Raw genomic sequence first — 55,190 nt, forward strand, 5'->3', positions numbered from 1 at the left:
GGGGTGTTGCCGCGGGCGCGCTGACGGCCGCAGTCGCCTTCGCATCGAAGCTCCGGCGAGCAAGGCGGACGAGCGCGATCTGGCGTCCCGTAAGGGGATGGTTCACCGGGCCGATCTGGTGCCCGGCCGTGGAAGACTCGTTGGGCCGACGACAGCGGAGCGTGACGCCAGTGACTTCAGTAGTGAGCCTCATCCGCTCCAACAGCCTCTCCGGCGCAGCGCAGTATGCGTACGCCGCGACAGTTCCCGCCGGCTCGCGCATGATCTTCCTCGCCGGAGATGTTGCACTGGACGCGGTAGATCCCCTGCCCCGGAGTTGCCGTCACTTCGTCCCTAGTCTTTTCCTATGAACGCATCGAGCTCATTGCCCTCTCTTGACGGTTACCGCTTCGCGGCTGTCCGCGACACAGTCGGCGGCGAAGTAGGACCTGAGACTGTCTTCGACTACCACGAAGCGGACGGCGAGGTGTGGGCCACCTACGCCGGCGGCGCAGTCCGGCGGGGATTCCTTGTCGGCACTCGAACCGGTGACACGGTGGCGTTCCGCTACTGCCAGCTCAACGAGGACGGCGAGACCTCGACGGGATCCTGCGTTTCCGAGATCACGACCGACTCAGCTGGCCGGCTCCGGATGAAGGAGACGTGGGCCTGGGAATCAAAACCCGGTAACGGCATCAGTGAAGTCGCGGAGATGCCGCCGATGTCACCGACGCAGAAGCCATGAGCAGTTCGGCGAACGAATGGCCCGACGTGCACCACACCCTCATCGGCTCGCTCACCTCAGGGTCAGTGGGTGCCACTGCCGCCGTCGCCTTCGGCGTAGCGGCGGTGACGGCGGGGCTCGTTCTCCTCGGCATCCGCTTGACCACCCCCGCCCGTTAGCCGCGAGCTGTCCTGTATCGGGATGGATCAACGGGACGGTTAGGTGAGGGGTCGTGACCATGCGACTTCTCGGTCCAGCTGCCCGGTCTTTTGGAAGAGCTGCACCTGGTGGGTGGTGGCGAGCAGTGTGGCGAGGTCGTCTCGGTCGGCAGGCGTGAAGCCGAGTCTCTGCCAGAACGGGCCGGAGCGGCGCGAGAACAGCCAAGCGTGGCGGGCGCCTTCGGCTGCTGCCTGGGTCAGTGCGTGGGTGGCGAGTCGTGTACCGGTACCGCTTTGTCGTCGACCGGGGATTACGGCGACGGAGCGAATGAGCGCGTGCCCGCCGTCCTCGCTCAGTTCGAAGCCAGTGCTGCCGACGACGGTTCCGTCATCGTCCCGTTCGATCCAGAGGCGGACGTTGGGAGCGTCGAGCCCGGAGAGGGTGAGGTCCGATTCGGCGAGGAAGTCGCGGAGCGACGCGACCTCGGCCGGCACGAGAACGGTGAGGGGCATGCGGACGATTCTCCTTCACCTGTCGTTCTGGGGTCGGTCACCGCGGCCTCCGCCACGTCATCACGTAGCGCCACATCGGCAACCGGGCCCATCGGTGTCCAGGCAAGATCCGGTCGGCGCTGCGTCGCATCTCCGCGTACGTGCGGACCGGCGCAGCCGTGGCGGCGCTGTGCTCCCGCGCGCTGTGACGGTGCATCTTCGCGCGGTGCTGGAGGAGGCCGGCGAGGTCGTAGAGCGCGTCGCGCGGGGTAGAGGTTCTGGCGAGCCCGACGACTCCGACAAGTCCTCCGGGGGCGGTCAGCTCCGCCCGGCGTCGGAGTGTTCGGTCGAGGTCGGGGAGGTGGTGGATGGTCGCGATCGCCGTCACGACGTCGAACGACGCCGGCGGGAGCGGAGACGTCATCAGATCGCCCTGCACCCAGTTCACACCGGGGTCCTCCTCCTGGGCTCGTTCGAGAACGAGCGGGTCCAGGTCGAGACCTGTCACCGCGGGAATCATCGTGTGGAGCTCGGCCGCCATGATCCCCTCCCCGGTTCCCACGTCGAGCGCGGTGCGCGCATCGGCCGGTACTTCCTCGAGGATCCGCTGCTGGTAGTGGACGTTGTGGTTCCAGCGTTTGGGGTGTCGTGTAGCCATTCGACAACCCTGCTCGCGTTCGCATCGCGTCGCCACCGGTTGGTGGGACTCTCGCAAGGGATGCTCGACGCCGTTCCGTATGGGGATCGCTTAGTGGGGCGTCCCGTTCATCGCGTCCTGATCGTGCCCGGGCACGATGTCCGGGTCCTCGTGGCGGGCGTCGCGCAAGGGGGAGAGCAGGACGATGAGGTCGGCTGCCGTGAAGGCGATCGCCGCTGTTCCGATCGTCAGTTGGTATCCCCAAGCGGTTACGAGGACGCCGGTGAGCAGTGCGCCGAAGAGGAACTCGACGCGATTGGCTGTCATCTTTCGGCCAGTCGCCGTACCTAGTCAGCCTACGAAGTGGTTGTGGCTCAGAAAGCCATCACCTCACGTAGTCGGACGAAGCTCGCAGGTGATGTTACCAGTCGTCCCCCAGCTTACGAGAAGCGTCTGCTTCGGTTTTCCGTGACTTTTCAGGTTGCGTATGAGCATCGCCCCCTCCTTCACCTGATGCAAAGAAAAGAACCAGCAGAACAAGGGTGGAAACTACTGCGCCAGCGATTAAAAAGTATCCATCCAGACGAGCAAAGGACATGTCGCTCGTGAGGATATTCCTATCTGTGGCTGGTTCCGCAAATTTGGATGTTGCCGTTCCAAACATGACTAGAATTCCGATGCCGCTTGCTAGTGCCCATGCGAGGCGAGAAGGAAGAGTTCCACCGTCCTTCCTGCGAACTATCGCTAGCCAGAGTACCCAGATAAAAAATGGCAGAAGTATGGCCATGAAGAAAGAAGTTGTCATGCTAGTTACCCGCCGCCTTAGTTACTGAACCATCCGAGCAGCCTATTCCAGAGGAGCTTCTCTCCGCTCAGGCTGCGTCCCCCGCGGGTTTCGCACGTCTCCCTCGGGTCCCACATGTAGATGGAGGACATGACTCCCACGATGGGCCCAAGAGGGGCGAAGACGATGGGCACCATTCCATCTAGCCGCGGGAACTCTCCAACGTTCATCGGGACATCATGCACTGCGCTCCACCAGATTGACCAAGAGTCGAAACGTCACGCGCGGCATCGAGTGCCCCGCGTGGAGGTCACCGCGCAGCGACAGAGAGGTTCAGCTCCTCACCGACACGCAGAATCTCGTCAGAAGGGAAGCGGAACGGGTTGAGGTAGAACAGGTCATCGGCCGTCATGCCGAATCGTGCCGCGACGTCCTCTGCGAGGTCGTTGCGAGCGACCATGTACGACGTCGGCACTCCGTCCGTCGACGTCGTCTCGCCGCGCGCTGCTGCACGTGGGCCGGCGTCCTGGGCGACGAGATCGCTACGTTGAGGCTTCACGCTCCATTGGACGTCAGCGACAGCAATGATCTTCGTCGCGCAGTCGAGCTCGCTCTGATGCTGGGTGGTGATGACGAGCTGATCGATCGCTGTCGGGTCGCCGTGGACATCTGCGAGGTTCCGCCACGCTTTGTAGGGCTTCCCTGACTCCGCATCCGCGAGATACATCGGGAAATCGACGTCGAAACAGGTGGCACCTGCATCGACGGGATCCAGGGCCGCCATGATCGCGACGAAACCGGAGGAAGATGCTGTCGCGGCGGGAATCTCGAGCTCGTCTGACGCAAGAGCAAGCCGACCATCGGCAGCACTTAAACGGACGGTGCCGGCCGTCCCATCGCTCCCCGCGAACGTTGCCACGCCAAGATCACCGGTTAGCGCTGACTCGGAGCTGTCGTCCGTTGACGGCACCGGAGCCGGCGGTATCGGCTGAGGTGTACATCCCGTGATGGCGATCAAGCACGCTGCCAGTGCGATGGTGCTTCGGGCCTTCGAGAATGTCCCCACAGGCCCAGGGTATGCGACGTCCCACTCGTTTCTTTGAAGAGTCAGGACGCCGGCGTGAGCGGCCCGGTCGTGAAGTCACTGCGACCGTCCCCGCCGCAGACCTCAAAATTGGCCGGAGTGTCGATTCCTGGGCCGGCGCCGTCTGAGGTGATGAGCACCCGGACAGTCGTTGCGGTCGTCGGCGTGCAGTCGTACGCGCCGACCGCCGAGAGCTGGCCCTCCGCCTGCGCCGACTCACCCGGAGCAAGAGCCCCGAGGTGGTGTCCAGATCGATCGCGGGGCGATCGGCGGGCGGGCGAGGGGGCCACTCCGGTCGGGTACGCGAGAATCGTGCTTCCCAGAAACGGTTCGGGAGCGCTCGTGCGATCTCCGTGAGCCGGACGGCGGCGTACCCGTCGAAGAACCCGCCAGACATCGTCACTGCGAGGAGCGCCCACTTCCTGCCCAGACCGACGACGAACCCGTCGATCGCCTCGCGGTTCCCGAACGCGAAACGGACCGTGACATGCGACTGGTCGCGCTGAGCAGTGGTTAGCAGTGCTCGGATCTTCTTCGTAGAGGACACCAGGACAGTCTGCCGATTGAGAGGAGCCGTCGCTTAGCCGGCCGCGCTCGGCCGCGGCGTCCCATATGGGGGTGGTCTACCGGTCGCGGACGCTCAGCGAGTCAGGCGATCCTCTCGAAGAGTCTGCCGGAGTGCGCCGACGAGCCGTTCCCACGCTTCGCGTGCGTTCGCTCGGCCAGCGTAGAAAGTGGTCTAACCCGCGACATGGGCGAAGTTGACGCGGACGAGGAAGAAGAAGAACGAGAACACGGCGCCAGCGATCAGCGCCTCCACCGCTAGCACGGCGCGGGCGAGCGGCGGGTGTCGCCGCTGGAGTGCAGCCAGAACGACCACGGCAGCCACGGACACTCCGATGATGACCGCGGAGAGGTCTGCTTCGACGCGGGCTCGGGAAACGTCGTGACTGCTCGGGTAAGCGGCTCCTGCTCCGAGGTCGATTCCGAACAAACCGATGTAGAACGCGTGGACGAGGAGGAAGCCGGGAACCAGGTGCACGCCGACGGCCGTCACAGCGAGCATCGCGACCGGAGCGCGCGGACCGAGTTTCTTCCGCATCGGTGACCGGTGATTCACGCGAACAAAACCATGAGAGCCGTGCCAAGCAGCAGTGCGGGCACCGCGAGCACGCTGAGGAAAATCTCCCAGCCGTTCCGCGAGCTTTTCTGAGCGCGGATTCCCGTGAGTACCCAGATGGCGATGGCGCTGAGAATGGCGGATCCGCCCGAGGTTGCTAGCCAGTGCTTGGCTGCTTCGGTCTGCTCGGGCGTGGGTGACCCTGCACCGGGGAGCCGGAGGCCGGTCTCCTGGATTGAGAGGTACAAGAAGACCAGCGGAGTCAAAATCATCCCCAGGAGCGCGACGAGCGTGATCGCCGCACGCAGACCGGTGCCGGCGCCCGTCACTTGCTCAGTCATTGGTAGGACCTCGATGGTGTTCGCGTGGTCGGAGGACGGCTTGAAGTCGGAGTTTGGCCCGTTGGTGTCGGCCGCGTGCGGTCGATTCGCTGATTTCGAGGATTGTCGCGGCTTCGGGGAGGGTGAAGCCGTCCCAGAGGATGAGCCGGATCAGTTCAGACTGATTCTCCGGGAGGGAGTCGAGGGCTGTTCGGATGTCGAGGGTGTCCGCGTCGACGGGATCGAGTCGGTGGGTGTCGAAGTGTTGGCGGAGTTTCTGCGTGAGGTCGTCGTGTCGCAGGGCTCCTCGTGCGGCGTTCGAGTGGACTCGGCGGGCGACGCCGAAGAGCCACATGCGTGCCCGCTCGGGGTCGGCGGGCAGCTGCTCGATGCGTCGCCACGCGACGATGAAGGTCTCACTGAGAAGGTCAGCGGCGTCAGCGGGAACGGCGACTCGTCGGCCGAAGTAGCTGAGCAGATCCGCTGCGTTCGCGGCGTGAAGGCTCTCGAGTGCTGCGTCTTGGTCGGACCGGCGGCGTCGCGCGATCACTCGGTAGTCCCGGGGGACTCGCTGTCGCACTGCCCCGCCATCTCGATGGAGGTGCTGGTCGTGAAGTAGCCGGCCTCCTCGAGCACATCCCGGATCTCGTCGCCCATGAGGGAGCTGGCGATCACCCCGGGGCTCGCGTCCGGAATGTCTGCCGGACGGCCGGCGGCTTCCGCCGCAGCGTTCGCCTCATCGATCCCCGCCTGATTCGATGCCAGGGCCGCCTCGATGTCCTCCGGAGTGACACGGGCGATCACCGGGTCCCAGTCGTGCTGCGCGAGGAACTCGCGGGCCCTCTCGGTCAGTTCGTCGGTCTCCTCGTCGGAGAGCCCGCCGCCGTACTCCGGTTGGATGCGGGCGACGACCGCGCAGGTGCCGATGTCGCCACCCTCAGCGAGCTCAAACGTGCGCTGCACAGCGACGTCCGGAGTCCATCCCACCCACTCCAGCAGCGACGGCCCCGCGACGGCGGCCGTGGTTCCGACTCCGACCAGTCCGATCGCCAGAACCGTCGCTCCGACTCCGGAGCGGAACCACGCGCGTCGCGGCGGACGTCTCACGGCCACCGCCCTGGCAACGCCGCGCGCGGCGTCGGCGGCCGCCGGATCCTCGCCCAGCGCCGGCGGCGCAGCTCGTCGCACCAGATCGTCCAGATCGTCCATGCCGGTTCCCCCTCGGTGATTGCTCGTCACTACCGACGTGTCCGGCCGAGGCTCGTTCTTAACGTCGGTCGCGGAAATTCACGCGCTGGTTAGGGCTGGTTGAAGGATTCTCTGGCGTCGGTGATGGTGCTTCCGTCGCGGAGGGTGAGCGTGACGGTGAAGGTCGGCTCCGGTCCACCGCGGCCCGTCTCGCCTCCCTCAGTAAGGCCGGTTCCCGGCCACCACGCTGCCCAGTGTCCGTCTGCGACCGTGGCGAGGACGCTCGTGCCGTCGTCGGTGCGGATGGTGAGTCCGGTCACGTCCGAGCCGACGTCGCCGCTGGTGAAGACAGCGGGCGGGAGGTTCTCGCCGGCGAATTGGCTGATGCCGCCCTGCGTGTATTCGTCAGCGAGCGGAGTGAAGCCGCTCTCGCTTCCGGTGGAACTGATGAGCGCCCTCCCGGCAGCGCTCGTCCCTGCCGGGATCTCGATGAGGCATGCCCGCTGGCTTGGCGTCGTGTAGAAGAGCATGACCCAGTCGCCGCGCCGTTCTCCGATCTCCGGCTGTTCGAGCTGCTGCGCATCACCTGACGCACACGCCTCGCCGGCGACGGTCAGATCGGACGCGCTGGCAACGTCTGCGGTCGACGTCCACGAGGCGTACGCGCGGGAGTCGACACCGGACGGCAGGAAGGCGAGAGCGACTCCCAGCGCTGCGGCCGCGAGCCCGGCGGGAAGGATGACCTGCCATCCCCGAGGGCGCCGAGCGGCGGGCTCTCGAGCGGCCACCGGGTCGCTGTGGAGGATCATCTGGAGCCGCGCTGCGGCGGCTTCGCGAGCCGGGTCGTCGAGCTCGTAGTGGGCGGCCGGGTCGAGGTCTTTCGTGGCGAGGAGTTCGGGCGTGGTCATGATGCCTCCAAGGCGGGCGAGTCGGCGTGGTGCTGGTGCGAAGGGGGATCGAGCAGCGCCCGCAATGCGGTGCGTGCTCGGTGAAGTCGGAGCCGGAAGGCGACGGCGGTGATGCCGAGCACTCCGGCCGCGGAGGGGGAGTCGAGTCCTTCCCAGGCCGTCAGAGCGATCGCTTCCTGGTGCTGCGGTTTGAGCTGTTGCCACGCCTGGTAGAGGTCGAGCCGGGTCGCGATCGCGTCCTCCGGCGACCGCGCGGCCGCGTCGGTGTGAGCGGCGACCCGGATCGCGAGGGCGGCGGTGCGGTGCTGACTGCGGAGGTCGTTGAGGAGGCAGTTGCGGGCGATGGTGAACAGCCACGCACGCGTGGGCTCGTCTTCCGATGGCGCGGTGTCGTGTCGGCGCCAGGCGATCAGGAATGCCTCGTGCGCGAGGTCTGCGGCGCGCTCGGGGTCAGTGCGACGCCTCAGGAACCGGACGACGCTGACGTACTCGCGCTCGTACAGCTCGGAGAAGCTCGCCTCGCGGGCGGACTGTGGTGGGCTCATACCTGGGACATGTCGCCAGCCGAGCTGCTGTTACAGGTGATCGAGTACCTGTTGATCAGCAACACGGAACCGACGGCTCGCCCACAGGGTGATGAGCCACGCCACCGAGCCCAAGATCGGCAGGAGCACGACCACGACGGTCCACCCGACGCGCGCAGCGTTGGTGAGGGTCTTCGTCGTGATGAGAGTCACGATCGAGACGATGGGAAGAGCGACGCTGAGGATCGAGAAGACGATCCATGCGACGTCGTAGTAGGTGGGAACCAGGATCACCGCGTCCTCAGTCAGAGCGATCTCCTTTGCTGTCGAGCCAAGGCGACGCTGGTCGAACGGTCGCGGATCCAGCCTCTAGGCCATCGAAGCATCGCGCAAGACCGACCTTCTGCGGTCCGTCTCGCATGGGAATCGCTTAGCCGTCAGGGCGAGGAAAGGGACCCGTCACCGGTACCCGCGAAATATCGCCAACCGAAATCGACAGTCAGGGCGAAAGAGGCATCCGTTGCGCGCACATCCGCTGGAGTCGACTCGGTGATCGACCCTTCGTAGGACTGACGGTTGAAGCCCTGAGGGAGCGGGAGGCCATCGACCTGCAATCGGGAGGCGGCGACGAGAGTCCACCGGACGGTAGCCGTCCCGTTGGCACCTCCACCGGGAAGCCCACGACCACCACCACCGGAGATGTCGCCGCTTTGCAGTAGGTCGACGCCGACCAGAGAATCAACGACTCTCACTCCTGTGCCGTGGATTCCGTTGGTCGCGAGGAATCTGTCGACGGCTTCGGCCGCTGCGAGCTGATCGGCGCCGTCCACCGCGTAGACGATTCCTCCGTCGAGTCGGCAGACCGTCGTGATCACTGACCCTGACTCGCCGATCTGATCGGATCCTCCCTCTCCGAAGCACCAGTCCTCCGTCGCCCGTGCCACCTCTCGCACGCCAGGCACGGCGTCCACCGCCATCGCCTCGTCAAACAGCGGCCGCGTGTCCTGCCGTGCTGCAGCGACAATGGGCGAGGTTGGCGACGGCCCAGGAATGTCAGCGGCACAACCGGAGAGCGGGATCACGGCGGCTGCAAGAGCGAGCGGACCCCGCCAGAGGAGTCGCCTTTCACGGCCAGAGTCGGGTCGCGCGTGCATGCGCCCAACGTACGACGCTCTGGCCGGTGCGCCCAGGCCGCGTACGCGACTACCCGCCGTCACGGAACCTAATTCGGGCCGTTCACGACACCTAGAATGAGTGACAAGTTACGTGACGCCTTCGCTCGGCGCGCCATCTCATCAGCACGGCGTCACGTATTCGGCCGTATAAGTGACAGGGGTCCGCGATGCTCGTCGGGTACATGCGCGTCTCGAAGACCGATGGAACGCAGACGACAGATCCGCAGCGCGATGCGCTGCTCGCGGCCGGCGTCGATGACGCGCAGCTGTACGCCGACCTCGCGTCCGGCCGGAAGGATGATCGGCCGGGTCTGCTCTCGTGCCTGAAAGCGCTCCGTGAGGGCGACACGCTCGTGGTGTGGAAGCTCGACCGGCTCGGACGCGACCTTCACCACCTCGTGAATACCGTCCATGACCTCACCGCTCGCGGCATCGGACTGAAAGTGCTCACGGGGCAGGGGGCGGCGATCGACACGACCACCGCGGCCGGCAAGCTCGTCTTCGGGATCTTCGCGGCCCTCGCCGAGTTCGAGCGCGAGCTCATCTCCGAACGAACCATGGCGGGCCTCGCGTCAGCACGAGCACGCGGTCGGGTCGGAGGGCGCCCGTTCACCATGACGCCCGCCAAGGTGCGACTCGCGATGGCATCGATGGGCAAGCCGGAAACGAACATCGGCGCCCTCTGCAAAGAACTCGGCATCTCGCGCCAGACGCTCTACCGCCACGTCTCGCCAACCGGCGAAGTGCGGCCGGACGGCCTTCGCGTCCTCGGACGCAAGAGCACCTAGACGCAGCTCGCTGACACCGGCGTAGGCTCCAAATGACGGCTCCGGTAGTTGGGCAGACGACCTCGAAGATCTGTGCAGAGGACCTCGAGAACTGACAATGAGACCGGAATCTCGCGGCGCTGTTCGTCGCAATAGACCCGCCCGATGAAATGCCCGATGATGGGGCGTCAACTGACACACTGAGCGCATGGCAGCTCTCGTGGGATACGCCCGCGTCTCAACCGACAAGCAAGATGCGACCGCGCAGCGCGACGCACTCCGGGCGGCCGGCGTCCCATCCGATCGGATCTACGTCGATTCCGGTCTGACGGGCCGGAACCGCGAGCGTCCCGCGCTGCGGGAAGCGCTGGCGGCATGCGACGCCGGATCGACTCTGCTCGTGACGAAGCTCGACCGGCTCGCGCGGTCCATCACAGACGCTCGCGACATCGTTGATGAGCTGACCCGCCGTGGCGTGAAGCTCAGCATCGGGGGATCGGTCCACGACCCGGAGGATCCGATCGGCCGGCTGCTGTTCAACGTGCTCGCGATGGTCGCGGAGTTCGAGGGGGACCTGATTCGCGCCCGCACGCGTGAGGGGATGAAGGTCGCGAAGGCCAAGGGGCGTCTGCGTGGACGTCAGCCGAAGCTGTCGCCGAAGATCGAGGCGCATCTGGTCGCAGAGCATCGTGCCGGGAACTGCACCGTTGCCGAGCTCGCGGCGGAGTTCAAGGTCGCGCGTTCGACGGTCTATCGGGCGGTGCAGCGGGCTGATGCGCGCGCCGCTGGCGCCGTCGCCCTGGCGCTGCCGACGGAGGGCGCGTGATGTCGGGGGCGGAGAGGGAACCTGCGCTGGTGCCGGGGAGGGTGGAAGTGCTGCCCGGGTGGTCTGCGCGTACACGTGTTCTCAACACCGGGTGGGGAACTCTCGCCCAGGCGATCGCCTGGATCTGGCTCGTCATCGGGTTCGCGGTCCTTCCTCCGGGATCGCGTCTGCCCCTTTTCGTGCCGCTGGTGCTGTTCTTCGCCGCTCTCGCTTGGTCAATGATCTGTCTCGCGATCGGCACATCCAGGGTCACCGCTGAGAAGGAAGCCAGTTACACGACCCTGGGGTTCGGGCGCATCACGGTTCCTACGGTGGATTCGAGAACCGGTGTCATCCTGCGGGAGGCGGGCGAGCCGCATCTGGACTGGAAGACTGCGGCGCTACTTCGGCGACAAGCGAGGAACAAATGACCAATGCCGTGACCGTTTCTGCGATTCCTGCTCTCCGGGTTCGTTGGTTTCCGCTCGTGCTCGCGGTCGGTGCCGTCGTCGCGCAGCACTTCTTCGTTCTGAGCCGGAGCGGGTCATATTCGGTGGTCGCTGTCATCGATGGGGCTCTAGTGGTTTTGGCGGTGGGGCTCTTCCTCTGGGCGAGGGCGTCAGCCGGGCGATCCGCGCGGAGGGTGGCGGAACTTGATCCCGGGACCTCGAGGGAGGCTTTCGCGTGCGTCTACCATCAGCAGCTGCGGTCGCTGGTGAGGGGCTTGGACCCGGACGTCAGCATGGGGTCCTACCCGGTCGTTCATCTGGACGAGACCGGGCTGAGCATCCTGTCGCAGGCGAATGCGCGGCGGGTCACCTTCCCGTGGTCGCGGGTCGCGTCCGTCCGGCCGACTCCGCTGCTCGACCGGTTCTTCATCCGGCGGGCGATCGAGGTCGTCCTCGAGGAGGGCGGATCGGTCGTGCTCGCCCCCTACGGTGACCGTTCGTTCTACGGCATGAAGGCCGCCGATGACGCGAGGTTCAGTGCGATCTTGACCGCGATCAGCTCGAGGTCCGTAGAGGGGCGGTCGGCGTGAGGCCCGGTTGGTGGTCGTAGGCGGACGTCATGAGCTTGTCGGAGGCGCCCGCGTCTCGACGGATAAGCAGGACGCGCAGGCGCAGCGCGACGCGCCGGTCGCGGCCGGTGTGCCGGCGGAGCGGATCTACGTTGACGTCGGCCTCACCGGCAGCAACCGCGTGCGGCCCGCGCTGCGCGAGGCCCTAGCCGCGTGCGACACCGGCTCGACTCTGTTCGTGACGAAGCTCGACCGGCTCACCCGCTCGATTACCGACGCACGCGACATCGTGGACGAGCTCACGCGCAGGGAAGTGCGCCTGAACATCGGCGGGTCGCTGCACGACCCGAACGACCCGATCGGGCGGCTCCCGTTCAACGTGCTGGCGATGATCGCGGAGTTCGAGGGCGACCTGATCCGCGCGCCCGCAGTCGAGTTAGCGACGCTCCGGGACGTCGATGGACGCCCTACTCGGGCCAGACCGCGAGGGGTGGCCGCACGGCGCGTTCGGGTTCGTCGGTGACGGTGACGCGGGTGAAGCCGGCCGCGTGCGCCATCGCAATCAGGACCAGCTCGGCCGCATCGTGGTCGAGGTCGATAAGTGCCGTCCTGAGTTCGAGGGAGGCGCCGCTACTGAGTGCGCCAGCAACGCGCAGCACACTCAGTGATGACGGGGTGAGGTCGGCGGTGGAGTGGTGCGCGTCGAGCGCTGTCGTGGTCCAGACTTCGGCCGCCGTGGCGCCTGTGGCGGCGGCTGTCACCGCGGCGAGCAGGACGTCGAAGTCGATCGCCCAGGTGTCCCACGCGCGATCGTGCAGCACCCACGGGGCGGTCTCGTCCGCGAGGCCCGAGCGGATGAGGAGTTCGACGGCGGCGGATCGCGCGTCGTCTCCGAACGCCCAGGTGCGCAACTGCTGATCCTTGTCCTCGGTCATGCTCACTCCGTCATCCTGCCGGGCGCCTGTGGTGCGGTCGGGGTCCCGCTGTCCACCTGTGTGCAGGCCAGCCCGGAGGAGAGAGCTGGACTGTGCACAGGTGGTCAGGGGGCGTCCGCGATCTAGTCGTGGTGTTCGTTATCGACCGGCGTCGGCTCCGCCGGATCGGTCATACGGGAGCTGCGCCGCGCACGTGCAGGCGCAGCGCTCTTGCCCGGAGCGCGGGCGCCGGTTGCGCGCAGATCCTTGTCGCTCCATCCGGAGGCGAGCGCAGCGTCCCATGCTTTGCCGTGCGCGTCGCGGGCGTCCTTGAGCTGCTGTTCGGCCGCGTCGACGTCGTTGGTCGCGGCGACCAACGACCGGACGGCGTTCACACGCACCTCGACCGAGCGCTCGAGGATCTCGCGTGCGGACGCTGCTGCGGATTCGGGGTCGATCATCTTGTCTGCCATGCCCCGCAGATTAACGGCGCGCGCTGCGCCTGTCATGCCCCGATCCTGCTGCGCGGATCGAGCGCCCACCACCTGCGGTGTCGAAGTGTTATCGGTTCAATCGGAGGAGCAAGCTGTCGACTTAGGTACCCTAAGTTGCTTGGCGGCCTGGCGTTGCGCTGGGCCGGTGAGCATACTGGTCGTATGGTCCCCGCTGGCTGGCGGGTTCGCTGCGCTGGGCCGAAGGACGGGGATGTGATGACGGAGTCGAGCCGGTTGTTCGGTCGGAAGCGTCGTCCGAACGTTCCGCCGGAGCAGCGTCGGGAGAAGAAGTACGTCGTGCGGGTGTCCCCGGATGAGGATGCGATGTTGCGTGCTCGGGCCGAGGTTCTGGATGTGACGGTGCCGCGGTTGATGTTCGAGGCGGCGATCGATCCGCAGGTGCGTTCGGACGTGGAGTGGAAGTCGGTCGGTTCGGAGCTGATGCAGCTGCGGACGCTGATGGGGCGTCTTTCGAGCAACATGAATCAGCTCGCTCGCTTCGCGAACACCGAGGGCCGTTTCCCTGAGGAAGCAGTGCAGGTGGCGGCGGAGTACCGGGCGCTGGTGCCGCGGGTGAACGAGACGCTGCGACGACTGGCCGGCCAGTGATCCCGAACGTCACGTACGGCGGGGACATGGGCGGTCTCGTGCGCTACCTCGCGGGGGAGGGGCGCGCGAACGAGCACACCGAGCAGCACTTGATCGCGGGGGACCCGGCGATTATGGCGATGCACGGGGAGAGCGTCCTCGATCAGGCGGAGGCTGCCGCGATCGCGGCGGAGTTGAACGAGTACAAGAACTTTTTCGGTGTAGACGTGACCCGCCAGGAGAAGGTGTTCGACAAGGACTCCGGCGAGCAGATCGGCAGCAAGCGCGTCGCCGCTGACGTCTGGCACTGCTCCCTCTCGCTGCGTGCGGAGGAGGGGCAGCTCACCGATGAGCAGTGGGGACGGATCGCGACCGATTTCGTGGACCGGATGGGGTTCGCCGGTGAGTCCTCAGGGAAGGCTGATTGCCGGTGGATTGCCGTGCGGCACGGGCTGTCGAAGAACGGCAACGACCACATCCATATCGCTGTCTCCGCGGTGCGCGCCGACGGGACGAAGGCGCACGTCGCTTACGACAAGGCGCTCTCGCAGAGGGTCAGTCGGCAGCTGGAAAAGGAGTACGGGCTCGAACCGTTGCACGCGCCCGAGCGTGAGCTGGGGGAGCGCGGCGTGCAGCCGGGCGCGCGCGAGTCCGCGCAGCGCCGCGGCGCGGTCGAGGTCGACGCTCACCGGCTCGAGCGCGCGGTCCGCTCGTCGGCATCCGCGTCGGCGGACGAGGCGGAGTTCGTACGCCGGATGCGCCAGGCCGGCGTGCTCATCCGCCCGCGCTACGCGGCGGGCCGCGACGACGTCGTCGCCGGCTACTCGGTCGCGTTGCGTCCCGAGAAGGGCACGCGCGTGGTGTGGCACGGGGGCGGGAAGCTCGCTCGAGATCTCACTCTCCCGGAGCTGCGGAAAGGCTGGCCGGACTCACCACAGTCCGCGCAGACAGCGGTCGATGAGTGGCGCGCAACGGCAAAGAACCCGTGGCGCTACGAGCCCGTCGCGCCCGGCCGCGAATCGACCGAGCTCTCCAGTGATCTCTACTCGTCCTACGCGGAGGACATGGGGCGGCTGCACGACTACCTCAGTCGAGTGGACCCCTCCGATCGCGCGACGTGGGCGCACGCAGCCCGCGAAGCATCGGGCGCCTACGCCGCTTGGTCGAGGCGCCTCGAGCCGACACCCGGGCCGCTCGCTGAAGCATCACGGACCCTCGCCCGCTCCGCGCATCTGCGTGCGTACGAGTCGACGCCGCGGCCGGTGGGGATGCCGTCGATGGCCGGCTCGACGATGCTGATCCTCGCGACCGCCGGGAAGCGGAACAAGGCTGCCGAGGAGGCCATGCTGTTGCGCCAGATCGTGCGCACCACGCGAGCGATCATGGACGCTCACAAGGCCGCCGGCGACGCCCGCCGCACGCGCGAGCTCGCGGGGACGATCCGGAACCAGCTGAAGACGGTTCACGAGGGCTACAGCGCGCAGATCCAGAAGAACGCCTGGGACGCCCTACCTGAAGACACCCGCCGCGCCCGCAAGACGGTGCAGGCGAGCTTCGCGACCGGGACTCCCGTCCCGACGAAGCTCGCGAAGGCCGAGCCGAACGTCACCTCAACCGCTGCCCCGCAGCACGGCATCGAGCCGCGAGAGCGCGACGGACGCGACCGCTAGATCGACACCAGTGAAGGGGAGGAATCACTATGGCTGACGACGACGGAGGCGTGGAGGAGTCCATTAACTCGTCCGCGCGGATCGCGCTCACTATCGCGATCCAGCTCGGCGAGAAGCTGGCCCGCGCGTACCAGGACGCGATGCGAGAAGCGCAGCAGCGCAGTGCGATCGAAGCACGCGCGCTCGCAGCCCGCTACGAGGGCGAGCGGGCATCCGCGCGTCAGGCGGTGTCGATCGTTCACGATTCCCAGTGGTGGGATCAGGCGAGCGTGCGCGACGTCGCCCGCGTCGCGGAAACGGCGGCCGCGTGGAAGGACGCGGACCCGCAGATCGCGTCCGTTAGTGCCTTGATCGCGTCGGAGGCAAAGGAGCGCTACGGCGTCGACGTCGCCACGTTGCAGGGCATCGCGCGCGACACCCCGACCGAGCTGGACCTCGCGAAGCATTGGGCCACCACCGCAGCGCCCGAGGGGTACCACCGTCACGACGAGGACCGTCTCGCGATGACTGTCGGTAACGCCCGAGAGCCCAGCCCCGCGGCCGAACGTGCGCTCGTCGCTGACTACCGCGCGGCGGTCGCCGGCGACATCCCCGCGCTCGAGCTGAGTGTCGCCGAGGAGTGGAAGCGCGCCAACGATCCGGTCGGCTACCAGGACTACCGCGTCGAGACGGCCGTCGCATTCGATGACAACGGACGGGTGCAGCCGGCGGACCCGGCCGTGGCCGAAGCCGCCCGCGCGGCACTCGTGCAGGAGTGGCGCACCGAGCAAGCCGGCGGATCCGCTGTCGTGCCAGATGCCGAACGGGCCCAGTCTAAGCGCGACGTCACCGAAGCTCAGATAATGATTGCTGAGGCCGACCGCCTCGACCGCGCCAACGACGCATCCGCCCAGGTCGCTCCGACGGAGATCCCGATCGACGCTGGGCGTCGCGCCGACGAGCTCGAGCAGCAGGCCGCCCAGTACGACCGCGACGCCGAGGCGGGCGGGACTCTCACACAGAGCTCCGACGAGCTGCGATCTTTGGCTGAGGATGCTCGAGCTCAGGTCGCGCTTTACCGTGACGACCGCGATGGCCGTAGCGCCGCCGACAGCGTTCCTGTGGTGTCTGGCGAGGGGCGCTCGGCCTCAGCCCGCTCCGACGGGGAACTCGCGTACGACAGCGCTGAGCGCCGGGCGCACACCGCAGCGGCGATGCAGGCCCAGGGCGTCCCGCAGGAGCAGGTGGATGCACTGATGACCATGGACGCGTCGTTCGCGAGTTCCGCTCGTGGAGCAGCCCCCGCAGGGCGCACACGAGTCCCGTCGACGCGCGGCGGACGTGGGCAAGGCCGCCAGATCGAACGGTCCGAACACGGCCGCTGAGAACGGGAGAATCGACTTCATGCCTTCCGACGCTGTCAGCCTTTCCGCCGATTACGCGATCGTGCTGATTCGGCTCAAGGAGCGAGTCCGTACGGCGCAGTACACGGCGCAGCGGACGGTCAACACGCAATTGATCGAGCTGTACTGGAGCATTGGGCACGAGATTCTCCGCCAGCAGGACGAGCACGGGTGGGGGAGCGGCGTGGTTGGTCGTCTCGCCGATGACCTGCGTGCTGAGTTCCAACAGAGCAGGCCTCAGCGCCGACCGCCGAGGGGGCATAGCTCGGGTGGAGGGTGAAATCAAACGACAGCGTTAGCGCCGCGCACAAACCGCCGAGACAATGCGCTCTCTGGCGTCCCCGAAGCGCAGAACAGCGCCCGAATGACCGTCGATGCATCCTTCTCGACACCAGCGCGCGATTCGCTCACGCCCGCACGACGGTCCTCCGCAGCCGCAGGGTCGCGGGCATGAGCGCATCATCGAGCGGCCCGAGCAGGCTGCAGGCGCGGACCAATGACGCGATTCTGATACAGTCCTATGTAAAATTCTTGATACAGGCGACAACCGTGACAAGCAGGAACGAGTACACATGACCGAGTCGGCAGAGGCATCCAGGAAGACCACGGCACGGATCGTTTGGGACACGGCAGACAAGTACCTACGCAACATCGTCGATGAGGAGGACTACGGGGACTACATCCTGCCGTTCACGGTCCTTCGTCGACTCGAGTGCATGCTGGCCGACAGCAAGGACAACGTCATCAAGTATGTCAAAACCCTCTCCGGCATGCCTCCGCACCTCATCGATATTGCGGTCAAAGACCGGTTCGGCCTGGGCTTCTACAACATCTCCCTGCTCGACCTTGCGACCATCGCCTCGGTCGACGACAACGTGGACAAGTCGCTTAAGAGCTACATCGACGGCTTCTCGAACAACGTCGCTGACATCTGGGTCTCGTTCGACTTCAACCGCCGAGCGAAGGTCCTCGCCGACGCCAACCGCCTTCACGCCGTCGTCAAACACTTTTCAACGCTGCCGCTCGGGCCGAAGGAGCTTAGTGATACGGGCATGGGTGACGTCTTCGAGGACGTCATGTACCGGGCCTTCAACAAGAAGGGCAAGGCCGCGGGCAACTTCTACACCCCACGAGACGCCATCCGGCTCATGGTCGACGTGCTCATTAGCAACGACGACGACACCATCGCGTCCGACCATGCCGCTCGCTCGGTCTATGACCCGACGGCAGGCTCGGGTGGCATGCTGCTCATCGCGCAGGAGGCGCTGAGGCGCACCAACGAGAAGGTCGACGTAACCCTCTACGGTCAGGAGCTCATGCCGTCCGCTTTCGCGCTCGGCAAGGCGGACCTGCTGATCCAAGGTGGTCGACCCGATGCGATTAAGAAGGGCAACACGCTCGTTGAGGATCTCTATGAAGGGCAGACCTTCGATTACGTGCTCTCGAACCCGCCGTTTGGAATCGACTGGGAGGTCGAGGAGTCGTCGGTGCGGGAGCAAGCCAAGGCACCTGGATCGCGCTTCAGCCACGGCCTCCCGAGCACCTCCGACGGTCAGATGCTTTTCCTCGCCCACTGTGCATCGAAGCTCAGTCCAGCCGACAAGAACGGACAGGGCGGCCGTGCGGCAGTTGTATCTAACGCATCGCCGTTGTTCAATGGCGACAACGGGCCGAACTCGATCCGCCAGTGGCTCCTCGAAGAGGACCTCATCGACGCGATCATTGCCCTGCCGACGAGCATGTTCTACGGCACCGGCATCGCGACGTACGTCTGGATCCTCGACGCGAACAAGGATTCGAAGCGCGAGGGCAAGATCCAGCTCATCGATGGGTCCGGGCAGTGGGACTCGCTGCGCAAGCCCATGGGCGACAAGCGCCGCGAGGTGAGCAAGGACCACCGTGCCAAGCTGCTGGAGGCCTACGAGGCGTTCGAGTACGCGGATCCGACAATCTCGCGCGTGATGACGCCCGAGGACTTCATGTTCCGCGATGTGCCCGTATACAAGCAAGTACGCTTCACAACGCACTTTGACGACGGGACCGTTGCGACGCTCTGCACCCGGCGTGACTTTACCGACGGTCACCTCGCAGTCCTCAAGTCATTGGACGGCACGCCGTGGAACGAACTGCCGACGTCGTTCCCGCAGGCGGCGAGGGCAGCTGGGCTCAAAACTACGGTCGGGCTAATCGACGCAGCCATGAAGGCCCTCGCCAAACCCGACGACTCGGCGCCGCTGGCAGTCGACCGCAGAGGAAATCCGGTCATCGCGGACGGCTGGAAGATCACCGAGCGGGTACCGCGAAGCGAGGACATAGGGGGTCACATGGAGCGAGAGGTATTGCCGTTCGCACCGGACGCGAAGTGGGACGAGAGTAAAGCGAAGGACGGAACCGATATTCCGTTCACACGGATCTTCTTCGTTCCCGCACAGCCGCGGCCGCTTGCCGAGATCGACGCCGCCGTAGAGAAACTCATGGGCGAACTAGCTGAGATGTTCGCAACGGTGAAGTCGGATGACTGAGGTAGTGACCACCGTGCGGATCGGAAAGTTTGTAGATCTCGTGAACGGATTTCCGTTCAAGTCGGATTCCTTCGTGTCTGAAGGTGAAATGCCACTCGTGCGAATCCGCGACTTGCTCAGTACGGAGTTCGAGACGTTCGTACCTCGAGCTTCGGTGCCACAACATGTCTTGCTGAGAAAAAACGACGTCGTCGTCGGAATGGATGGCGATTTCAATGTTCGCCTGTGGGATAGGGGTGAGGCGGCCCTCAACCAGCGACTTTGTTTGCTGAGGGCGAGGGCAAACTGTGATCCGCGCTACGTCGCGTATGTGATGCCAGCGGAACTGCGGGCGATCAACGAGCTCACCCCGTCGACCACGGTCAAACACCTCTCGTCCAACGACGTGCTGTCAGTAAAAGTTCCTGATCTTGACCTCGATAGCCAGCGTACCATCTCCGATTACCTCGACCGTGAGACCGGAGAGATTGACGCAATGATCGGCGGCCTGAAGGAATTAACGCATGCGCTCCAGAGCCGCGCAGCTGAATCGACTACGAGGCTAGTACTTGGCCTTCGCTCTTCTCATGCTTCTGATGGATCGGATGCCCACTCACCGCTGTCCGGCATCCCCGACCATTGGGGCCGAACGAAGTTCGGATACGACTTCGTCGAGAGCACCGAGCGAAATGGCGACGACCCGCCTGGTCCGCTGCTCTCGATCTCCGAGTACCGGGGAGTGGAGCTGAACACCCGCACGGAGGGTCAGCAGGCGTCGCTCGATGTCTCGATGTACCGGGTGGTGAGACCCCGCCAGCTCGCGGCGAACATGATGTGGCTCAATCACGGTGGCCTTGGAGTCTCGTCCGTCACCGGGTACATTAGCCCGGACTACAAGGCGTTCTGGATCTCCGACTGCTTCGAGCCCCGCTACGTCCACCATCTCTTTCGGTGTTCGCGGTACATCGACTACTTCGCCGCAATCGCGACCGGGGTCCGCCCGAACGCTCAGCGCGTGACGAAGACGGTGCTGGACGCGACCCCGGTCCCGCTGCCTCCCCTCGATGAGCAGATCAGGATCGCCGACGAGCTCGACGCGGCGACCACGCACGTCGACGCCATGCTGGCGAAGGTCGCCGACCTCAAGTCCCTGCTCCTCGAGCGCCGCGCCGCGCTCATCACCGACGTCGTCACCGGCAAGAAGGAAGTCGCATGAGCCACGCGCAGCTGATGGAGCTGGAGTTCGAGGGCAACCTCTGCTCCGAGCTGGCCGAACGAGGCTGGCTGTACGAGGACAACGGCAAGCCGACCGGCTGGGACGTCGGCCTAGCAATGGTGCCGGCCGACGCGCTGCACTGGCTGGCCATGCAGTACCCGGACGAGTACGAGAAGGCCGTCCCGGGCGACCTGGCCGGTGAGCTGCGTGCCAACGCCGAGCGCAAGCTCCTCGACCACGTCACCAAGGAACTCGCCAAGACGACACGGATGGACCCGACGACTGGGCACCCGGTTGGAGGTCTCCTCGGTGTGCTTCGCAAGGGCTTCTCCTACGCTCAGATCGGCCATCCAACGGCGAAGTTCGGCCCGATGATGGCCTTCCCTCCCGCCAATCCGAACCTGACCGAGGTCGTCGAGGCAGCTGCGGCCGTCCGACTGCGGATCCTGCGCCAGGTGCGCTTTGACACGAAGACCAACGAGAGCATCGACGTGGTGCTCCTGGCCAACGGGCTGCCGATCGTGACGCTCGAGCTGAAGACCGACAACACGCAGACGGTCAACCACGCGATCCGCCAGTACAAGGAAGACCGCAAGCCCGCCAGGAGCCGCCCGCTTCTCGCGCCCGGACGCGCGCTGGTCCACTTCGCGGTGTCCAATGACCTCGTCTACAAGACGACCAAGCTGCAGGGCGGCGACACAGTCTTCCTGCCGTTCAACCAGGGCGACGACGGCCATGAGGGCAATCCGCCGTCGGCGAGCGGCTCGTCGACGAACTACCTTTGGCGCGAGACCCTTGCGCGACCGACCTTCATGCGCATCCTCAAGGATTTCGCGCTCTTCGAGCCGAGCAAGTCCGGCACGAAGGACGCCGGCCGGCTCGTCTTCCCACGGTTCCACCAGCTGCGGGCCGTCGAGCGCGTGGTCGCCGACATCGAGGCGAACGGCCCGGGCAAGCGGTACCTGGTCTGGCACTCCGCGGGTTCCGGTAAGACCAAGACCATCGCGTGGCTCAGCCACCGCCTGATTCGGCACATGAGCGCCGACTCAGAGTCGACCTTCGACTCAGTCATCGTCGTCACGGACCGCACGGTCCTGGACGAGAACATCCGCGACGACATGAAGCTCGTGCAGTCAAGCAAGGGCCTCGTCGTGGCCGTGGGCGAGAAGTCGGGGGCGAAGTCTCCACAGCTTAGGAGGGCACTTCTCGAGGGCGACCATATCGTCACCTGCACCCTGCAGACCTTTCCCGAGGTCATGAAGCTCATCGAAGGCACCGAGGAGCTGCGGGGCCGGCGCTGGGCCGTTGTCGCGGACGAGGCTCACTCGTCGCAGTCGGGCTCCGCGGCCAAGCAGCTCAAGGAGCTACTTGTGGACGTCGAGACCGACCCCAACGAAGAGATCAGCGCCGATGACCTACTCGCCGCTAAGGACTCGGCCATCGCGGCGTCGGCGAACATCACCTTCGTCGCCTTGACCGCCACGCCAAAGGGAAAGACTCTCCGGCTGTTCGGCACCCAGGTTGGGGATCGCTGGGAGGCATTTGACACGTACACGATGGCCCAGGCGATTGAAGAGGGCTTCATCCTCGACGTCCTCACCAACTACTCGACCTACGACATGTTCCTCCGGGTGAAGAACACCTTGGAGGGCGAAGAGTCGGAAAGCGAGATCCAGGTCAACACTGGTGAGGCTGTCTCCAGCATCGTCCGCTATGCGAGGCTGCACCCGACCGCCATCGCGCAGAAAGTGCGGGTAGTCGTCGAGCATTTCCGGCGGAACGTGCAGCCGCTGCTCGGCGGGCAGGCTCGCGCCATGGTTGTGACCAGCTCGCGCATGGAGGCGCTGAGCTGGTCGCGAAAAATGGACGCCTACATTGCCGAGAAGGGCTACGACCTGCACACCCTCGCAGCGTTCTCCGGCTCGCTCACCGACGAGGACGGCGAGAGCGTCACCCAGGTCTCGGTCAACGGAGTGAGTGACGTCGGCAGGGCGTTCCGCGAGCAGGGCGTCTACCGCGTCCTCATCGTCGCAAATAAGTTCCAGACGGGCTTCGACGAGCCGCGGCTCATGGCGATGTACGTCGACAAGAAGCTCTCCGGCGTCGCGACCGTGCAGACGCTGTCCCGGCTGAACCGCATCTACCCGGGCAAGACCGCGCCGATGGTCGTCGACTTCCGGAACACGCCGGCGAGCGTCCAGGCGGACTTCAAGCTGTATTACTCCGACGCGCACGTCGACGGCGACGTCGACCCCAATGCGCTGATCACCGTGGGGGAGCGGCTCGACACGGCAGGGCTCTACACGCACGATGAGATGGACGCGGTTGCCGACGCCTTCCTCCAAGACGCCGGCGGCGAGGCGATCGCCAAGGCAGTGTCCCCGATCAAGCACCGCTGGACCGGTCAGTGGCGTCAAGCCGTGGTAGCGAAGGACAAGCGGCGGAAGAAGGAGCTCGAGGCGTTCCGCGCCGACGTGCGCGGATACCGGAACGCCTGGCAATTCCTCAGCCAGATCGTCGACTACCAGGACCCCGAGATGCACCGCCGTGCCATCCTCGCGACGCTGCTCGGCCGGAACCTCCACGCCGACGGCGACGACCGCGACGACAGCTTCCTCGAGGGGGTGCAGCTCTCAGGCGTGAAGCTCGTCCCGTCCGCCATCGAGGAGGACCACTCGATCAGCGAAGGCAGCGGCGATGGCATCGAGCTCCCCATCTTTGACGGCGAGTACGGCGGCAGCGCCGCGCCGAGGCGCGGCCCGCTCGATGAGGCCATCGACAAGGTCAACGAGATGTTCAAGGCCAAGGGCGTCGACGTAAGCCCGGGGAGCGTGTCCGGCTTCATCACGACGTTCTGGGGTTTCCTCGACGCCAACGAGGAGGCCGTGGCTATGGCGAAGAACAACACCCTCGCCCAGCTCAAGGCGTCCGAGGGATTCAACGGTGCCGTCGGGCTTGCGGTCCTCAAGACGGTCAACGAGTCCAAGGAGATCCAGTCGTACATAACCGACCCTGCCTTCATCGGTCGAATCACTGACATCGCGGCGGACGCGCTCCATGCTCAGCACCGATCCGCCGCAGATTCGGGCTTCGATACGGAAGGGGACTGAGCATGTACGAGGCGGGTCAGCCCGGTTTAGGCGACGTTATCCGCGACGCCCGGAAGAAGCAGGGGTGGTCCCAGGCAGAGCTTGGTGAGAAGTCAGGGGTGTCACGCCCTACGATCGCACGTGTTGAAGCGAACAACGACGTGACCACCGCGACCATCGCGAAGGTGGCACAGGCGCTCGGCCTCAAGCTAGAGCTGAGATAGCTGGGCACTGCGTGTGGACGCTGCGATCGCTGGAAAGTTCTCGCAGCTCCTCACCGAGGACCAGCGCGCGGCCGTCGACGCAGGACGGGCGGAAACCGTCGAGACGACCGTCGAGGCCGCCGCCGTCGCCGGGATGATGGACGCCGACCAGCGCCGCGCCGACGCCGCCCGGGACGAGCCGGCCGCCCCGACCGATCAAGGCGGAGCGGGGAACGGGCAAGAGAACATCGATCAGGCGGCCGCGCTCGAGCTGCATGCTCGCGAGTACGAGGCGCAAGCCGAGGAGGGCGGAACGTCCGAGCAGGCGCCCGACCAGCTGCGCGCCCTCGCGGACGACGCCCGCGCTCAGGCGCAGCTGTACCGGGACGGCGCCGGCGCGCTGACCGCCGCCGATAACGCCGCAGCCTCCGAGCTCGCTGCCGCCGATAAAAACCTCAACCAGTCCATCTCGGCCGACGTCGAGGCAGTACATCTCGATCAGTTCGCGGCCGAGGCGGAAGCCGTCCGGCTCGACAGGTTTGACGACCGCTTCCAAGCAGCTCTCGACCGCGGCGACGTTGACGAGAGCGTGGATGTGTTGTTGGACGAGGCAGACCGATTCGATCGCCAGGCGGACGCCGGCGGAACAACGAAGATGACCCCGGAACTGCTGCAACGCCGCGGAGAACCGCGACGAGGCCGCCTACTTTCGGAACGAGCCCCTGCCTTCCCAGAGTGATCGTTCCACTTACGCCGTTCCGGCTGGCGCCGAGGGGCGAGCAAATGCGCTGCGCTCCGAGAGCCAGCTGTCGTACGACAGCGCCACTCGTCGCACGGCCACCGCGAACGAGATGAAGGCCCACGGGATCCCGCAGGACGTCATCGACGTACGCATGCGCGCCGACGTCGCCCAGGGCCGGCCAGCGAGCGAGGCGGTTGCACAGTCCGGACGTGTGAACGTGCCGAAGACCAGCCGTGGTCGTTCAGCTGCGCGATCACCGGAACGCAGCGAGCAGGCGCGCTAGTTCCTGTCGGCAATCCAGTCGAGGGCGTCTCAATGAGCGAACCGTCGGCCGCAGTGGCGGTATGAGAGCGTGGTCGACATGACGGCAGTGATTCCGAGTGAGTACCGCGCAACTCTGGACGAGCTGAAGCGGCACGTTCATGCTGCTCGGTTCCAGGCGCAGCGGAAGGTGAACACGGAGCTGCTGCGACTGTGGTGGCAGATCGGCTCCACGATTCTCGAGCGTCAGCAGCGGGAGCCGTGGGGAAGCAGCGTCCTCGAGCGACTCGCCGAGGATCTGCGGGCGGAGTTCCCCTCAATGAAAGGGTTCTCCCGCGCGAACATCTTCTACATGCGACGCTTCGCGGCGGCGTGGCCGGACGAGGACGCAATTGTCCAACGACCCGTTGGACAATTGCCGTGGGGTCACATCACCGAGCTCCTCGACAAGCTCGACGACCAAGAGTTGCGCGAGTGGTACGCCGCGAAGGACGTCGCTCATGGCTGGAGCAGACCGGTCCTCGGGCACCAGATCAAGACTCGGCTGCATGAGCGAGAAGCTGCAGCGCCGAGCAACTATGCCGGCACCCTCGCGCCGATCGACTCTGAACTCGCTCAGCAGATCACTCGTGATCCGTACGCGCTGGACTTCCTCGCGATCGACAGCGACGCCACGGAGCGAGAGCTGGAGGAGCGCATGGTCGTCCGCATCGCGGACACCCTCCGCGAACTCGGGCCAGGGTTCGCGTTCGTCGGTCGGCAGGTGCATTTCGAGGTCGACGGCGACGACTTCTTCGTCGACCTCCTGTTCTTCCATGTCGACCAGCTCCGCTACATCGTCGTCGAGCTGAAGACCACGAAGTTCGATCCGCGAGATGCGGGACAGCTCGGCTTCTACGTCGCCCTCGTTGACGACAAGCTGCGCGTCCTCGGCAAGCACGAACCGACAGTCGGGATCCTCGTCGTCACTGACAAGAACGACGCGGTCGTCCGTTACGCCCTGGCCTCCACCACTCAGCCGGTCGCGGTCAGCCGCTACGAACTCTCCGAGGAAGCCCAGGCAGCGCTGCCCGACGAGGCCTCCATCGTCGATGCGTTCACCAGGGAGGTGGCAAGTCCCGAGACTGGGTAGCAGGCTGACGACCGCAGAAGTCGATCCGGACTTTGGGATCAAGAGCGCTACGGGCTCTTTTCCCCGCTGAGGGCGCTTGACCACACCGGCAGGTGTGACCGGGGTCAACAGTCCCCGAGGTGCAGCTGCTGATGACCAGACCGGCTCTTCCCCGCTGGGCACAATATCCGATTATTGATATAACGTCAGTTTCTTGCATCCCAGTCGTGGATCTCGTCTACGGAGTAGCGCCGAATGCGAATGGCCGTCACGGCGAATAGGAACGATGTAGCAGTTACGCGAACCAGCAGATCAGCGTTGAGCGTCCGCATCACTTCCTCGAGCTGCGCACCTTTTTTGGGCCTGGGAAGGCCGGGGGGTAGTACCTTTTTCCACTCCACGTCATCTAGAAGTAGTCGTGGGACCGCTCGCCATTTCTCCTTATTTTTTCGCCGGCGAACATTTGTCCATAGGTCTCGGGAGAGAGGCACGAAAACTGTCGTCTGCCTCACAGTAGGAACGAGAAGAGCTGCGTACACCCGCATTTCCTGAATTGGGATACGCCCCAGACCTCTGATTTGTAGGCCATATCGCAGACCCTTGCCCCTTCGCGAACGAGAAACGACGTCCCCGAACTCGACTCTCGGCTGCGCTGCCGCGAAAATGAGGATGATTCCAAGGACGGTAGAGACGATGGCGACTCCAACGTCTATGACCTTGTTGAGCAACCATGGCCCACTCATGATCGAGTCCGTCGAGCTCAGTAGGGCGGCCTCCACTGCGTTCATCATCACGCAAGCATGGCCCACCGTCACGAAGCGGCAAGGCCGCGGTCTAACCCACTGCGGTCGCGTCACTGCCGGCAGCACGCGCCCGAGTGGACCTGATGCCACTTCCGGCAGTCGCCGATAATCGACGTTATGTCAGTATGTCTCGAAGAGACTCCGCTCGACGGGCTCCGAGGTGTGGGTGCACACGAGCCTCGGAACCCGTCGGAGTACCGCCGGCTAGGCGCCGGGTGCGAGGCCGAGCTGCGTGAGGATGCCGAGCTCGTCGCTGCTTCCCCAGCGCTCGGCGAGTTTGCCGTCGACGAAGGTGCTGATCTGCACGCCGCGGATCTTCACGGATTTGCCCGTCGGCGCGTGGCCCTGGAACACACCGGTCTGCGTGCCGGTCAGCGTGTAGGCGAATGCAACGCTGTCGTCGTCCGCGACGAGCTTCTCGACTTCGAGCGCCATGTCGGGGAACGCGGTCCGCAGGTCGCCGAAGAACGCGGCGTATCCCTCCGGGCCGGGTGCCTGGCCGGGCGCCGGGTCGTGATCGACCGAGTCGGGCGCGACGAGTGCGTCGAACGCGGCGAAGTCGCCGGCGTTGACCGCCTCGCCGAAGGCCTGCTGGGCGGCGATGTTCTGCTCGCGAGTCATGTGCTGTCACCTGTTCTGCACCGGTCCGGTGCCTCGAAAAGTGGTGCGGGTCGTTAGCGACGGTACGCAAGCCCATCGAGGGCGGTACAGGGCTTGCGCGCTCCCCCCAGCGCTTCCCACCGCGCTTGTAATAGGTGCGGTTTGTTCAGTATTTGGTTCCGTATTAGCGACCTCTTCGGCGAACTCGCAGTTAGAAGTCCGACCGCCGGAGTGAAGCCTCGTCTTGAGGCGCGGCTCGTGTGTGTTCCGTGGCGTCGTGTTACGCCACAGAAGCGGTTATCTGTGTGAACTCCTAGGTTGGCGGAGGCCGTATCGCCCCCGTCGTTCAGGAGTCCGCATGTTCTCGTCCCCGTCCCGCTCGCGCCTCGCCGCGGCCATCGGCGCCGTCCTCGTGGCCGGCGTGCTCGCGGGTTGCACCGCTCAGGCGGCGAACGAGCCCGGCGCCTCCTCCGCTTCCGGCACGCCCGTCGAGGGCGGCTCGCTCGTCTTCGCCGACATCGAGCTGCAGACCGACTTCCAGGTGCAGAAGGGCTTCAACTACACGCAGTCCAACGTCTTCCGCACCATCGCCGACCGGCTCACCGCCTTCGACCCGGAGACCGGCGAGGTGGTGCCGTGGATCGCCTCCGAGTGGAGCGTGAACTCCGACAACACCGAGTTCACCTTCACGATCCGCCCGGGCGTCACCTTCTCGGACGGCACTCCGCTCGACGCCGCGGCGGTCAAGGCGAACCTTGACCAGCTCGGCCTCGGCGACGAGGCGAAGAAGATCGTGAAGAACCGCGACTTCATCGGCTACGCGAGCTCGGAGGTGACCGGCGACGACACCGTCGTGGTGCGCCTCTCGGAGCCGAACGCCGACTTCCTCAAGGCGACCGCCGCCTCCACCGCGAGCCTGGTCTCGACCTCGACGCTCGCGCTGGACTACGCCGGCCAGGCCGACATCTCGAAGATCGTCGCCTCCGGCCCCTTCGTCTTCGAGTCGCAGGTGCCGGATCAGGAGATCGTCTTCGACAAGCGCGAGGACTACGCCTGGCCGTCGTCGATCTCGACGAACACCGGCGCCGCGCACCTCGACGAGGTCACCTTCCGCGCGATCCCCGAGGTCGGGCTGCGCGTCGGCGCCGTCTCCTCCGGCCAGGCGGACGTCTCGCGCGGCATCCAGCCGACCGACGAGGCCGCCGCGGCCGCCTCCGGGATCGAGCTCGCCGTCGCGCAGGCTCCGGAGCTCACGGCCAACTGGCTCGCCTTCCGCGGCGACGCCCCGGTCGTCTCCGACCAGGCCGTCCGCCGGGCGCTGCAGATCGGCTTCGACCGCGACGCGCTCAAGTCGACCGTGCTCAGCGACAGCTACCCGCTCTCGGGCTCGGTGCTCAACCGCTCCGCCCCGGGCTTCGTCGACCTCAGCGACGACCTCGCCTACGACGCCGACGAGGCCGAGAAGCTGCTCGACGACGCCGGCTGGACCGTCGGCTCCGACGGCGTCCGCGAGAAGGACGGCCAGCGCCTCGAGCTGTCGGTCGCCGCCAGCCCGCGCAGCGTCGTGATCAAGCCTGCCTTCGAGTTCATCGAGTCGGAGTGGCGCAAGCTCGGCGTCGAGCTGACCAACAACGCCGGCGACAGCGCCATCCTCGCGACCGCCCTCGGCGACCCGGCCTACCCGGCCATCGGCTCGCGCCAGTTCTACCTCGGCGGCCTCGGCCCGCTGTTCAGCGCCGCCGGCAACACCAACACCTACGTCTCGGACGACGAGCTGAACGGGCTCTTCGCCACCGAGCGCGCCGCGACCGACCCCGCCGCCCGCGACGACGTCCTCGCGGACATCCAGGAGCGCCTCGTGCTCGGCACCAACCTGCTCGTGCCGCTCTGGGACGAGGTGCAGGTGCACGCCGTCGGCGCCGGGGTCCACGTGAGCTTCGACGGCGGCACCGCTCCGCTGCTCCAAGAAGCCTGGGTGCAGAGGTAGCCGCGGTGCTCCGGTATCTCGCCGGCCGGGCCGGTCAGGCGGTGCTCGTTCTCTGGCTCACGTACACGATCGTCTTCGCGGTCGTGCAGCTGCTGCCGTCCGATCCCGTCACGATCTTCCTGGCCGGCGACGCCGGAGCCGACCCCGCGCTGATCCAGCAGGTCAGCGCACTCTATGGCTATGACAAGCCCTGGTACGAGCAGTACCTGCTGCAGCTGGCGAACCTGCTGCGCGGCGACTTCGGCTTCTCGCTCTCCACCGGCCAGCCGGTGCTCACCCGGATCGGCGACGTCGTCGGCAGCACCGTGGCGCTGGCCTCGACCGGACTGCTGCTCAGCATCGTCATCGCCGTCGGTGTCAGCGCGGCGGCGTTCCTGATCGACGCGCCGCGGCTGAAGTCGCTCGTGGTCGCCGTGCCGTCGCTGTTCAGCTCGGTCCCCGTCTTCTGGCTCGGGATCATCGTGCTGCAGGTGTTCTCCTTCCAGCTGCGGATCCTCTCGCTCTTCCCGGACGGGTCGCTGCTGTCGCTGCTCATCCCGGCCCTGGTGCTCGCGATCCCGGTGTCGGCGCCGATCGCGCAGGTGCTGCTGAGCGGCGTCGAGCAGGCGTCCGAGCTCGCCTTCGTGAAGACCGCTCGGGCCAAGGGCGCCCGGCCGCTGCGGGTCTTCCTCCGGCACGTGCTGCGCTCCTCGCTCGGCGCGACCACCGCTGTGATCGGCACAACCCTCGGGATCCTCCTCGCCGGCTCGGTCATCACCGAGACCGTCTTCGCCCGTCCGGGCCTCGGCTCGGTGCTGCTGAAGGCGGTGATCGCGCAGGACGTGCCGCTCGTGCAGGGCCTCGTGCTGCTGACGACGCTCGTGGTCGTGGTCAGCACGCTCGTGCTCGACCTGATCGCGCCCGTGCTCGACCCCCGCGTGCTGCGCACCCGCGGACAGAAGGGACTGGTGCGCCTTGGCGCTTGAGCTCACCCGGACGGCGGACGACCGCCGCGCCGGCCTCCTCCGCAGCCTGCCCGTCCCCGGGGCGGCCACGATCCTCTCGGCGGCGCTGATCGTCGTCGTCGTGCTCTGGCTGATCACGCCCGGCTGGTTCACCTCCTCCGACCCGCTGACCGGCGACTCCGCACAGGTGTTCCTCGCGCCGAGCCTCGCCCACCCCTTCGGCACCGACCACCTCGGCCGCGACGTGCTGGCGCGGATGATCTACGGGACGAGCCAGACCGCCCTCACCGCCGGCCTCGCCGTGGTCGTGGGGCTCGTGCTCGGCACGCTCGTCGGCATCGTCTCCAGCACCCTCGGCTCGTGGGCGGAGTCGGTGAGCATGCGCGTGATCGACGCCCTGATCGCGCTGCCGGCGTTCATGATCGCGCTGTTCGTCGTCTCGGCCTACGGCGCGGGCCCGGTGTCACTGGGCATCGGCGTCGGCATCGGCTCGGTCGTGCTGTTCGCGCGGGTGACCCGGGCCGAGGTCCTCCGGGTCCGCTCGCTCGACTACCTCGAGGCGAGCCTGCTGGCCGGCGCCGGCTACCTCCGCCAGCTGACCGGCCACGTGCTGCCCGCGATCAGCGGGGCACTCGTCGCTCTTGCCGTCGTCGACTTCGGCGCCGCGGTGCTGGCCGTCTCGGCGCTCGGCTTCCTCGGCTTCGGCACCCCGCCGCCCACGCCCGAGTGGGGACTGATCATCGCCGAGGGCCGCAACTACCTGGCCAACGCGTGGTGGATGACGGCGCTGCCCGGGACCTTCGTGCTCGTCGTCGTCGTCGCGCTCGGCGTGCTCAGCCGCTACCTCGGAAAGGCGACCCGTGCCTGACGCCGCCGGCTCCCCCGCAACCCCCGCCCCCGCCCTGCAGCTGGAGGGCGTCTCCCTCGACTACGGCGTCGGTCGCCGCTCGGTCCGCGCGCTCGACGACGTCTCGTTCTCGGTCCGCCGCGGCGAGATCGTCGCCCTGGTCGGCGAGTCCGGCTCGGGCAAGTCGACCATCGCGAACGCAGCGACCGGGCTGCTGCCGACCGGCGCGCGCGTCACCGCCGGCCGGCTGCTCGTCGACGGCGCCGACACGACGCGGCTCTCGGAGTCGCGCTGGAGCCGGATCCGCGGCCGCCGCGTCGGCCTCATCCCGCAGGACCCCGGCTCGAGCCTCACCCCGGTGCTCACCATCGGCGCGCAGGTCGCCGAGATCTTCGCGATCCGCGGTGAGCGCCTCTCGCGCAGCGAGCGCCGGGCCCGCTCGATCGAGCTGCTCGAGATCGCGGAGGTATCGCGGGCCGCCGACCGGCTGACTCAGTTCCCGCACGAGCTCTCGGGCGGCCTGAAGCAGCGCATCCTGATCGCGATCGCCTTCGGTCTCGACCCCGCCCTGCTGGTCGCCGACGAGCCGACCTCGGCGCTCGACGTCACGGTGCAGAAGCAGATCCTGCGCGTGCTCGACCGCCTCGCCGCCGAGCACGGCACCAGCGTGCTCTTCGTCACGCACGACCTCGCGCTCGCGACCGACCACGCCTCCCGCGCCCTGGTGCTGCAGCGCGGCCGCCTGGTCGAGGACGCTCCGGTCGAGCGGATCGTCCGCACCCCCGCGGTCGACTACACCGCAGAGCTGATCGCGCACGCCCGGGCGACCCAGACCGCTCCCACGCCGGTCGCCTCCGCCGCCTCCTCGGACACGGTGCTCGAGGTGCGCGGCCTCTCGAAGACCTTCCCCGGCCGGCGCGGAGGCGACCCGGTCGCCGCCGTCGACGACGTCTCGTTCTCGCTCGCGCAGGGCCGGACACTCGCGCTGGTCGGCGAGTCGGGCTCCGGCAAGTCGACGACCGCGCGGATGATCCTCCGCCTGCTCGACCCGAGCGCCGGCACCGTCCACCTCGGCGGACAGGACGTCACGACCGTCTCCGGCCGCGACCGGCTGGCGCTCTGGCGCACCGTGCAGCTCGTCTACCAGAATCCGGATTCGGCGCTCGACCCGCGCTGGACCGTCGGGCGGATCGTCGCCGAGCCGATCGCCGGCTCCGTCCCGCCGCGCGAGCGCCGCGCCCGGGTCGAGGAGCTGCTCGACGCCGTCTCGCTGCCGGACGGCGCGATCGACAAGCGGCCGGGTCAGCTCTCCGGCGGCCAGCGCCAGCGGGTCGCCATCGCGCGGGCGCTCGCTCCGCGCAGCTCCCTCGTGGTGCTCGACGAGGCGCTCAGCGCCCTCGACGTCATCACCCAGGAGCGGGTGCTGCAGCTGATCGAGCGGATCCAGCGCGAGCAGGGCGTCTCGTACCTGTTCATCTCGCACGATCTCTCCACCGTCCGCCGGCTCGCCCACGACGTGGTCGTGCTGCGCGCCGGCCGGGTCGTCGAGCAGGGCGGCTCGCGCGAGCTGTTCGAGGCGCCGCGGACCGACTACGTGCGCGAGCTGCTCGACGCCGTGCCCGGGCGGCGGCTGCTGAGCGACCACCCCGCGAGCCCGACGACCGCGGTCCCCGCGCCGACTTCGCCCACTGCCGAGGAGCCCCGATGAGCACCGCCCCGAAGCCCCTGCGCTTCTCCGCCTTCGTGATGAACACCGCGTCGCACATCCAGCACGGCCTGTGGCGGCACCCGGACGCGCGCCAGCACGAGTTCACCTCGCTCGCGCTCTGGACCGACCTCGCCCGGACGCTGGAGCGCGGCCGCTTCGACGCGGTCTTCTTCGCCGACGTCCTCGGCCTCTACGGACCGGCGCGCGGCGACTACACCGTCAACGCCCGCGAGGGCCTGCAGTTCCCGAGCAACGACCCCTCCGTGCTGCTCGGCGCGCTCGCGGCGGTCACCGAGCACCTCGGCCTGGTCTTCACCTCCTCGGTGCTGCAGGCGCACCCGTTCGAGTTCGCCCGCCGCGTCTCGACCCTCGACCACCTCTCCGGCGGCCGGGTCGGCTGGAACGTGGTCACCAGCGCGCAGGAGAGCGCCGCGTGCAACTTCGGCGCGGACGGGCTCGAGGAGCACGACGAGCGCTACCGCTGGGCCGAGGAGTACCTCGAGGTCGTCTACAAGCTCTGGGAGGGCTCCTGGGACGACGACGCGCTGAAGCGCGACAAGGCGCTCGGCCACCCGCAGGACGCGGTCTTCGCCGATGCGGGCGGGATCCACCGGATCGACCACGTCGGTGAGCGCTACCGCGTGGCCGGCCCGCACCAGAGCCCGCCGTCGCCGCAGCGCACGCCGGTGATCTTCCAGGCCGGATCCTCCCCCGCGGGCAGCGCCTTCGCCGCCCGGCACGCCGAGGGCCAGTTCGTGCTCACCCCCGGGATCGACAAGACCCGCACGCTGATCGAGCAGACCCGCGCCAAGGCCGCCGCGACGGGTCGCTCCGCCGAGGATCTCGCCTTCTTCCTCGGCCTCGCCTTCGTCACCGGCGACACCGAGGAGGCGGCGCAACGCAAGGCCGCGGAGCTCGACGAGTACCTCTCCAGCGACGGCTTCCTGCTGCACAGCAACCTCGCCTTCGACCCGAGGACCGGCGAGCCGCTCGATCCGGACACCCCGCTCTCGGAGCTCTCGACCGGCACCAACGTCAGCCACCTGCAGTGGATGCGCGAGCTCTCACCCGACCCGGACCCGAAGGTGCGTGACCTGGCGACCCTCGCGGCGAAGCTGCGTGGCCGGATCGTCGGCACGCCCGAGCAGATCGCCGACCGCCTCGCCGAGTGGCAGGACGCGGGGATCGACGGCATCAACGTCATGAACTGGATCCTGCCCGGCAGCTTCGAGGAGTTCGTCGACCACGTGACGCCGGTGCTGCAGGAGCGCGGGCTCGCCCAGCGCGAGTACACCCCGGGGACGCTCCGGCAGAAGCTGTTCGGGCGCGACCAGCTGCCCGACGAGCACCCCGCGCGCGCGTTCCGCGGCGCGTTCACCGGCGAAGGCACGACGGAGGCCGCCCGATGAGCCTCAGCACGGCCGACCTCGCCCGGTTCCGCGCCGTCATCGCCGACGTCGGCGCGGAGTCGCTCGTCCGCGAGCGGGAGCGCCGCCTGCTCCACCCCGAGATCGCCGCGCTCGTCGACTCCGGCTTCACCGCGCTGCGCGTGCCGGTCGAGTGGGGCGGCGGCGGCGCGACCCTGCCCGAGCTGTTCACCCTCCTGGTCGAGCTCGGCGCGGCCGACCCGAACCTCCCGCAGGCGCTGCGCGGCCACTTCGGCCTCGTCGAGCGCTTCCTCGTCGGCGGCACCGCGCGCGACGAGACCTGGCTGCGGCGCGCGGCCGCCGGCGCGCTGTTCGCCAACTCGCAGGCCGAGAAGGGCTCCGCGACGACGACGGAGGCGCGGCTCGTCCCGGTCGACGGCGGCGGGTGGCGACTGACCGGCCGCAAGTTCTACACGACCGGCACCCTCTACGCCGACTACACCTGGACCGGCGCCCTCGACCCCTCCGGTGAGCGCTACGGTGCCGTCGTGCCGACCGCCGCGCCCGGCGTCGAGGTGCTCGACGACTGGACCGGCTTCGGCCAGCGCCTCACCGCGAGCGGCACCACCGTCTTCGCCGACGTGCCGCTGGACGACGAGAACGTCTACCGCGTGCTGCAGGAGCCCGACTGGTACACCCTCGACTTCCGGCTGCTGCTGCACCTGCTGCTCCAGGCGACGATGGCGGGCATCGGTCGCGCCGCGCTCGAGGACACCCTCCGCTTCGTCCGCGGGCGCTCGCGCTCGTTCGGCGTCGCGGGCGAGAGCCTGCCCCGCGAGGACCCGCGGGTGCAGTCGGTCGTCGGCGAGCTGGCGAGCCGGGTCGCCGCGGTCGAGGCCCTCGTGCACGACGTGGCTCGCGACTACGCCGCCGTCCGCGAGCGCGAGCACGCCGACGAGGCCGAGCGCACCCGGGACTACGTGCGGGTGCAGATCCGCCAGTTCGAGGCGCAGCAGATCGCGGTGGCCGACATCGTCGCGGTGACCTCGCGCCTGTTCGAGGTGGGCGGCGCCTCCGCGGTGCTCACCGAGTCGGGGCTCGACCGGCACTGGCGCAACGCCCGCACGATCGCCTCGCACAACCCGGCGGTCTTCCGCCAGGCCGCCATCGGCGCCTACCTCCTCAACGGCACCGAGCCCGAGACCGACTTCCGCAGCACCGTCACCGCCGAGGAGCAGTCCGCATGACCCGCGATCCCTGTCCCCTGCTCTTCAACGCGTTCGTGATGAACACGCCCTCGCACATCCATCACGGCCAGTGGCGGCGGCCCGGATCGCGGCCCGGCGCGTTCGAGGACCTGGGGCACTGGGTCGAGGTGGCGCGGACGCTCGAGCGCGGGGTGTTCGACGCGATCTTCTTCGCGGACGTCGTGGGCACCTACGGGGCGGTCGGCGCCTCGCTCGAGGTGAACGCGCGCGAGGGCCTGCAGCTGCCCAACAACGACCCGTCGATCCTGCTGGCCGCGCTGATCGGCTCGACCGAGCACCTGGGCCTCGCGATGACGAGCTCGATCCTGCAGGCGCACCCGTTCGAGTTCGCCCGGCGGATGTCGACCCTCGACCACCTCTCGAAGGGCCGGGTCGCCTGGAACATCGTCACCAGCTACCAGGAGAACGCGGCCCGCAACTTCGGCCTCGACCGCCTGACCGAGCACGACGCCCGCTACGCGCAGGCCGAGGAGTACCTCGACGTCGTCTACAAGCTGTGGGAGGGGTCGTGGGACGACGACGCCTCGGTGCGCGACCGGTCCGGCGCCTACTCCCGGCCCGAGTCGGTGCACCGGATTGACCACGTCGGCGAGAGCTACCGGGTCGAGGGGCCGCACCTGTCGGCGCCGTCGCCGCAGCGCACGCCGTTCCTCTTCCAGGCCGGCTCCTCCCCCGCCGGGCGTGCGTTCGCGGCCCGGCACGCGGAGGCGCAGTTCGTCGGAGGCTCGACGATCGAGCAGACCCGCGAGCTGATCGCCTCGACCCGCGCGCTCACGGAGGCGGCCGGGCGCCGCGGCAACGACGTCCTGTTCTTCTCACCGCTCTCGGTCGTGGTCGGCAGCACCGAGCGCGAGGCCCGCGAGCGCGAAGTCGAGCTGGACGCCCTGACGAGCGTCGACGCTCACCTGCTGCACGCCGGGCTCAGCGTCGACCAGGCCGACGGCACTCCCTTCCCACCAGACGCGCGATTGCGCGACATCACCACCAACGGCAACCGCAGCACACTCGAGTCGATGATCCGGCTGCTGCCCGATCGCGACGCGACCGTCGCTGACCTCGCTCAACTCGCGGTGCGCCGTCACCAGCGGGTAGTGGGCACACCCGAGCAGATTGCGGACCGACTATCGGAGCTGCGCGACGCAGGCGTGGACGGGATCAACCTGGCGCACTGGACACTGCCGGACAGCTACGTCGAGTTCGTGGATCAGGTGATGCCCGTGCTGCGCTCGCGTGGGCTCGCACGGTCGCATTACGAACCAGGCGGACTGCGCGAGCGGCTGACGGCGTCGGCGCGGGTGAACTCACGACACCCCGCCGCCCGCTACCGCGGCGCATTCAAGGGTGGTGCAACACCCGTTCCAGCTTGAGCGAACGGCAGGACGGAGACTTCTCCCTCCGTTGGAAAGCTCTCCAATAATTGAGATTATGTCAGGGTAGGTGCCGCGCACCTGGAGAGGCATGGCAGTTTGCGGTCGCTGCTGCCGCCGTCGCCTACGCTGACGCCTCCCCGGCGTCCCGTCGGTGCTGGCGGGGTGTGACGCCCTTCTCGGCCAGGAACTGCCGGTTGAAGTTCGAGAGGTTGGTGTAGCCGACCTCGTAGCAGACCGCCGCGATGGACAGCGTCGTCGTCGTGAGGAGGCGCCCTGCGTGGGCGATGCGGAGCTTGCGGATGAGCTCGCTGAAGTTCTGGCCGGTGGCCTTCTTGAAGTACTTCGAGAACGTCGCCTCGTGCATGCCGACGAGGTCCGCTGCTTCGCCGACGCTGACCTGGCCGGCGTGGCCGGCGAAGGCGTACTCGAGGACGATGTCGACGATCGCGGCCGCGCGGTCGTCGAGCTGCGGCATGAAGAACTCCGTCGCCAGCGGGGTGCGGTCGCCGGCGGGTGAGCGAGCGAGCAGCGTGAGGAGCTCGAGGAGGAGCGTCAGCCGCTCGAGTCCGGTCGTGAGCCCGATCCGATTGATGATCGGTGCAGCGACCTCGGCGGTCGCGGGAGCGAACTCGATGCCGCGGGCGCTCTCGGCGAGGAGGGGCCTGATTTCCCGCGCGTCGAGCAGGTCGGCGCCGATCGACTGCTCGTCCTGCCAACCGCCGACCACGACTTCTCCCGCCTCTCCGCCGGCTCGCGCACAGGTGAGCAGCTGCGTGCCGCCTTCCTCTTCCTCCTGACCTGGGGATCGATCCCGTCGATCTACTTCGGCGATGAGATCGGCATGCGCTACCTCGACGGGCTCCCGGACACCGAGGGCAGCGTCTGGGACCCGCGCTTCAACCGCGCCGGCTGCCGCACCCCCATGCAGTGGGATGACCGGCTCCCCAACGCAGGCTTTTCCACGGCGCCGACAGCCGACCTCTACTTGCCGCAGGATCCCGACCCAGCCCGGCCGACCGTTGCGAAGCAGCTGGCCGATCCGAACTCGCTCCTGCACTTCGTCCGCGAGCTCGTCATGCTTCGTCGAAGCACGCCTGCGTTGCGCACCAATGCGTCGCGACAGATCCTGGCGGCGGGATACCCCCTCGCCTATCTTCGCGGTGGCACCCACCTCGTCGTCATCAACCCTCGTCGAGAGGCGGCGAGCGTCGACCTCAGCATCGCTGCGTCAGCGGTCCTGCTCACAGGTGAGGGAGTCACCCTCAGCAGGAACACCGCGTCGGTCAAAGGATTCGGTCACGGCGTCTTCGAGTTGATCGGCTCTTCCGACGTTTAGGTCACGGCTTCTTCGGTGATCAGACATCAGACCTGCGCGTCCGGCGGGAACATCCCGGTCGGCGGTGCCGTGTAGGGAAGCATGTCGCCTGGCCGGTTCTCGTCAGTTGACGTTGCGAACGGTCCGCTGGGTGAGAGCAGGACTCGCATGTGCGGGTCGAGGTGGTTGATCCAGTAGGCGCTGAGTGAGCCGGCGCTGGTGCGGATCTCTTCCCACATCCGCCAGAGGGCTTCGATGCGGGTCAGCGCCTCGACGCTGCTCCACCACTCAGCCGCCCACCGATCGCCGGCCGCCTGGCCCTTTGCCGTCACCCGGCGTCGGTAAGAGGGCCGGAGAAACTTCCGGACCCACTCGTCGGCGGATCCGAAGTACGTCGCCGGCACCTCTTCCTCGTCCTCAGCCTCCGCCTCGACGGGGTGCAAATTGACGGGTCGAACCGGGGCCGAGAACGCATCCGTGTCGACGTCGAACAGGTCCTCGTCGCTCATCGCTCACCCCGGAGAGTCGCGTCCTGGTCCACGTCGACGTCCGCCGCTGGCTGCGCCTCGAGCGGAGGTATGACCGTCACGACGGGCGACACCGGCGCGGAGTTCGCCGGTCCGCTGCTGGCGTCGTGGGCGGCGATGGAGGCGTTGATCGCGGCGACCTGCTCCTTCGGGCCGTTGTACCAGGGCACGGTGTCGACGAGGGCGGCGCGGGAGCCGGAGGAGAGCATGATCGCGCGTCCGCGGCCCATGCTGGTGAGGTCGGCGACTTCGAGGATCTTCTCTCGGCGCAGCGCCGAGGTGGTCGACCGCACGCCCTTGTTGTAGCTGGCGGAGGTGGTCTCCTTGTCGTAGGTGCCGATCAGCTCGGAGAGGGTGCGCAGGAACTCGTCTTCCGCAACGCCGCCGGCATACAGCTTCACGTTCGCGGCGGACCACAGCTTGAGCATGCCCTCCTTGCCGAACACGCCGACGCCCTGCGACCAGGACTGGAACACGGCCATGATCGGGATCCCGCGCGAGCCGTAGTGCGAGTACAGGTCGGGCAGATCCTTCCACCGGCACACGTTCGCGGCCTCATCCAGAACGGCGACGAGCGGCGTCGCCAGCCGGCCTCCGCGGGAGCGCGCGGCGTGCTCCTCAGCGGCCTCGATGGTCGCGGCGGTCAGGGCAGTGACGAGGGGTCCGGCGGTGCCGGCGCCCTCCTTCGACAGCGAGTACAGCGTCTGGGTCGACGTGACGAACGTCTCCGGGACGAACTGCTGGCGGGTGTCGTTCGGGCGGGCGTTCACCCAGTCGGCGGTCGCGGCGCTCTTCAAGCACACCGCCATGCCCTGCGCGGTCGAGTAGATCCCATCGCGGGCCTTCTCAGCGGTGTTCATGATGCCGCGGACCGCTCGCGCGTTCGTCGGGTAGCCGTTGTCGTGCAGGAGCTCGACGGGCGTCTCGTCCTCGACGGAGGTCAGCCAGAGCAGCACGTCACTGATCGGCCGGTTCCCGGCCGCGGCCGCGAGCAGCAGGTCGGACAGCAGCTCTTGGCCCTTGCCGTCGAAGTAGGCGTCGGTCTTCGCGTTCATCGCCCGGGTGCCGGAGGCGAAGTGCGTCGCGAGCTTCGCGGCCTTGGTGTCGTCGGTGACGTAGGAGAGGGGGTTCCACCACCAGGTCGCATCCTCGAACGCGACCCGCTGCGGGTCGAAGACCCACACGTGGCCCTTGGCGGCGCGCACGTCGCGGGTTGCGTCGAGCACGTCGCGCTTGTTCGACGTCGTGACCACGGCGCCGGGGGCGGCCATGATCGCGGGGATGACGAGGGAGGTCGACTTGCCCACGCGCGGGCCGGCGATCAGCAGCATCATGTCCTCGAACGAGGCGTAGAGCATCTGCTTCCCCAGGTGCAGCCGCCCCACCGGGACGCCGGGGTTCTCAGCGACACCGAGGCGGGCGGACTTCTTCAACGCTTCCTTGCGCATCATCGGCGCCAGATCGCGCGGCGTCGCCATGTATCGGGCGGCGTGGTCGACGCTTGAGCGGTTCTTCCGTCCGAGTGAGCGCATCCACACGAGCCAGAGGCCGACAAGGACGATGACCGCGACGGCGGCCGCGGCGATCATCGTTGCGGACGTCGACCACACCACTCGGCCGCGGAACAGGCCCGAGATGATTTCGAACGGATCGGAGGGCAGGCCGTCGTTCACGCCGTCGAGCTGCGACCCGACCGCGACGGCCACCCAGACGATGCCGATCGCAGCGATCGCCGCGAGGGCGGCGCCGAGCATCAGGCCGTCGTTGCCTGCCTTGCCGGGCTCGCGGCGGCGGTTGTTGGCGGTGGCGCTCATGCGGACTCCTCCGTGTAGATCGGGCCGGTCCACTGCGGGGTGCAGTCGTCGGCGGCTGCTTGGTGCGAGGTCCCCCAGGAGAGGACCGCGAGGCCCCGCTCCGCGAAGGAGACGGGAAGATCCGTCGTGTGGAAGCCGTGCTCCCCCGGAGCGGACCGCTGGCAGGTCCAGCGGTAGCCCTCGAAGGCGAGCGTCGACGGGCAGCTCACGCGATCACCCGGTCCCACTGGTCCCAGGCGACGAAGCTCGCCATGAGCCCGACGCCGGTCCAGCAGATCGTGAGCAGGAACCGGTCGCGGTCCGCCGTCCGCTGGCGGGCGCGGATCGCGCTGATGATCGCGGCGCCGGCGGCGCCGGCCGCGACGCAGCTCGCGCCGAGTGCGACGAGTACGCTCACGGCAGGATCTCGACGTTCACGGGATCGGTGGGCAGTGGCTCCGCTGCGCGGCCGGCGCGGGAGGTCGCGTGCCAGAGCTTGTTGGTGTCGTTGACCTCCTTCTCTGCTGCGGTCAGTTCGACGCGCACCGGGATACCGGGACGTCCGCCGACCTTGATCAGGAAGCGGCCGCGGCCGGGAGGCTCGGACTCGTGCCCGGATACGGGATCCCAGGCGGGCGGGTCCTGCCAGGAGGTGAGCATCCCCTGTTCCGCGATCGACATCGGCACGGCCGAGGTCAGCAGCGGCATTTCCGCGCCGGGGAGGCCGCCGCAGATGACCATGCCGGAGCGTTCCACGAAGCCCTTCGCCTTCATCTGATCCTCCTGGGAGGCCAGTGCGAGGAGGTCGGACATGGTGTGGCTGATCATCGCCAGGCCGACGCCGCGCGCACGGTTCAGGCGGGTGAGCGCGTCGACGCGATCGACCATGCCCTTGCCCGCGCGTAGCGCCCGCCACAGCTCGTCCAGGATGACGAAGTAGTGCCGTTGCGGTTCGAGCTCCGCGTCCGCGAGGGCGGCCGCGACGTTGACGGTCCCGAAGCCGGCGGACCAGCAGGCGAGGAGGATCGCGGCCTGGAGGTCGCCTTCGGAGTCGTCGATCGAGGACACGTTGTAGACGACGGGCCGGTCCCGGCGCATCGGCGTGGTCGTCTGCTTCGAGAACACCTCGCCCAGGCGTCCACCGGTGGTGAGGCCGATGAGGGAGGCTTCGAGGTTCTCGGTGACGTCCTTGTACTTCTCGATGTTGCCGCGGTCCAACGCGACCTGACGAATCTCGTCCGGTGCCTCCTGGATCACGCGCAGCAGGTCAGCGAGGACCGGCACGCCCTGGTGGTGCTCGTCCAGGTACTTCAGCGCCCGGTCGATGATCGTCTCTTCACGGTCGCTCGGCGGCTGGGAGCGGAGGATCGTCAGGAGCGCGGCGACCATCGTGTGCCGGCGGCCGTGGGCGTCCGCGAGGACCTGGTGCGCGAGGCGCTGCACCTTCGCGGCGTGCTTGCGCAGCCGGCCGACCTCCGCGATCATCGCCGCGGTGTCGTCGGAGACGCCGAGCGCGTCGACCTGGTGCGCGAGCTCGTCGGCCCGCTCGAGCGAGCGGTCGGCCTCGTCACGGAGGCGCTGCGCCGCCTCCGACGCCTCGCCGGGATCGAGGATGTTCAGGTACCCGCGGCCACGGCCGAGAGGAATGACCTGCCCGTCGAGGGCTTCGATCAGATCCACGTAGTCCGGCTTGAGGTCGCCCAGCACGAGCGGGATCGTGCCGTACCCGGCGAGGCCGGAGGCCATGCGGCGGGTCAGCGAGGACTTCCCCAGGCCGGGCTTGCCGAGCACGAACATCGACGGGTTGCTGATGAGGTTCGCGCGCTGGAACCAGCTGATCGGGTCGCAGCAGACGGAGGCGCCGGTGGAGAGGTTCTTCCCCAGTGGCACCCCGATCATCGGCGTACCCGTCCCGACCGAGAACGGGTACAGCCCGCACACCTGCACGGTCGTCCCGCGGAACTCATCAGCGGCCGTGACGTTGACGGCTTCACCACCGCCGCGACCGAGCCACCCGCGGATGCTCGGGCGCAGAGGACGGCGCAGCGCCGTCCCCTGGCTCTTCTTCTTCCCGCCGTGCGGGATCTCGATCTTCTTCCCCTCTCGGCGTCGGGTGCGCGGGGTGGTGCGCTCTCTGGTGAGCGTCGGGCGCTGAGCGACCGCTGCTACCGGGGCCGGAGCTTCGCCCTGCCCGCGCGCAGCCCGCCGCGAGGGTGCCGTCGTGTCGGTGCCGGGCTCTGCCGAGGACGACACGGCACCGGTGGGCAGGCCGTCGCCGGTCAGCTCCTCCCCCGTCGAGTCGCCGTGGGCGACGGTGACCGCTCCGTCCGGCAGGACGTCCTCGCCGGGCTCGAGCTCGTTGTCGCTGTTCGAGGAGAACAGGCGGGTGATCAGGCTCACAGGGACTCCCTCACTTCGGTGGGCAGGCGCAGGTGACGCGGGAGCACGAGCCCCAGCGGCAGACCCGCAGCGAAAACGGTGTCCTGCGACCCGAACGCCGGCCGCACCCGAAGACGCGCCGCGGCGGTCAGCGAGTCGATCGCCGCGCGCGCGTCCGCCTCATGCACAGCGTCAGTGGTCGTCGCGGTGACGATCAGGCCGAAGTTGAGCAGGCCAGCACCGGACGCCTCTTCCGCCGCGGTCGCCTGGGCGGAGCGGGTGGAGAGGGTCGAGCGGGCGGTGGGCTTGGTCGACGCGGAGCTGTTGAACTGCGCCGCGTTCAGGTCCGCCTCAACGATCGCCGCGGCGCGGGCCGGGTCGATGGGGCGGTACAGCAGGGTGACGCGCTTGCGGGCGACGTCGCGGTGCGGCGCGAGCAGGCGCGCGAGGATCCCGGACTGCACGACGCCGCGCGGCGGGGAGGTCATCGTCCACGACGTCGACACGGCGCCGTCATGCCGGTACGACTCCCACCGGGACTCCGCGGCCGCGGGGCCAACGTCCGTCCACGACAGCTCGGGCACGTCCCCGCAGGCGCGGGCCTCATCGATCAGGACGGCGGCGGCGGGGTCGTAGGCGATCCGGATCACCTCGCACAGCTCCTGAGCACCGAGCGGCCGTGCAGCGCCGGCCCCTGTCGCGGCGAGGCTCGTCGTCAGGCCAGGCAGGCGGGCGGCGAGGTCGGCCGCGACCTCCTTCGCGTTGCGGCGCTTCCCGCCGATGCGGGAGAGAGAGGAGAAGGTGATCGCGACGTAGGCGCGGATCGTGGCCGACCCGACCGGGTAGCTGCTCACGACCTCCGAGAGCATCGCTCGAGCGAACTCCGGCGCATCCGGGTCCATCGACCCCTCGACCTCCGACCGCAGGCGCGTGCCGGTGTCGGGGGCCGTCTCGACGGTGACGGAGGCGGCCTCGATGCCGGGCTCGTCTCCGAGGTTGGAGAGCCAGATGCCGTACTCCGCGACCTGGTTGTTGACCTGCTCCTGATCCACCAGCGCGGCGCCGTCCGGCTCCGTGGCGATCACGACGGTGTAGTGCTTGGTCGAGGGGACGTGCACGAGGGCGAACCGGCGCCCGTGCGAGTCCTCGTGCTCGGAGAGCTGCGACGCCGCAGCGAGTCCCGGGAGCTGGAACGTGCCCCACTTCGCCCGGCCCGCAGGGCCGGAACGGTAGACGTTCGCTCCCTTAGCCTTCGTGCGCATCCAGTTCACGCGATTCACCGTCCTTCCGAGGGCGCTCTGCCCGTGCTTGTCCTTCACCGAAACCGTCAGCAAGATCCCGCCGAAGATCGCGGCGACGATCAGCGCGGCCCCGAGGCCCGAGAACATCGACGCGATGATCGAGGAGAGGATGCCGACGAACAGCACGCCCGTGGCGAGCTGTCCGAGGCCGCCGAGTCCCGCGGTCTGCGGGCGACGCCAGTTGCCGTACGTTCGCGGCGCCTCAGCGCTGCGCGTGGGAGTCGTGGTGCTCATCAGTTCCCGCTCTCGTTGGCGCCAGTGGCGTCGTCCGTGGCGGCCTTGACCGCTCCTGCTGCGTGCTTCGCGCCCTCAGCGGCCTTCCCGGCCGCCATGACGCCGATTCCGATAGGACCGCCAGCCGCCGCAGCGGCGCCCCCGCCGGCTGCCGCTGCTCCGCCTCCGGCTGCCGCTGCTCCGCCTCCGGCTGCCGCTGCTCCGCCTCCGGCTGCCGCTGCTCCGCCTCCGGCTGCCGCTGCTCCGCCTCCGGCCGCGGCGCCTCCGCTGGCCGCAGCTCCGCCGCCGGCTCCTGAGGGAGCGGGCATCGCGGCGGGTGACCCCTTGCTGCCTGCGGAGGCGTTGCTGCCGCTCGGGGCTGAGCCGAATCCGCCTCCGCCGGGAGTGCCGCCGCCTCCGCCGCTGTCGCCGCCACTACGCGAACGGATTGCACCGGTAGCGATTTCGGCTGCTCCGCCCGCGGCTGCAGCTCCGAGGAGCAGGCCGGCCCCGCCTCCGCCGCCGCCCACCGAGGCGACAGCGGGGACGAGGAAGCGCATCAGCGCGGGCAGGGCCACGAGCGCGATGAGCATCAGCGCGAGGCCGGTGACGATCTGGAACAGTCCGGTGCCGTCCGACTTGAACAGGTCGGTGCCGGTCATCCGGAACGCGATCGCGTAGACGATCGCCGCGGCGGGCTTGTAGAGGATGAAGGCGAGGGTCCAGGCCATCGTCTTCTTGAACCACTGCTGCCCGATTTCGGTGTTCGTCACGGCCGCAGCGATCGGGAAGATGCCCGCGAGAACGACGAGCATCGCGCCGCGGAAGATCATCAGCGCGACCTGGATGTAGGTCATCAGGACAGCGAGCATGCCGAGGAGGAACAGGCCGATGAGGCCGATGGGCGATGTCGCGGTGAGACTGATCATCGCGAAGACGTTCGTGCCGAAGCAGTTGCTCTCACCGTTGGTGACGTCGCAGTTGGTGGAGTTGTTGAGGATCCAGATGGAGAACGCATCGCCCGCCTGGGTAGCGAGGCGGATCACGACGAGGCCTGCTCCGGCGACGGCGATCAGAGTCAGCACGGACCGGGCCAGGGTTCGCAGCTCGCCCGCGCGCTGCGTCCAGACCATGCGGCCTGCCGCGACGAGGATCGAGAGGATCGCGAGGCCGCCGGCGTACCACTCGAGCTGTCCTTGCACCCAGCCGACGACGCTCGAGGACTCGTTCAGGTGCAGCGCCAGGGGCAGGAAGCCCGTCACGAGCGCGGAGGCGGAGGAGAGCAGGAAGACAGCGAAGATGATGACGCCGATACGGCCCATGTGAGCCTCGCCGTCGCCGTGCCGGCGACGGGTGCTCATCATCACACCCGCGATGATCAGCGACATGACTGCGAGGCCCGCGGCGACCCACGTTACGTAGCCGAGGATCGTCTCGAATGCCTCCGGTGCGGGTGGTGTCGTTCCAGCGCCGTTAACGCCGCCTCCCCGGTCGACCACGGTCACCGGGGAGGGAACATTCACCCAGAGGGTGCCGAGCGAGACGATCGCTTTGCCGTAGCCCTCCAGGATGTTGTTCACGAACTGCTGCAAGGCGTCGTTCGATGCTTGCGAGACGATGTCCCCGATGCCGGCCGAGGACCAGCACGGAACGTCGAGAGGCGAGCAGGGTTCGCCTGCGGGTGGGGTCACTGTCATTCGGTACCTGCCCAAGGGATATAGCCGCCGAGGTTCTGCAACGCCGACGGGCGGAACGGGGGCTGACCGTCGTCGGTCAGGACCGACTTCCAGTCGCCGTCGACCCACTGCACGGGAGCGGGGAAGCTGAGGAGCTGATTGGTGTTCGAGCGGAAGGCGATGTCGATCGTCGCTTCGTCCGCGGTGTACGAGCTCACGCGGAAGCCAACGATCTGCACGCTCCCACCGGTGTTGCTCGGGGCGATCGCGGCCTCGATCGCCGCGTCACGGCCGGGGCCGGGCGCGGTCTGGCGCTCGAAGATCGCGGAGTAGAGGCGACCATCCGTGCCCATCGCCCAGATGTTGGCGACGGAGAAGAGGGCGCCTTCGACGGTGTGGGCATAGCAGCTACGCAGGCCGTCGTCCTCGATCACGCCGGGGCCGGCGGTGTCCGACGAGGGGGCGGCCATCGTTCCGACAATGGTCCACTCGGTGATGGGGGCGGCGGTGAGAGTGCCGCTCTCGTCGTAGCCCGGCAGGTCGCAGACGCTCGCGGCGTCCGCGTCGACCTCCGGAGTGGAAGACGTCTGAGGCGACGCGGTGGTGGCGGGCAGGCTCTGCCCGCCACCGCCGCCCAGGGACGTGACGGCGAGGAGGATTGCCGCCAGCGCGAGGATCCCGAAGATGATCGCTCCGAAGATGAATCCTCGACTGGTGAACGGGTTGCGCTGCTCCGTGTCGCTCATGACGTCGTGCCTTTCGTTGGTGGTGCCGTTGGGTTTCTGGGGGTGCTACGCGCCCATGAGGAAGCCGACGATCGTGAACGCGGCGGACACGATGATCACGCCGACGAGGAGGCGTCCGAGCCAGCCGCCGATCTCTCCGCCTTCGCCGCGGCGGGCGGAGACGGTCATGGTGACGCCGAGGATGATCAGGCCGACGACGGCGACGCCGAGGCCGACCCACTTGGCCCAGCCCATGACGGTCGTGAAGGCCTCGAATCCGGGGGGCATGCCACCGGGGCCCGGGTCCGGCACGACGGCGCCGAGGGCGTCCGCGGTGGTGAGGATGTCGGTTGCTGCGAGAAGAACAGACACGATGTGCTCCGTTTCGTATTTCTGGGTGATCACCGCCGCGGACGCGCCGGTGAAGCTGGTGGGCGTCAGGCCGTGGTGAGCGGGCCGTCCGCGAATCCGACGTCGAAGTGCAGGTGGTTCGGGGCGTCGGTGAACTGCGTGATGTGCTCGTAGCTGGTCGAGCGGCACTGGATCTGCCCGGCGCGCGAGCCCGCCGGGACCTGGGGGTCGAGGACGTCGAGGAGCTTGAGAGCGTTTGTGTCGCAGCCGGTGGTGGCGGTGCCGTCGAAGGAGAAGAAGTCGACCGCGTGGCCGCCGCCGTTGATCCAGTGGGAGGAGCCGGTGCCGGCGCCGAGCAGGCTCCCGGTGCACTGGCGGTTGAGGTCGGAGACGCCGACCTTCCCGAACGTGTTGAGGGCGATCGTGATGACCTGGAGGATCCGCACGTCGATGCCACAGTTCTCCTTCGCGGTTCCGGTGGCCATGTCGCGGATCTGCTGTGCGTAGCGGTCCTCGAGCAGGCGCAGCCTGCCCTCCTCCATCGCCGTCACTAAGCCGGCCGCGAGTGCCTGCGCGTCACCGGAGACGGCGACGCATCCACCGACTGGGGTCGGCGTCGAGGGTGCGGTGCTGGTCGGCTTCGACGGCACGCTGACCGGCGCTGTGGTCGTCGTAGGGGCGGTCGTGCTGCTGCCGAGGCTGTTGAGGTAGGTCATGATCGCCACGGCGTCGGAGCGGTACTTCGTGTAGTGGTTCGGGTCGGCGTTGCGCTGCACTTTGTTGATCGCGATGGAGGGCTCCATCGACTGCCAGCCCTCGACCTGCACGAGGCGGTCGTAGAAGGAGCCCGCCGAGGTCGTGGGGTCCATGCGCTGCTCGACGGTGCCCCAGCTCGACTGCTGCTGGAACAGGCCGATCGAGTCAGCGACCGACCCATCCGGGTTGATCGCACCGTCGCCGTAGCTGATGTTCACCAGGGAGGACTCCCCGATCGCCGTCTGCACGCCGAGCGTCTGCCCATCGGCGCCGAGCCCTTTCGCGGCGCCCGCGTTGACGATGAGCGCTGCGTTCACGAGCTGGTCGTGACCGTAGGTACCGACCTTCGCATCCGCAGGAATCGCGGAGACGTTGACCGGTCCCCCGCCAGGCAGGCAGGCCGCGGCGGCGGAGCCGCCGAAGAACAGCACCCACAACAGCATCGCGATCGCCACCACCGGCACCATGACCGCTGCCAGCACCCCCAGTCCCCCCTTCTGCACTGGGCTACTCCGAGCCCGGAGGGGTGATCTGATCGACGGCCCACGGGGCCGTCTCGCTCGGGCGGTGGACGTAGACCGAGTACTCCCCCGCGTCCGTCGGGACATAGACGCGCATCGTGTGCGCGCCGTCACCGTCGCGCACTCGCGCTTCGTCTGTGACGCTCGTGCACGGCACGTTCGCGGGGTCGACCGTCTCGTAGGCAATGGCCGCCTGTTGCGAGAGCACCGGATACAACTCATTGATCCAGGTCTGGTAGTCGAGCGCCGGACGGCAGAAGGTGGCAACCGCATTCGTGGCTACCGCAACGGTGTCGCTCACTACTTCTGGTTCTGGAGCCGGCTGAGAATCGCCAGGACTAGGTCGGCTGGGCGCGAGTTCTCTTGCTGAGGGCGAAGTGGTCGGGACAGGCGTTGTCGTTGTCGGCGACTCGCTCTCGTGCGTTGCATCGTCCGACCGGGTGGAGGTGCAGCCGCCGATGAGGAGCGTGGTGCAGAGAGCAAGCAGCACGGGTGAGTACCGAGACGAAGATGCGAGCACGCGTCCAAAGTTACCGATTTCGGTAGCTATTGCAACCTGAGTCGGTAACCGAAATAGGCTTATATCATCTTTGGTACATTTCCTGCGTGGCTAGACGACCGGCGCCGGGACCGACGGACTTCTCGCGACGCGTGGTCCGCGCGGTCGAGACGCTCCGTGATCGTGCTCGGCTGACCAACACCGAGCTCATCCGCGCCGCAGGTATCTCGGCGAACTACTTCTACATCCGCCTCCGAGGTGAAGCGCCGTTCACCACCAACGACATCGAGAAGCTCGCCGGAGCCTTCGGAGTCGAGCCGTACGAGGTGCTGCAGCTCGCCTCCTTCCCGACAGCGGAGGATGGCGGGGCAGAGCTCACTGCTGAGCGCATCGACGGCAGGGAATTCGCTCGGAGACTGAAGTTCCTCGCCGAAGGACCGACGAGCGCCGATACTCCGGTCTTCACTCTCGATGCCCTCGTTCGTTCGCTCCACGGCCGTGACATCAGCTTCGACCCGGAGGAGTGGGACGAGTTGCTCGGGCTGGAGGGCTCCACTCGGTTGCCGGTCGATCTGCTCGTCGGTCTCAGTGAGTTCTTCGGTGTCAGCTACGGGTACCTGACCGCGAGGCGTGAAGACGAAGCCAGCGAGCTCGTCGAAGCCGAGATCCGCTTCCACCGGGCACTCCTCGCGACCGGCGCCACCTCCATCAGCGCCCGAGCGCTGGGTGGCATGAACGCCAAGCAGCTCGCCGCCGTCACCAAGGCGATTCTCTCGATCGAGCGGACTCCGAAGGAGGGCACCAACCCATGAGCGTCACTCAGAGCAACGACGCCCTGTGGTTCGAGCACGCCGACGTCGAGGCGCGCACTGCGCATGCGTTCGAGCAGAACCGATTCCAGGACGACCGGACCCTGGATGCGCTCGTCGAGCACGTCGCCGACCTGCACGGCAAGCCGATCCACGTCGACGCCATCGACGACACGGACTGGGAGACGCTCACGGCCCTCTGGGTCGACTTTCCCCACGAGGCCCAGATCCTCTACCGCTCGACAGATACGCGGCTCTACCAGATGCACTGCATCCTTCACGAGCTCGCCCACATCGTCCTTCGCCACCCCGGCTGCAATGTCCTGGGAGACGACTCCTCCCTCGCGTCGTACCGCGGAACTAACGGACTCGTGCGCGGCCGTCTCCTGGAGACCGGCGGCTCGGAGGACCTCGATAACGCCGACGGCGACCGGCGCATCCTCGAAGGTGAAGCAGAGCACCTCGCGCACCTTCTCTCCCGCTCGCTCCTGCATCCTCGCTTCCGGGAGGACGAGGAGGTCTTCGGGTAGATGCAGGCACTGGCACTGATCGCCCTGGTGATTCTCGCCGTCGTCTTCGTCGCCCGGATCCCCGCCGCTGTCTCCCAGCCCTCAAGCCGGCTGTCCTGGCTCGCCAGCGGAGTCGGCTCCCTCGCGCTGCTCACCCGAGTCCACCCCGGGCTGGATCGGTTCCTCGGGGGTGAGAACTACATCAACCTCGCCCAAAACGTCCTAGCGACCACCGCGTTCTGGCTGGTCATGAGAGCCGCCCTCCTCCAGTCCCGCAGCACCTCGCGATTCTGGACCCGGAAGCTCATCCTCGGCGCCATGCTCGTGTCCTTCGCCGTGCCGTTCGTATTCATCACTGACAAGGAACCCACCTCGAAGATCTTCATCACCGAGCACATCACCCAGACCAGCACCTGGCTCTACGCCAGCATCTACATGACGGCGATCCTGGCCATCTCGACGATGCTCCTGCTGGGTCTTCGCCGCAGGCAGGCGCGCTCGTACGGCTTCTTCGTCGCCGGCAGCAGTCTCGTCATCCTCGCGTGCATCGACGAGATCGTCGTGTTGGCCCTCGACCACTTCGAGGTCATCGATCTGGGCTTCCGCATCCTCCTACGAAACGCGTTCGACTTCCTGTTCTACTGCGGTGTCATCCTCATCGTCACCGGAATCGCCTCCTTCACCTTGCAGAAGACCATGCGAGAGGTGCGACTCGGCCGACATGCGCGGCGACTGCGCCGGCTTGCCACCCGGCTCGCAGTGATGCCGCCCACGAACGGGTCACGCGGCACTCGAGACGAATCTGCGATCGCTGTCGTGTACGACCTCGTGATCGCCCTGCGCGACTTCGAGAACGCCCATCGCGGCCGCCTGACCGCTGCGGACGCTCGCCACGTGGCAGAGGCCGAGGCCATCGTGATGGAACAGCTCCCCTCCCCCGCGACCACGAAGGCCTGGACCTGATGAGCGCACGACGTGTCGGCGCGAGAACTGCCCTAGGAGCGGTCGGGACCGCGATAGGGGCGCTCTCTCTGCTGGCCGGCGTCGGTGTCGTGCTGGGACGGCGAGTCGTGATGCCAGGGCGGAAGAGGACCATGCGGGTCATCGCATCGACCCCTGACACCCTCACCCTCGAGGCCACGCCCGAAACCCTTCACGACGGCGAGTACGGCTTCTGGTTCGACTCCGATCAGGGCCACGCGCTCGTCGGCCGGATCCTTCATCACGACGCGATCGAGCGGACCGTTCGTCGCGAGGTTCTTCGAGTCACCGGCGGCGATCTCTCTACTGCTCACGAAGGCCGATGGACCGGGCACGTCTTCGCGCGTCCTGAGGACATCGACCCGGGCGTGCGCGAGATCCACGTTGACTCGCCAACAGGTCCGTGTCCGGCGTGGCTCTTCCCGTCGGCCGGCGGCGAGGGCGAAACAACCTGGGCGATCCACGTGCACGGCATCCGCACCACCCGCATCACCGCGCTGCGCTCAGTCCCGGCAGCACGCAAGCTCGGCTACACGTCGCTCGTTCCTTCGTTCCGAGGTGACGGAGATGGACCACCAACGAAAAACGGGTCGTCGACTCTCGGCCAAACCGAGTGGGATGACGTCGATGCTGCGATCAACTACGCGGTGGAGCACGGAGCGCACAGCATCGTTCTGTTCGGCTGGTCCCTCGGTGGCGGCATCGCACTTCAGCTCACTGAGCGGTCTCGACACCGCCACCTCATCGCAGCCCTCGTCCTCATCGCACCCGCCACCGACTGGCGGCAGATCATTCGGGCTGGAGCGCGCCGAGCTCATCTGCCATCGGGCGTGGGTGCGCTTGGGACGTTCGCGCTTTCCACTCGCCCCCTCAGCACCCTCGTAGGACTTTCCAGGCCCATCGACTTCGATGCCCTGGACTGGATCCGAGGACCGAGACTCACCGTTCCGACCCTCCTCATCCACTCAGACGGGGATCGCGAGGTGCCTGCCTCGTTGTCACGGGCCTTCGTGAGCGTGAACGCCGAGCGGAGCGCGCTAGCCCTGCTCCCGCCCGCTCCGCACGCCTGGGAGTACAACGTCGCGCCGGACGAATTTGACGCCTCGATCTGCGAGTGGATTGGTCGGCGGCGCGCACTGAGCTGACAACGTGTACCTAAATCGGTAACACAGCTAGACCTTATTTGGTACAGTTCCGGCATGGCTGTTGGACGAGGACCGTGCCGGCCGCGGCTTGAAGGCCTTCACGGCCTTAGTCGATCCGTCGCGTCCGCGTCACTGCAGCGATCGTCCTTAATCCCGGGATTGATCCCGCCAGGGTGCGGCGTGGCGCACGCAATGCCGGGGTTAAGTCACCACTCTGGACACATGGCTCCGATCAAGCAGAAGCGACGCGCGCGCAACGGCGCCGTCACCGTGCCCGTCGAGGTTCAGATGCCGCCCGTGCTGAAGGACGACATCGACGGCGCAGCGAAGGCCTCGGGCGTCTCGCGCTCGTTGTACTTCGAACTTCTGCTTCAGCAGCTCCGCGACTCCACCGGGCACCTGCCCGTGCTGGCACCGACGTTCGACATCGACCAGGAGGCGCACATCTCCGCCGCTTAATAGAAAGCGGCCCGCCGCTGACGCGGCGGGCCGATCTAAGTTACGTAGTTCGAACCCTCACAGTTTGCCGACCTAGAGGTTCGTCCCATCCAAAGTCACCAGCCCTCACGGGAGGCTTCTCCATGTCTGGCATCATACCCACGCCCTCGCAGCGAACTACGACGAGCTTCACTCGTCGGCGTGTCGCGACGCGATGGGCTGATGCTGCTCGAGCGATTGTCGAATCGCCGTTCGTCGCTACAGCGTTCGACAGAACGTTCGTAGACACGCCGGGCGACATCCCCGGAATGCATGCATTCGCTCAGAAGACTGCTCGTATGAGCGCAATCAAGGGTCGTGCAAAGCGAGCGGACAATGCTCCCACCGTGCTGCTTCAGGCACGCGTCACTCCGGACGTCCGTGAGGAAGTGCAGGCGGCTGCGGCAGCCAGCGGCGTCTCCGTGGCCTACTACCTCGATACCTTCCTGCGTGAGCTCGTTCAGATGAACGGTGCGCTCCCCCTCGTCGCCGCACCGCGACCCCAAGCAGAGGAGCTGCCGATCCCAGCCGCTTAAACGAAGGAGGCCCGCCGAAGCGGGCCTCACCAAGTTTCGTAGCCCAGAACCCACTGCCGACCAAAGCCCGGGTTCAGAGCTAATCAAGTCACCACCCTCGCGGGAGGCTTCTCTATGCCCGAAAGATTACACGACGGGTTGAGAGATTCAAGGATGGATCTCTCGGCGCGCCGTCACGGCTCGTCGACGCTCGGCGACGCGTGGTCCCTGACCCGTCGACTGAGCCCGCGCGACACTGTCCGGACGATGCGCCGCGACGCCTATGGACGCCTGGATGAGAACGCCTATCCCACGGCGTTCCTGATCTCCGCCGTTGCCCCGAGCACCCCGTGGGCGATCTACCTCGCGGACGCCGCCGGCGCCTTCCGACTGCTTTGCTTCGACTTCGACGGCAAGGACTCACACGGGGTCGATCCCGACCTGATGGAGCAGGCCGTCGATGACTGTGATGCGCTCTCCTCCGTGCTCGATGCGCATCAGGTTCCTCACGTCGTGTGCGAGTCCTCCGGGACCGGGGGCCGCCACCTGTGGGTCGCTGTTCGTGGCGGTGCTGCCGCAGCTGATGTCGATCGGTTGGCGACCGCTGCGAAGGCGAATTTTCGCACGTTGGATCACGGCATGTTGCACAACCCGCGCACGGGTGCTGCCCGCCCTCCCCAGTCTCCTCACCGCGATGGCAGCGTGTCGACGCTGCTGCGAGGCCGCGTCGAGGATCTGCTGGACCCGGTCGTGCTGCCGGCTTCGCTGCTCGCGGTTGCGGCCGATCTGGAAGCGACGCCGTCGGGCCGCCGCTACTTCGCGCCGACTGAGGAAGCCGTCGTCCTGCAGCACCGCACTTATCGTGCGCTGAGCGCTGCCGGTGCCGCTCATATGGCTACCGCCGGTGGTGGCGCGAACCCGTCGTGGACAGCGTTCATGTGTCTGCTCTCTGCCGCTCACGCGGGCTGGACGCTGACCGATGTCGAGCACGCAGCCCAGACCGCGCCCGGTATGGAGCACTACCGCACGAAGAACACGGGTCGAGGTGGCCGCCGCCCTCGAGCGCGTGACGAGGCCGCCGAGCGACTCGGTCGCCAGTGGGAGAAGGCGCTCGAGTTCGCGGCCCTGCATGCCGTGCTGCCCTCCCAGCGGGAGCCCCGCGATCTGACGGAGCTCGAGGGCATCGTCGCGGCCGTCGGCGACCTCCTCGAGCGGTTCCGGGTGAACCCGGGCCGATGGGGTCGCACCGAGCGCGCCACCTCCGAGCGGACGATCCTCACCGCCCTCGCCTACCTCACCCTCCACACCGGTAAGCGCACCGTCGCCGCCTCCGTCCGCGATCTCGCACTGCTCTCCGGCCTCGGCCGCACCACAGCCGCCAGCGCACTACGGACGCTCCGCGAGGACGGCTACGTCCAGCTCATCGCCCGCGCCGACGGCAGCAATGCGAGCGAATGGCGCTTGACCGGCACACTTTCCACAGGCTCCAGCACACTCCGGACACAACCACTCAATAACCCCCGCCCCCCGGGCCAGCTCTTCTCACAGCGAGCCGTCATCCTCGACCTACTCGAGAACGAACTCACCGACGCCCGCCACGATCTCTTCACCCGCCCAGGCCTCGGACACCTCGCCGGGAAGATCTACGTCTTGCTGCGCCGCGAACCCTCCGTGACCGTCGACAGCGTTGCGCGAATGCTGGGAGTGACGGCCCGAACCGCCGCCACGAATCTCTCCCGGCTTCGCAGCCAACGCCTCATCGTCAAGCACGCCGACGGATGGAGACGATCCCTCCGCGACCTACGCACCACCGCAGCACAAGCACTCGGCGTCGACGGTCTGCTGGAGGACCGCGCCCACCGTTACAGCATCGAACGAGAAGTCTGGGCCTGGTGGCAAGCCGAACTCGCCCACCGCTCCTCCACACCACGAGAACGCCCTCGACGCCCG

General features: G+C 67.6%; 61 protein-coding genes (1 of these 61 running past the window's edge). 32 read left to right on the forward strand and 29 right to left on the reverse strand.

The window, feature by feature from the left end; genetic code table 11:
- Positions 1–346: 346 nt before the first annotated feature.
- Both C5C54_RS13435 and C5C54_RS18025 read left to right on the forward strand, forming a co-directional pair.
- On the forward strand, positions 347–724 hold the full coding sequence (locus C5C54_RS13435; protein ID WP_181127893.1) for a hypothetical protein: 378 nt from the start codon (positions 347–349) through the stop codon (positions 722–724).
- The gene (locus C5C54_RS18025; RefSeq protein ID WP_181127894.1) at positions 721–882 is read left to right on the forward strand and encodes a hypothetical protein; all 162 of its coding nucleotides are present in this window, start codon (positions 721–723) and stop codon (positions 880–882) included. Before C5C54_RS13435 ends, C5C54_RS18025 begins: the two co-directional genes overlap by 4 nt.
- A gap of 39 nt (positions 883–921) precedes the next feature.
- Here the strand turns inward: C5C54_RS18025 and C5C54_RS13440 are convergent, their stop codons facing one another.
- The 13 genes from C5C54_RS13440 to C5C54_RS17655 all read right to left on the reverse strand — a co-directional run bounded on the left by C5C54_RS13440 (position 922) and on the right by C5C54_RS17655 (position 8,889).
- The gene (locus tag C5C54_RS13440) at positions 922–1,374 is read right to left on the reverse strand and encodes a GNAT family N-acetyltransferase (protein ID WP_104288529.1); all 453 of its coding nucleotides are present in this window, start codon (positions 1,372–1,374) and stop codon (positions 922–924) included.
- 37 nt (positions 1,375–1,411) lie between these two features.
- The gene (locus C5C54_RS13445; protein ID WP_104288530.1) at positions 1,412–2,011 is read right to left on the reverse strand and encodes a bifunctional 2-polyprenyl-6-hydroxyphenol methylase/3-demethylubiquinol 3-O-methyltransferase UbiG; all 600 of its coding nucleotides are present in this window, start codon (positions 2,009–2,011) and stop codon (positions 1,412–1,414) included.
- A 90-nt stretch (positions 2,012–2,101) separates the two neighbouring features.
- Positions 2,102–2,317 (reverse strand): hypothetical protein, encoded by a 216-nt coding sequence (locus tag C5C54_RS13450; protein WP_104288531.1) that lies wholly within the window; start codon positions 2,315–2,317, stop codon positions 2,102–2,104.
- A 94-nt stretch (positions 2,318–2,411) separates the two neighbouring features.
- Positions 2,412–2,795 (reverse strand): hypothetical protein, encoded by a 384-nt coding sequence (locus tag C5C54_RS17650; RefSeq protein ID WP_146078836.1) that lies wholly within the window; start codon positions 2,793–2,795, stop codon positions 2,412–2,414.
- A gap of 289 nt (positions 2,796–3,084) precedes the next feature.
- Positions 3,085–3,693, reverse strand: a complete 609-nt coding sequence (locus tag C5C54_RS13455; protein ID WP_104288532.1) for a hypothetical protein — start codon at positions 3,691–3,693, stop codon at positions 3,085–3,087.
- A 904-nt stretch (positions 3,694–4,597) separates the two neighbouring features.
- Positions 4,598–4,960 carry a hypothetical protein gene (locus C5C54_RS13460; RefSeq protein ID WP_146078837.1) on the reverse strand — a complete coding sequence of 121 codons (363 nt, stop codon included), beginning with the start codon at positions 4,958–4,960 and terminating at the stop codon, positions 4,598–4,600.
- 14 nt (positions 4,961–4,974) lie between these two features.
- Positions 4,975–5,319, reverse strand: a complete 345-nt coding sequence (locus C5C54_RS13465) for a hypothetical protein (RefSeq protein ID WP_104250053.1) — start codon at positions 5,317–5,319, stop codon at positions 4,975–4,977.
- Positions 5,312–5,878, reverse strand: coding sequence for an RNA polymerase sigma factor (locus C5C54_RS18535; protein ID WP_104288533.1), 567 nt, complete (start codon positions 5,876–5,878; stop codon positions 5,312–5,314). Before C5C54_RS18535 ends, C5C54_RS13465 begins: the two co-directional genes overlap by 8 nt.
- Positions 5,845–6,507, reverse strand: a complete 663-nt coding sequence (locus tag C5C54_RS13475; RefSeq protein ID WP_104250051.1) for a hypothetical protein — start codon at positions 6,505–6,507, stop codon at positions 5,845–5,847. The genes C5C54_RS18535 and C5C54_RS13475 overlap by 34 nt, the downstream gene beginning before the upstream one ends.
- An 89-nt stretch (positions 6,508–6,596) precedes the next feature.
- A complete protein-coding gene (locus C5C54_RS13480; protein ID WP_104250050.1) occupies positions 6,597–7,394 on the reverse strand; it encodes a hypothetical protein in 798 nt (265 codons plus the stop codon).
- Complete coding sequence (locus C5C54_RS13485; RefSeq protein ID WP_104250049.1) at positions 7,391–7,939, reverse strand: RNA polymerase sigma factor; 549 nt, start codon at positions 7,937–7,939, stop codon at positions 7,391–7,393. The genes C5C54_RS13480 and C5C54_RS13485 overlap by 4 nt, the downstream gene beginning before the upstream one ends.
- A gap of 30 nt (positions 7,940–7,969) precedes the next feature.
- Entirely contained in the window at positions 7,970–8,212 is a 243-nt protein-coding gene (locus tag C5C54_RS13490; RefSeq protein ID WP_181065431.1) for a PLDc N-terminal domain-containing protein, read from the reverse strand.
- A 143-nt stretch (positions 8,213–8,355) separates the two neighbouring features.
- A complete protein-coding gene (locus C5C54_RS17655; protein ID WP_146078838.1) occupies positions 8,356–8,889 on the reverse strand; it encodes a hypothetical protein in 534 nt (177 codons plus the stop codon).
- Between the two features lie 371 nt (positions 8,890–9,260).
- Between C5C54_RS17655 and C5C54_RS13495 the strand changes: the two genes are divergently transcribed.
- From C5C54_RS13495 to C5C54_RS13515, 5 genes are all read left to right on the forward strand, one after another.
- Positions 9,261–9,881 (forward strand): recombinase family protein, encoded by a 621-nt coding sequence (locus C5C54_RS13495; RefSeq protein ID WP_104226407.1) that lies wholly within the window; start codon positions 9,261–9,263, stop codon positions 9,879–9,881.
- Between the two features lie 187 nt (positions 9,882–10,068).
- On the forward strand, positions 10,069–10,686 hold the full coding sequence (locus tag C5C54_RS13500; RefSeq protein WP_104288534.1) for a recombinase family protein: 618 nt from the start codon (positions 10,069–10,071) through the stop codon (positions 10,684–10,686).
- Entirely contained in the window at positions 10,683–11,096 is a 414-nt protein-coding gene (locus C5C54_RS13505) for a hypothetical protein (RefSeq protein WP_104288535.1), read from the forward strand. The genes C5C54_RS13500 and C5C54_RS13505 overlap by 4 nt, the downstream gene beginning before the upstream one ends.
- On the forward strand, positions 11,093–11,704 hold the full coding sequence (locus C5C54_RS13510) for a hypothetical protein (RefSeq protein WP_104288536.1): 612 nt from the start codon (positions 11,093–11,095) through the stop codon (positions 11,702–11,704). Before C5C54_RS13505 ends, C5C54_RS13510 begins: the two co-directional genes overlap by 4 nt.
- A gap of 10 nt (positions 11,705–11,714) precedes the next feature.
- Positions 11,715–12,206, forward strand: a complete 492-nt coding sequence (locus C5C54_RS13515) for a recombinase family protein (protein WP_104288537.1) — start codon at positions 11,715–11,717, stop codon at positions 12,204–12,206.
- On the opposite strand, the gene C5C54_RS13520 is transcribed toward C5C54_RS13515, so the two are convergent.
- Entirely contained in the window at positions 12,151–12,624 is a 474-nt protein-coding gene (locus tag C5C54_RS13520) for a hypothetical protein (RefSeq protein WP_104288538.1), read from the reverse strand. The two genes, C5C54_RS13515 and C5C54_RS13520, sit on opposite strands and share 56 nt — an antisense overlap.
- A gap of 116 nt (positions 12,625–12,740) precedes the next feature.
- Positions 12,741–13,070, reverse strand: coding sequence for a hypothetical protein (locus C5C54_RS13525; protein WP_104288539.1), 330 nt, complete (start codon positions 13,068–13,070; stop codon positions 12,741–12,743).
- Between the two features lie 237 nt (positions 13,071–13,307).
- On the opposite strand from C5C54_RS13525, the gene C5C54_RS13530 reads away from it, so the two are divergent.
- From C5C54_RS13530 to C5C54_RS13575, 10 genes are all read left to right on the forward strand, one after another.
- On the forward strand, positions 13,308–13,700 hold the full coding sequence (locus C5C54_RS13530) for a plasmid mobilization relaxosome protein MobC (RefSeq protein ID WP_104292870.1): 393 nt from the start codon (positions 13,308–13,310) through the stop codon (positions 13,698–13,700).
- Between the two features lie 38 nt (positions 13,701–13,738).
- Positions 13,739–15,349 (forward strand): relaxase/mobilization nuclease domain-containing protein, encoded by a 1,611-nt coding sequence (locus C5C54_RS13535; RefSeq protein ID WP_181127896.1) that lies wholly within the window; start codon positions 13,739–13,741, stop codon positions 15,347–15,349.
- A gap of 29 nt (positions 15,350–15,378) precedes the next feature.
- Positions 15,379–16,713: a hypothetical protein gene (locus C5C54_RS13540; protein ID WP_104288542.1), complete on the forward strand. Its 1,335-nt coding sequence runs from the start codon at positions 15,379–15,381 to the stop codon at positions 16,711–16,713.
- 19 nt (positions 16,714–16,732) lie between these two features.
- Complete coding sequence (locus C5C54_RS13545) at positions 16,733–17,011, forward strand: DUF1016 N-terminal domain-containing protein (protein WP_104288543.1); 279 nt, start codon at positions 16,733–16,735, stop codon at positions 17,009–17,011.
- 292 nt (positions 17,012–17,303) lie between these two features.
- Positions 17,304–19,253, forward strand: coding sequence for a class I SAM-dependent DNA methyltransferase (locus C5C54_RS13550; protein WP_104288544.1), 1,950 nt, complete (start codon positions 17,304–17,306; stop codon positions 19,251–19,253).
- A 4-nt stretch (positions 19,254–19,257) separates the two neighbouring features.
- The gene (locus C5C54_RS13555; RefSeq protein ID WP_181127897.1) at positions 19,258–20,448 is read left to right on the forward strand and encodes a restriction endonuclease subunit S; all 1,191 of its coding nucleotides are present in this window, start codon (positions 19,258–19,260) and stop codon (positions 20,446–20,448) included.
- Positions 20,445–23,558 carry a type I restriction endonuclease subunit R gene (locus C5C54_RS13560; protein WP_104288546.1) on the forward strand — a complete coding sequence of 1,038 codons (3,114 nt, stop codon included), beginning with the start codon at positions 20,445–20,447 and terminating at the stop codon, positions 23,556–23,558. Before C5C54_RS13555 ends, C5C54_RS13560 begins: the two co-directional genes overlap by 4 nt.
- 2 nt (positions 23,559–23,560) lie before the next feature.
- A complete protein-coding gene (locus tag C5C54_RS13565) occupies positions 23,561–23,761 on the forward strand; it encodes a helix-turn-helix domain-containing protein (protein ID WP_104288547.1) in 201 nt (66 codons plus the stop codon).
- A 13-nt stretch (positions 23,762–23,774) separates the two neighbouring features.
- Positions 23,775–24,479, forward strand: coding sequence for a hypothetical protein (locus C5C54_RS13570; protein ID WP_104288548.1), 705 nt, complete (start codon positions 23,775–23,777; stop codon positions 24,477–24,479).
- Between the two features lie 364 nt (positions 24,480–24,843).
- The gene (locus C5C54_RS13575; RefSeq protein ID WP_104288586.1) at positions 24,844–25,875 is read left to right on the forward strand and encodes a YhcG family protein; all 1,032 of its coding nucleotides are present in this window, start codon (positions 24,844–24,846) and stop codon (positions 25,873–25,875) included.
- Positions 25,876–26,060: 185 nt separating this feature from the next.
- On the opposite strand, the gene C5C54_RS17660 is transcribed toward C5C54_RS13575, so the two are convergent.
- On the reverse strand, positions 26,061–26,645 hold the full coding sequence (locus C5C54_RS17660; RefSeq protein ID WP_146078840.1) for a hypothetical protein: 585 nt from the start codon (positions 26,643–26,645) through the stop codon (positions 26,061–26,063).
- A gap of 216 nt (positions 26,646–26,861) precedes the next feature.
- Positions 26,862–27,278, reverse strand: a complete 417-nt coding sequence (locus C5C54_RS13580) for an ester cyclase (RefSeq protein WP_104288549.1) — start codon at positions 27,276–27,278, stop codon at positions 26,862–26,864.
- Positions 27,279–27,615: 337 nt separating this feature from the next.
- Between C5C54_RS13580 and C5C54_RS13585 the strand changes: the two genes are divergently transcribed.
- Genes C5C54_RS13585 through C5C54_RS13615 form a run of 7 tightly spaced genes read left to right on the forward strand, consistent with a single transcriptional unit; the run spans position 27,616 to position 36,745 of the window.
- Entirely contained in the window at positions 27,616–29,244 is a 1,629-nt protein-coding gene (locus tag C5C54_RS13585; protein WP_104288550.1) for an ABC transporter substrate-binding protein, read from the forward strand.
- A 5-nt stretch (positions 29,245–29,249) separates the two neighbouring features.
- Positions 29,250–30,209, forward strand: a complete 960-nt coding sequence (locus tag C5C54_RS13590; RefSeq protein ID WP_104288551.1) for an ABC transporter permease — start codon at positions 29,250–29,252, stop codon at positions 30,207–30,209.
- On the forward strand, positions 30,199–31,056 hold the full coding sequence (locus C5C54_RS13595) for an ABC transporter permease (RefSeq protein WP_258063333.1): 858 nt from the start codon (positions 30,199–30,201) through the stop codon (positions 31,054–31,056). Before C5C54_RS13590 ends, C5C54_RS13595 begins: the two co-directional genes overlap by 11 nt.
- A complete protein-coding gene (locus tag C5C54_RS13600; RefSeq protein WP_104288552.1) occupies positions 31,049–32,743 on the forward strand; it encodes an ABC transporter ATP-binding protein in 1,695 nt (564 codons plus the stop codon). The genes C5C54_RS13595 and C5C54_RS13600 overlap by 8 nt, the downstream gene beginning before the upstream one ends.
- Positions 32,740–34,152, forward strand: coding sequence for an LLM class flavin-dependent oxidoreductase (locus tag C5C54_RS13605; RefSeq protein WP_104288553.1), 1,413 nt, complete (start codon positions 32,740–32,742; stop codon positions 34,150–34,152). Before C5C54_RS13600 ends, C5C54_RS13605 begins: the two co-directional genes overlap by 4 nt.
- Entirely contained in the window at positions 34,149–35,357 is a 1,209-nt protein-coding gene (locus C5C54_RS13610; protein WP_104288554.1) for an acyl-CoA dehydrogenase family protein, read from the forward strand. Before C5C54_RS13605 ends, C5C54_RS13610 begins: the two co-directional genes overlap by 4 nt.
- Positions 35,354–36,745 (forward strand): NtaA/DmoA family FMN-dependent monooxygenase, encoded by a 1,392-nt coding sequence (locus C5C54_RS13615; protein ID WP_104288555.1) that lies wholly within the window; start codon positions 35,354–35,356, stop codon positions 36,743–36,745. The genes C5C54_RS13610 and C5C54_RS13615 overlap by 4 nt, the downstream gene beginning before the upstream one ends.
- Before the next feature lie 124 nt (positions 36,746–36,869).
- Here the strand turns inward: C5C54_RS13615 and C5C54_RS13620 are convergent, their stop codons facing one another.
- Positions 36,870–37,475 (reverse strand): AraC family transcriptional regulator, encoded by a 606-nt coding sequence (locus tag C5C54_RS13620; protein ID WP_258063334.1) that lies wholly within the window; start codon positions 37,473–37,475, stop codon positions 36,870–36,872.
- Between the two features lie 114 nt (positions 37,476–37,589).
- On the opposite strand from C5C54_RS13620, the gene C5C54_RS18380 reads away from it, so the two are divergent.
- On the forward strand, positions 37,590–38,084 hold the full coding sequence (locus C5C54_RS18380; protein ID WP_104292861.1) for a hypothetical protein: 495 nt from the start codon (positions 37,590–37,592) through the stop codon (positions 38,082–38,084).
- 26 nt (positions 38,085–38,110) lie between these two features.
- Here the strand turns inward: C5C54_RS18380 and C5C54_RS13625 are convergent, their stop codons facing one another.
- The 11 genes from C5C54_RS13625 to C5C54_RS13680 form a co-directional block, all read right to left on the reverse strand.
- Positions 38,111–38,572 carry a DUF4913 domain-containing protein gene (locus C5C54_RS13625; RefSeq protein WP_104288556.1) on the reverse strand — a complete coding sequence of 154 codons (462 nt, stop codon included), beginning with the start codon at positions 38,570–38,572 and terminating at the stop codon, positions 38,111–38,113.
- Positions 38,569–40,404: a type IV secretory system conjugative DNA transfer family protein gene (locus C5C54_RS13630; RefSeq protein WP_104288557.1), complete on the reverse strand. Its 1,836-nt coding sequence runs from the start codon at positions 40,402–40,404 to the stop codon at positions 38,569–38,571. The genes C5C54_RS13625 and C5C54_RS13630 overlap by 4 nt, the downstream gene beginning before the upstream one ends.
- Positions 40,401–40,613, reverse strand: coding sequence for a hypothetical protein (locus tag C5C54_RS13635; RefSeq protein ID WP_104288558.1), 213 nt, complete (start codon positions 40,611–40,613; stop codon positions 40,401–40,403). The genes C5C54_RS13630 and C5C54_RS13635 overlap by 4 nt, the downstream gene beginning before the upstream one ends.
- The gene (locus tag C5C54_RS13640; RefSeq protein ID WP_104288559.1) at positions 40,610–40,801 is read right to left on the reverse strand and encodes a hypothetical protein; all 192 of its coding nucleotides are present in this window, start codon (positions 40,799–40,801) and stop codon (positions 40,610–40,612) included. Before C5C54_RS13640 ends, C5C54_RS13635 begins: the two co-directional genes overlap by 4 nt.
- Positions 40,798–42,405, reverse strand: coding sequence for an ATP/GTP-binding protein (locus C5C54_RS13645; protein WP_258063336.1), 1,608 nt, complete (start codon positions 42,403–42,405; stop codon positions 40,798–40,800). Before C5C54_RS13645 ends, C5C54_RS13640 begins: the two co-directional genes overlap by 4 nt.
- Positions 42,406–42,779: 374 nt before the next feature.
- Positions 42,780–44,297 carry an SCO6880 family protein gene (locus C5C54_RS13655; protein ID WP_181127898.1) on the reverse strand — a complete coding sequence of 506 codons (1,518 nt, stop codon included), beginning with the start codon at positions 44,295–44,297 and terminating at the stop codon, positions 42,780–42,782.
- Positions 44,297–45,868: a hypothetical protein gene (locus tag C5C54_RS13660; RefSeq protein WP_181127899.1), complete on the reverse strand. Its 1,572-nt coding sequence runs from the start codon at positions 45,866–45,868 to the stop codon at positions 44,297–44,299. The genes C5C54_RS13655 and C5C54_RS13660 overlap by 1 nt, the downstream gene beginning before the upstream one ends.
- A gap of 101 nt (positions 45,869–45,969) precedes the next feature.
- Positions 45,970–46,698: a hypothetical protein gene (locus tag C5C54_RS13665; RefSeq protein WP_104288560.1), complete on the reverse strand. Its 729-nt coding sequence runs from the start codon at positions 46,696–46,698 to the stop codon at positions 45,970–45,972.
- 45 nt (positions 46,699–46,743) lie between these two features.
- Positions 46,744–47,049, reverse strand: a complete 306-nt coding sequence (locus C5C54_RS13670; RefSeq protein WP_219812204.1) for a hypothetical protein — start codon at positions 47,047–47,049, stop codon at positions 46,744–46,746.
- A gap of 65 nt (positions 47,050–47,114) precedes the next feature.
- Entirely contained in the window at positions 47,115–48,287 is a 1,173-nt protein-coding gene (locus tag C5C54_RS13675; RefSeq protein ID WP_104288561.1) for a hypothetical protein, read from the reverse strand.
- 4 nt (positions 48,288–48,291) lie between these two features.
- The gene (locus C5C54_RS13680; RefSeq protein WP_104288562.1) at positions 48,292–48,606 is read right to left on the reverse strand and encodes a hypothetical protein; all 315 of its coding nucleotides are present in this window, start codon (positions 48,604–48,606) and stop codon (positions 48,292–48,294) included.
- A 350-nt stretch (positions 48,607–48,956) separates the two neighbouring features.
- Here C5C54_RS13680 and C5C54_RS13685 point away from each other — a divergent pair, with 350 nt between their 5' ends.
- The 7 genes from C5C54_RS13685 to C5C54_RS13715 form a co-directional block, all read left to right on the forward strand.
- Positions 48,957–49,616, forward strand: coding sequence for a helix-turn-helix transcriptional regulator (locus C5C54_RS13685; protein WP_104288563.1), 660 nt, complete (start codon positions 48,957–48,959; stop codon positions 49,614–49,616).
- Positions 49,613–50,143: a hypothetical protein gene (locus C5C54_RS13690; RefSeq protein WP_104288564.1), complete on the forward strand. Its 531-nt coding sequence runs from the start codon at positions 49,613–49,615 to the stop codon at positions 50,141–50,143. Before C5C54_RS13685 ends, C5C54_RS13690 begins: the two co-directional genes overlap by 4 nt.
- Positions 50,144–51,085, forward strand: a complete 942-nt coding sequence (locus tag C5C54_RS13695; protein WP_104288565.1) for a hypothetical protein — start codon at positions 50,144–50,146, stop codon at positions 51,083–51,085. It begins immediately after the preceding gene.
- A gap of 131 nt (positions 51,086–51,216) precedes the next feature.
- The gene (locus C5C54_RS13700; protein WP_258063335.1) at positions 51,217–52,248 is read left to right on the forward strand and encodes an alpha/beta hydrolase; all 1,032 of its coding nucleotides are present in this window, start codon (positions 51,217–51,219) and stop codon (positions 52,246–52,248) included.
- A gap of 222 nt (positions 52,249–52,470) precedes the next feature.
- Positions 52,471–52,707: a hypothetical protein gene (locus tag C5C54_RS13705; RefSeq protein ID WP_104288567.1), complete on the forward strand. Its 237-nt coding sequence runs from the start codon at positions 52,471–52,473 to the stop codon at positions 52,705–52,707.
- A 317-nt stretch (positions 52,708–53,024) separates the two neighbouring features.
- Positions 53,025–53,261, forward strand: coding sequence for a hypothetical protein (locus C5C54_RS13710; RefSeq protein ID WP_146078841.1), 237 nt, complete (start codon positions 53,025–53,027; stop codon positions 53,259–53,261).
- A 153-nt stretch (positions 53,262–53,414) separates the two neighbouring features.
- A protein-coding gene (locus C5C54_RS13715) for a hypothetical protein (protein ID WP_104288569.1) crosses the window boundary here: on the forward strand, positions 53,415–55,190 show its 5' portion. Its footprint extends 168 nt past the window's final position; 1,776 of the gene's 1,944 nt are visible here — the first part of the coding sequence; it begins with the start codon at positions 53,415–53,417; its stop codon lies off the right edge, out of view.

Source organism: Rathayibacter sp. AY1F2 (genome assembly GCF_002930885.1).
GTDB lineage: Bacteria > Actinomycetota > Actinomycetes > Actinomycetales > Microbacteriaceae > Rathayibacter.

What these genes read in the sequence shown, in the direction of transcription:
- C5C54_RS13435 (WP_181127893.1), top strand. Translation starts at nt 347, where the DNA reads ATGAACGCATCGAGCTCATTGCCCTCTCTTGACGGTTACCGCTTCGCG.
- C5C54_RS18025 (WP_181127894.1), top strand. Translation starts at nt 721, where the DNA reads ATGAGCAGTTCGGCGAACGAATGGCCCGACGTGCACCACACCCTCATC.
- C5C54_RS13440 (WP_104288529.1), bottom strand. Translation starts at nt 1,374, where the DNA reads ATGCCCCTCACCGTTCTCGTGCCGGCCGAGGTCGCGTCGCTCCGCGAC.
- C5C54_RS13445 (WP_104288530.1), bottom strand. Translation starts at nt 2,011, where the DNA reads ATGGCTACACGACACCCCAAACGCTGGAACCACAACGTCCACTACCAG.
- C5C54_RS13450 (WP_104288531.1), bottom strand. Translation starts at nt 2,317, where the DNA reads ATGACAGCCAATCGCGTCGAGTTCCTCTTCGGCGCACTGCTCACCGGC.
- C5C54_RS17650 (WP_146078836.1), bottom strand. Translation starts at nt 2,795, where the DNA reads ATGACAACTTCTTTCTTCATGGCCATACTTCTGCCATTTTTTATCTGG.
- C5C54_RS13460 (WP_146078837.1), bottom strand. Translation starts at nt 4,960, where the DNA reads ATGCGGAAGAAACTCGGTCCGCGCGCTCCGGTCGCGATGCTCGCTGTG.
- C5C54_RS13465 (WP_104250053.1), bottom strand. Translation starts at nt 5,319, where the DNA reads ATGACTGAGCAAGTGACGGGCGCCGGCACCGGTCTGCGTGCGGCGATC.
- C5C54_RS13475 (WP_104250051.1), bottom strand. Translation starts at nt 6,507, where the DNA reads ATGGACGATCTGGACGATCTGGTGCGACGAGCTGCGCCGCCGGCGCTG.
- C5C54_RS13480 (WP_104250050.1), bottom strand. Translation starts at nt 7,394, where the DNA reads ATGACCACGCCCGAACTCCTCGCCACGAAAGACCTCGACCCGGCCGCC.
- C5C54_RS13485 (WP_104250049.1), bottom strand. Translation starts at nt 7,939, where the DNA reads ATGAGCCCACCACAGTCCGCCCGCGAGGCGAGCTTCTCCGAGCTGTAC.
- C5C54_RS13495 (WP_104226407.1), top strand. Translation starts at nt 9,261, where the DNA reads ATGCTCGTCGGGTACATGCGCGTCTCGAAGACCGATGGAACGCAGACG.
- C5C54_RS13500 (WP_104288534.1), top strand. Translation starts at nt 10,069, where the DNA reads ATGGCAGCTCTCGTGGGATACGCCCGCGTCTCAACCGACAAGCAAGAT.
- C5C54_RS13510 (WP_104288536.1), top strand. Translation starts at nt 11,093, where the DNA reads ATGACCAATGCCGTGACCGTTTCTGCGATTCCTGCTCTCCGGGTTCGT.
- C5C54_RS13525 (WP_104288539.1), bottom strand. Translation starts at nt 13,070, where the DNA reads ATGGCAGACAAGATGATCGACCCCGAATCCGCAGCAGCGTCCGCACGC.
- C5C54_RS13530 (WP_104292870.1), top strand. Translation starts at nt 13,308, where the DNA reads ATGACGGAGTCGAGCCGGTTGTTCGGTCGGAAGCGTCGTCCGAACGTT.
- C5C54_RS13540 (WP_104288542.1), top strand. Translation starts at nt 15,379, where the DNA reads ATGGCTGACGACGACGGAGGCGTGGAGGAGTCCATTAACTCGTCCGCG.
- C5C54_RS13545 (WP_104288543.1), top strand. Translation starts at nt 16,733, where the DNA reads ATGCCTTCCGACGCTGTCAGCCTTTCCGCCGATTACGCGATCGTGCTG.
- C5C54_RS13550 (WP_104288544.1), top strand. Translation starts at nt 17,304, where the DNA reads ATGACCGAGTCGGCAGAGGCATCCAGGAAGACCACGGCACGGATCGTT.
- C5C54_RS13560 (WP_104288546.1), top strand. Translation starts at nt 20,445, where the DNA reads ATGAGCCACGCGCAGCTGATGGAGCTGGAGTTCGAGGGCAACCTCTGC.
- C5C54_RS13565 (WP_104288547.1), top strand. Translation starts at nt 23,561, where the DNA reads ATGTACGAGGCGGGTCAGCCCGGTTTAGGCGACGTTATCCGCGACGCC.
- C5C54_RS13575 (WP_104288586.1), top strand. Translation starts at nt 24,844, where the DNA reads ATGACGGCAGTGATTCCGAGTGAGTACCGCGCAACTCTGGACGAGCTG.
- C5C54_RS17660 (WP_146078840.1), bottom strand. Translation starts at nt 26,645, where the DNA reads ATGATGAACGCAGTGGAGGCCGCCCTACTGAGCTCGACGGACTCGATC.
- C5C54_RS13580 (WP_104288549.1), bottom strand. Translation starts at nt 27,278, where the DNA reads ATGACTCGCGAGCAGAACATCGCCGCCCAGCAGGCCTTCGGCGAGGCG.
- C5C54_RS13585 (WP_104288550.1), top strand. Translation starts at nt 27,616, where the DNA reads ATGTTCTCGTCCCCGTCCCGCTCGCGCCTCGCCGCGGCCATCGGCGCC.
- C5C54_RS13605 (WP_104288553.1), top strand. Translation starts at nt 32,740, where the DNA reads ATGAGCACCGCCCCGAAGCCCCTGCGCTTCTCCGCCTTCGTGATGAAC.
- C5C54_RS13610 (WP_104288554.1), top strand. Translation starts at nt 34,149, where the DNA reads ATGAGCCTCAGCACGGCCGACCTCGCCCGGTTCCGCGCCGTCATCGCC.
- C5C54_RS13615 (WP_104288555.1), top strand. Translation starts at nt 35,354, where the DNA reads ATGACCCGCGATCCCTGTCCCCTGCTCTTCAACGCGTTCGTGATGAAC.
- C5C54_RS18380 (WP_104292861.1), top strand. Translation starts at nt 37,590, where the DNA reads ATGCGCTACCTCGACGGGCTCCCGGACACCGAGGGCAGCGTCTGGGAC.
- C5C54_RS13625 (WP_104288556.1), bottom strand. Translation starts at nt 38,572, where the DNA reads ATGAGCGACGAGGACCTGTTCGACGTCGACACGGATGCGTTCTCGGCC.
- C5C54_RS13630 (WP_104288557.1), bottom strand. Translation starts at nt 40,404, where the DNA reads ATGAGCGCCACCGCCAACAACCGCCGCCGCGAGCCCGGCAAGGCAGGC.
- C5C54_RS13655 (WP_181127898.1), bottom strand. Translation starts at nt 44,297, where the DNA reads ATGAGCACCACGACTCCCACGCGCAGCGCTGAGGCGCCGCGAACGTAC.
- C5C54_RS13665 (WP_104288560.1), bottom strand. Translation starts at nt 46,698, where the DNA reads ATGAGCGACACGGAGCAGCGCAACCCGTTCACCAGTCGAGGATTCATC.
- C5C54_RS13690 (WP_104288564.1), top strand. Translation starts at nt 49,613, where the DNA reads ATGAGCGTCACTCAGAGCAACGACGCCCTGTGGTTCGAGCACGCCGAC.
- C5C54_RS13695 (WP_104288565.1), top strand. Translation starts at nt 50,144, where the DNA reads ATGCAGGCACTGGCACTGATCGCCCTGGTGATTCTCGCCGTCGTCTTC.
- C5C54_RS13700 (WP_258063335.1), top strand. Translation starts at nt 51,217, where the DNA reads ATGCGGGTCATCGCATCGACCCCTGACACCCTCACCCTCGAGGCCACG.
- C5C54_RS13705 (WP_104288567.1), top strand. Translation starts at nt 52,471, where the DNA reads ATGGCTCCGATCAAGCAGAAGCGACGCGCGCGCAACGGCGCCGTCACC.
- C5C54_RS13710 (WP_146078841.1), top strand. Translation starts at nt 53,025, where the DNA reads ATGAGCGCAATCAAGGGTCGTGCAAAGCGAGCGGACAATGCTCCCACC.